This is a genomic window from Ramlibacter sp. (assembly GCF_036383835.1).
Classification (GTDB): domain Bacteria; phylum Pseudomonadota; class Gammaproteobacteria; order Burkholderiales; family Burkholderiaceae_C; genus Ramlibacter.
This window is the reverse complement of the sequence record NZ_DASVNN010000078.1, coordinates 1-42,409: the sequence shown is the minus strand read 5'-3', so window position 1 is coordinate 42,409 and position 42,409 is coordinate 1. Positions and strand designations below refer to the sequence as shown.

Genomic DNA, 42,409 nt, shown 5'->3' with positions numbered 1-42,409 from the left:
CGAATTCCAAGCGAATGGACACGGTATCTCTCTCCTGCCACGGCATGAGAACCCTCCGAAGTGTTATCCACACCCCGAAAGCGTTACCTATGTCCTCGCACGGGTGTTACCCATGTCCCCAGTCCAAACACCCACCCTACGAAACGACGAGAAATCCCTGGAATCCCCGCGGCCTGCGCGGCGGGTGGGCCGCCGCGTTCACGAGTCAGCGACTGAAAAATCGCCAAGGCGATTTTTCAGTCCATAGAAAATTGCTGCGAAGCGCCCCGAAACGAAGGAGGGAGGGAGGGAGGAGGAGAAGAGTCGCCTCGGGATTGCATCCGGGACCCGAAGGTCCGGACGACTTCGCAGCAGCAAAATCTGGGGTGGGTGTGTCGGGAGTCCTGCCTCTTGACGGGATGGAGTGCCGCTGCGGGCCTGCGGTTCCCCTCGCGCTACGCCCCAGCAGGTAAATTTTTGTGAACGCTAGCGGGGAGCCAGCTGGTTCTCCAGCGCACGGAGCAGCGCCGGATCGTCGGGACGCGTCAGGCTGCTGTAGTTCGCCACGATAGCCCCGTCGCGGCCGATGAGGTACTTGTGGAAGTTCCACAGCGGCGCCCGCCCGGTCTGCCGGGCCAGTTCCCTGAACAGCGGGTTGGCGTCGCTGCCGCGCACGGCGCTCTTGCCGAACATCGGGAATTTCACGCCGAAGGTGTTCTCGCAGAAGTCCGCGATCTCCTTGTTGCTGCCGCCCTCCTGCGCGAAGTCGTTCGACGGGAAGCCGAGCACGACCAGTCCGCGGTCGCGGTACTTCGCGTACAGCTTCTCCAGGCCTTCGTACTGGGGCGTGAAGCCGCAGAAGCTGGCCGTATTGACCACCAGCAGCACCCGGCCGCTGTACTGGCACAGGGCCTGCGGCTTTTCGTCCTGCAGGCGCGGGAAGGTGTGTTGCAGCAGCGCCGGGCAGGCCGCCGCGGCGGGGGCGGCCGGCTGGGCGACGGCGGGGGCAGGGGCCGAGGCCGCCAGCAGGCCGGCGGCCATCAGGGAAACGAGGCTCTTCATGGCGGCCGATCATGCGCCCAAGGGCGCCGGGTGTGCCATTCTCCTCGCCCAGGAACGGGCTCGCCAGACTTTGTCAAGCGATCGTCATGCCTACCACCTAAAATCCCCGGTTGCCAAGAACCACGACCGCCATGCTGTATCCCGAACTGTTCAAACAACTGGAGTCCGTCCGCTGGGACATGGACAAGGACATTCCTTGGGACAAGTTCGACGCGTCCGTGCTGTCCGAGGAACAGGCGCAGACGATCAAGATGAACGCCATCACCGAGTGGGCCGCCCTGCCCGCCACGGAAATGTTCCTGCGCGACAACCGCGACGACAGCGACTTCTCGGCCTTCATGTCGATCTGGTTCTTCGAGGAGCAGAAGCACTCCCTGGTGCTGATGGAGTACCTGCGCCGCTTCCGCCCGGACCTGGTGCCGACCGAGGAGGAGCTGCACCAGATCCGCTTCGAGTTCGACCCGGCGCCGGCGCTGGAAACGCTGATGCTGCACTTCTGCGGCGAGATCCGCCTGAACCACTGGTACCGCCGGGCGGCCGAGTGGCACACCGAGCCGGTGATCAAGCACATCTACCAGACGCTGAGCCAGGACGAGGCGCGCCACGGCGGCGCCTACCTGCGCTACATGAAGCGCGCCATCAACAACTTCGGCAACGAAGCCCGGGCGGCCTTCGCCAAGGTGGGCGTGCTGATGGCCAGCGCCCGCCGCACGGCGCAGGCGCTGCATCCCACCAACCTGCACGTCAACAAGGCGCTGTTCCCGAACGACACCATCCAGTCGCGCCTGCCGGACCCCGAATGGCTGGAGCACTGGCTGGACCAGCAGATCAAGTTCGACGCGGTCTGGGAAAACAAGGTCGTCGACCGCATCCTGCACAACCTGAGCCTGCTGATGGACCGCAGTTTCAAGAGCGTGCAGGAGCTCAACCGCTTCCGCAAGGAAATCCAGGCCAGCCTGGGTGGCGGCGCCTCGGCGCAGCCGGTGTGAGCGGCGCTCCGGCCTTCCTCTCCAAGATCGTCGCGCGGTCGGAAGCGGCCGCGCGCATGGCGGCCCTGCCGGGCCCCGTCGTCTTCACCAACGGCGTCTTCGACGTGCTGCACCGCGGCCACGTCACCTACCTCGCCAACGCCCGCGCGCAAGGCGGCAGCCTTGTCGTGGCGCTCAATACCGATGCCTCCGCCCGCCGGCTGGGCAAGGGGCCCGACCGCCCGCTCAACGCCGAACAGGATCGCGCCGTCGTGATGGCGGCGCTCGAGTCCGTGAGCCTGGTGACCTGGTTCGACGAGGACACGCCGGTGCAGCTGCTGTCCGAACTGAAGCCGCAGGTCTACGTGAAGGGCGGCGACTACGACATGCGCAAGCTGGCCGAGACCGCCCTGGTCGAGGGCTACGGCGGCCGCGCGCTGGCCATCCCCTTCGTGGACGGCTACTCCACCACGAACCTCGTCCAGAGGATCCGCAGCGCCGGCTGAAGCGCTGTCACAAAGGGGCGGCTCGCTCCGTCTAGCCGGCATGGACCACCGGACCGCCACCTTCCAGAGCCACCGGCCGCGCCTGCTCGGCATCGCTTACCGCATGCTCGGCTCCACCGCCGAAGCCGAGGACGTGCTGCAGGACGCCTGGCTGCGCTGGAACGAATCCGACACCGACAGCCTGCGCAGCGTCGAGGCCTGGCTGGTCACCATCGTCACCCGCCTGTCGATCGACCGGTTGCGCGCGCTGCGCGCCGAGCGCGATCGCTATCCGGGCTTCTGGCTGCCGGAGCCGGTGGTCGAAGCCGCCGACGCGCACACGCCCCACAGCCTGCTGGAACGCGCCGACGACGTCTCGGTGGCGCTGCTGCGCGTGCTGGAGCAGCTCGGACCCGATGAACGCGCCGCCTTCGTGCTGCGCCAGGCCTTCGACATGGACTACGCGGAAATCGCGCAGGCGCTGGGCAAGAGCGAGGCGGCCTGCCGGCAGCTGGTGCACCGCGCCAGCGAACGCGTTCAGGCCGAACGCCCGCGCTTCGCGGTCAGCGGCGACGCCCATTGGCGCGTGGTGGAGGCGTTCGCGCGCGCCGCGCAGGGAGGCGACCTGGTCGCCATGCGCGGCCTGCTCGCCGAGGACGCGCAACTGGTGAGCGACGGTGGCGGCAAGGTGCGCTCGTTCGACTTCGTCATGCACGGCGCGCAGCGCCTGGCGCAGCTCTATTACGCGGTGTCGCGCCGCCACGGCGCGTCGCTGCACTACCGTCTGGTGCGGGTGAACGGCCAGCCCGGACTCGCGCGGTACGTCGGCAATCAGCTGGAGTCGGTGCAGTCCTTCGAGTTCGAGGGCGAGCGCATCCGCGCCATCCAGACCCAGCGCAACCCGGACAAACTCGCTCGGGTGCTTGTCACAAGACCGTGAGCCGGCGCGTCTTGCGGGTGAGTCCCTTCACTGCAACAGGAGCACCCTCATGGAAACCCGCCTCGCCAACCCCCATCGCCTGGCCCCGGAAGCCTACAACGGGCTCGCCGCCGTCAGCGCCCAGCTGAAGTCGTCCATCGGCCGCGCCTTGATCGCGCTGGTCGACATCCGCGTCTCGCAGATCAACGGCTGCGCCTTCTGCCTGGACATGCACGCCCGCGAACTGCTGGCCGCAGAAACGCCGGACCTGCAGCGCCTCAACAGCCTGGCCACCTGGCGCGAAGCGCCGTTCTACACGCCGCGCGAGCGCGCTGCGCTCGCCTGGGCGGAAAGCCTCACGCTGGTGGCGCAGACGCAGGCGCCGCAGGACGACTTCGCGCCGCTAAACGAACACTTCAGCGAGCGCGAGATCGCGGAGCTGACGCTGGCCATCGGCGTGATCAACGCCTGGAACCGCTTCGCGATCGGCTTGCGGCTGCCAGTGGCGCGCCGGCCGCTGACCGTCGCGGCCTAAGGTTCGGTGCGCGGCCGCTTTCCGGTGCGCCGGAAGACGTCGCGCACGCCCCGTTCCCGCAGCTTCTTCACCTGCCGGTTCCACCAGTGCTCGATGTCGTCCACGTATTCGAACACCACCGGCACCACCAGCAGGCTCAGCACCGTCGACGTGAACAGGCCGCCGATCACGGCGATCGCCATCGGCGAGCGGAAGCTCGGGTCGGCGGCACCGAAGCCGATCGCGATCGGCAGCATGCCGGCCGACATCGCGATGGTGGTCATGATGATCGGCCGCGCCCGCTTGTGGCCGGCGTCGAGCAGCGCCTCGAAGCGCGTGAGGCCGTGATCCCGCCGGGCGACGATCGCGTACTCCACCAGCAGGATGGAGTTCTTCGTCGCGATGCCCATCAGCATGATCAGGCCGATCAGCGAAGGCATGGAGAAGCTCTTCTGCGCGATCAGCAGGCCGACGAAGGCGCCGCCGAGCGCCAGCGGCAGCGCGCTGAGGATCGTGAGCGGGTGCAGGAAATCCTTGAACAGCAGCACCAGCACGATGTAGATGCACAGCACGCCGGTGAGCATGGCCAGGCCGAAGCTCGCGAACAGCTCGCCCATCATCTCGGCGTCGCCGATCGGCACCACCTTCACGCCGGGCGGCAGGTTCTGGATCGAAGGCAGCTGCTCCACCGCGGCCGTCACTTCGCCCAGCGGCGCGCCCGACAGCTCGATCTCGAAGTTGATGTTGCGCGAGCGGTCGTAGCGGTCGATCACCGCCGGCCCGCCGGTGAGCTGGAGCGTCGCGACCTGCCCCAGCATCACGCTGCCGCCGGAAGCGGCGGGCACCGTCAGGCGCTCCAGCACGCCGAGGTCGCGCCTCGCGTCCTCGCGCAGCTTCACCACGATCGGCACCTGCCGCTGCGAGAGGTTCAGCTTGGGCAGGGCCACGTCGTAATCGCCGGACGTGGCGATGCGCAGCGTGTCGGCGATCGACTGGCTGGTCACGCCGAGGTCGGCGGCGCGCGCGAAGTCCGGCCGCACCACGATCTCCGGCCGCACCAGCGAGGCGGTGGACGCGATCTGCCCGAGGCCGGGGATGGTGCGCAGGTCGCGCTCGACCGCGCGCGCCGCTTCCGCCAGCGACTGCGGGTTCTCGCCGGACAGCACCAGCACGTATTTCTCGCCCGAGCCGCCGAGGCCGACCTTGGTGCGCACCCCGGGCAGGACTTCCAGCGCCTGGCGGATGTTCGTTTCGATGCCCTGCTTGCGCGGCCGCTCGCTGCGCTCGTCCAGCAGCACCGTGAGCGTCGCTTTGCGCGTTTCCGCCGCGCCGGAGTTCGCCATCGGGTCGCCGCCGGCGCTGCCGCCGCCGATGGTGGTGTAGACGCTCTTCACGTGCGCCACCTTCTTCACCGCCAGCCGGGCCTGTTCCGCCAGCGTCTTGGTCTGTTCCAGGGTGGAGCCCGGCGGCAGCTCGAGGTACACCTGCGTCTGCGAGTTGTCGTCCGGCGGGATGAAGCCGGTCTCCAGCAGCGGGATCATGGCCACCGATGCGAAGAAGAACAGGGTCGCCAGCACCATCGTCTTCACGCGGTGCTTCATGCTCCAGTTCACGCATTTCATGTAGAGGCGCAGCCAGCCCGGCTCCTTTTCCTGGCCCACCAGCGGCTTGAGCATGTAGGCCGCCATCATGGGCGTGAGCATGCGCGCCACCACCAGCGAAGCGAACACCGCCAGCGCCGCGGTCCAGCCGAACTGCTTGAAGAACTTGCCGGCGATGCCGCTCATGAAGGCCGTCGGCAGGAACACCGCGATCAGCGTGAAGGTGGTGGCGATCACCGCCAGCCCGATCTCGTCGGCCGCTTCCATCGCCGCCTCGTACGGCGTCTTGCCCATGCGCAGGTGGCGCACGATGTTCTCCACTTCCACGATCGCGTCGTCCACCAGGATGCCGATCACCAGCGACAGCGCCAGCAGCGTCACGACGTTGATCGAGAAGCCGAGCAGGTGCATGCCGATGAAGGCCGGGATCACCGACATCGGCAGGGCGACGGCGGAGACGAAGGTGGCGCGCCAGTCGCGCAGGAACAGCCACACCACCAGCACCGCGAGGGCGGCGCCCTCGTACAGCAGGTGCAGCGAAGCCTCGTATTCCTCGCGCACCGGCGTCACGAAGTCGAAGGCCTGCGTGAGCTCGATGTCGGGCCGCTGCGCCTTCAGTTCCGCCAGCGCCTGGTGGATCGCGGCCCCGACCTGCACCTCGCTCTCGCCGCGGCTGCGCGCCACTTCGAAGCCGACGACCGGCTTCCCATCCAGCAGCGCCGCCGAGCGCGGCTCGGCGATCGTGTCGCTCACCTGGGCGACGTCGGCCAGGCGCACGGTGCGGTTGCCGGGCAGCGCGATCTGCAGGTTGCCGATTTCGCGCGCGGTGGACACGGTGGCCAGCGTGCGCACGGGCTGCTCGCTGCCGCCGAGATCGGCGCGGCCGCCGGCGCTTTCGGTCTGCACCTGCCGCAGCTGGCGCGAGATGTCGGCGGCCGTCACGCCCAGCGACTGCAGCCGCACCGGGTCGAGCGCGACGCGGATCTCGCGGTTGACGCCGCCCACCCGGTTGACCGCGCCGACGCCCGGCACCGCCAGCAGCTTGCGCGACAGCTCGTTGTCGACGAACCAGGACAGCGCCTCCTCGTCCATGTTGCGCGAGGCGATGGTGAAGGCCAGCACCGGCTGGCCGGCCAGTTCCAGCTTGGTGATGATCGGGTCGCGCAGGTCCGTGGGCAGGTCGGCGCGCACGCGCGACACGGCGGAGCGCACGTCGTCGACCGCTTCCTGCACTGGCTTCTCGAGCCGGAACTCCACGGTGAGCGTCACCACGCCGTCCTGCACCTTGGTGTAGATGTGCTTGAGGCCCTGCACCGTGGCGACCGAGTTCTCCAGCTTGCGGGCGACGTCCGTCTCCAGCTGCGCCGGCGCCGCGCCCGGCAGCGCCGCCGTCACCATCACGGTGGGCAGGTCGATGTCGGGGAAGTTCTGCACCTTCATGGCCTTGAAGGACAGCAGGCCCCCGAAGGTGAGCAGCACGAACAGCATCACCGTCGGGATCGGGTTGCGGATGGACCAGGCGGAGAAATTCATGGCTTGTCCTTGCGCGCCGGCGCCGACGCCGCGGAGGCGGGCGCGGATGCGGCGGAAGCCGGCACGGCGGCAGCGGGCGCCGCGCCGGCCGCGGCCGTGGACGGCACCGGCCCGTTCGCGTCGGCCACGCGCACCAGGTCGCCGTCGTTGAGGAAGCCGCCGCCGCTGGCGACGATGCGCATGCCGGAGGTCACGCCCGACAGCACCTGCACGCGGTCCTCGGCGATGCGGCCGATCTGCACCTTCACCTGGCTCACGCGGTTGTCCGGATTCACCCGGAAAACATAGTTGAAACCTTCGCGCACCACCACCGCCGGCTGCGGTACCGTGAGCGCCGGCTGCGCGCCGAGGTCGAACTCGCCGCGCGCGAACATGCCGGCACGCGCGCTGCCGGAAGCCGGACCCGGCAGCGGATTCACGTCGACGTAGACGAGCGCGACGCGGGTCTGCGGGTCCACCGTCGGGCCGATCATGCGCACCCGGCCTTCGAGCCGCGCGCCGCTGGTGGCGGTGACGAGGGCGCGGGTGCCGGGCGTGATGCGGCCGAGCTCGTCGGAAGTCACTTCGGCGCGCCATTCGAGGCGGCCCTTGCGGATCAGGCGGAACAGCTCGGCACCGTTGCCCACCACCGCGCCGACGGTCGCCGTGCGCGCGGAAATGATCCCGTCGTCGGGCGCGTGGACGGCGCTTTGCGACAGCCGCACCTGCTGCTGGTCCAGCTGCGCGCGCGCCGCCGCCACCCGCGCGCGGGCCGTCGCTTCGGCGGTGATGTACTGGTTGATCTGCGAGGCGCTCATCGCGCCGGTCTGCTGCAGGGTGCGCGCGCGGGCCGCGTTGTTGGCCGCTTCGGCGGCCGCCGCTTCGGCTTCGGCGAGGGAGGCGCGGGCCTGCGAGCTTTCCGCCTGCAGCGTGGCGGCGGCGAAGCGCGCCAGCACCTGGCCGCGGCGGACGCGGTCGCCGACGCCCACCAGCACGTCGGAGATGCGCAGCCCGCTCGCTTCGGCGCCGATGATGGCTTCCTGCCAGGCGGCCAGGTTGCCGTTGGCGGCGAGCATCACCGGCAGCATCGTCTCGGTCGGCGTGGTGGTCGTGACGGTGAGCGCCGGCTTGGTGTTGGCGGTCTTCTTCTCGTCCTTGCCGCCGCAGGCGGCGAGCAGCAGGACGGCGGCGCAGGCGACCGCCAGCGCGCGGGCTCGGTGGGACAGCAGGTGCATGGGACGGTGTTCCTTCTTCTTGTCGTTCAGTCGTTGCGGGCGGTGGCTTCGCGGTCGCCGCGCTCCCAGCCGCCGCCCAGGGCGCGGTAGAGCGCGATCCAGGCCGCCACGCGTTCGCGCTGCAGCGTCACCAGCACGGTCTCGGCGTTGAGCAGCACGCGGCGCTGGTCTTCCAGCTCGATCAGGCTGCCGAGCCCGCTGCGAAAGCGTGCTTCCGCCGCCACGAAGGAAGCGCGATAGCCCTCGACGGCGGCGCGGGCGTCCTCGCTGCGTTCGCGGGCGCTTTCCAAGTTGACCAGCGCCTCCTCCACTTCGCGCACCGCCTGCCGCACGCGCGCGCCGTACTGGATCACCGCTTCCTCGTAGCGGGCCTGCGCGGCGTCCTCGGCGGCCGCGCGGCGGCCGGCATCGAAGATCGGCAGCGTCACGGCGAGCGGGCCGATCTGCCAGGTCTGGATGTCGCTGGCCTGGCCGCCGGCGCGGATCCAGCCGGTGGCGATCTGGCCGCTGAGCGACACGCGCGGGAAGCGGTCGGCCCGCGCGGCGCCGACATCGGCACTGGCGGCGGCCACGTTGCGCTCGGCCAAGTAGACATCGGGGCGTTGCGCGAGCAGCGCCGCCGGAACGGACGGGATCGCGCGGTCGGCGATGCCGGCCGGCTCGTCCCAGCCGGCGGCGAGGCGGCGGCGCAGCTCGGGTTCCGGCAGGCCGGTCAGCGCCACCAGGCCCTTGGTGACCAGCTCGCATTGCGCCTGCTGCTGCGTGGCGCGCGCCGCGCCTTCGGCGGCACTGGCGCGGGCCTGCGCCGCGACCGCCGGCGCGGTGAAGCCGGCCTCGGCGCTGAGTCCGGTGAGGCGCGCGCTTTCGGCGCGCGAGCGCGCATCGTTGCGCGTCACCGCCACCAGCAGGTGGCAGGTGCGCAGCTCGACATAGGTGGTGGCGGTCTCGGCCGCGACGGCCACGCGCGCATCGTGCCAGCCCGCCTGCGCGCCGCGCTCCCGGGCGCGCGCGGCATCGGACTGCGAGCGGCGGGCGCCGAAGACGTCGACCTCCCAGGCCAGCTGCACGTTGTTCTGCAGGATCGTCGAGGCCGGGAGTCCGCCCTGCCCGCCGCCGCCGGCACCGCCCGCGCCACCCGCCAGCGCATTGCCGCGGCTGATGGAGGTGGTCGCGTCGACCGAAGGCAGCCTGGCCGCGTTGGCCGCGACGCGGGCGCTGCGCGCCTCGGCGATGCGGGTGGCGGCGGTGGCGACGTTGGGATTGGCGGCCTGCGCGGCTTCGATCAGGTCGATCAGCAGCGGATCGTCGAACTGCAGCCACCAGCGCCTGAGGTCGGCGAGGTTGCCGCCGTGCGGCAGCGGCGCATACCAGCGCGGCGGCGCCTCGGAGGCGACGGATTCAGGAGGGCGGGGAACGGCGCAACCAGCCAATGACAACAGCAGCAGCGAGCCGACCGCCGCGACGGGGCGCAAGAGCTTCATGGGTCCTTCCCGGATCGGGCTTGTTCGCGGCACTGGCGACGCGCGCCGGCGTGCGGGGCCGCGGCAGCGAAACCAAAGAGCCTATCACCGGGCCGTGAATCTTGCTGGGGTACGCGCCCCAGCGCGGCCGTTCAGCCGAAGACGTGCCGCCAGAGCGCGAGGATCGCGTCGCGCTCGGCCATGAGCTGGCCTTCGGGCACCTGCGTCGGTTCCTCGTTGAGGCGCGCGTGGTGCTGGTGCCGGCGCTGTTCGCGGTAGGCGGAAGCGGCGGCCTGGCCGACGCCCGCGGGCAGCAGGCCGGCCGCCTCCGCCCGCTGCAGCAGCGCGATGTTGCCGGCGTTGGGCACCAACTCCGGATGCGCGCCCGACTGCGACAGCACCAGGAACTGCACCGCGAATTCGGCGTCCACCATGCCGCCCGGGCTGTGCTTCAGGTCGAAACGCCCGGCCTTGACCGGATGCGCGCTGCGCACCTTGTCACGCATGGAAACGATCTCGCGCTGCAGTGCGGCGACATCGCGCGGCGCCGTGATCACGGCCTGCCGCACCGCGTCGAAGCGCGGGCGCAGCGCCTCCAGGCCGACCACGAAGCGGGAGCGCGTCATGGCCTGGTGCTCCCAGGTCCACGCGGTGTTGCTGCCGCGGCGCTGCTGGTAGTCGTCGTAGGCCTGGAAGGTGGTGATCAGCAGGCCCGAGCTGCCGTTGGGACGCAGCGCGGTGTCGATCTCGAACAGGTCGCCCTCGGAGGTCTTGGTCGACAACCAGTTGATGATCTTGCGCACGTAGGCCGCATAGGCGTCGGGGGCGCGCTCGTCGTCGTCCTCGTAGACGAACACGATGTCGAGGTCGCTGCCGTAACCCAGTTCCTTGCCGCCCAGCTTGCCGTAGCCGAGGATCGCGAAGCAGGGCGCCTCGCGGTGCCGCTGCTTGAGGCGCTCCCAGCACCAGCGCGCCGTCACCTTCACCGTGGTGTCGGCCAGCAGGCTCAGTTCGTCGGCCACCTGTTCCACCGTCAGCACGCCCTCGACGTCGCGCGCCAGGGTGCGGAACAGTTCCGCGTGGTGCGCGCGGCGCAGCAGGTTCAGCAGGGTCTCGTCGTCGTCCTCGCCGGTGATCTGCAAGGAGCGCTTGCGGTGCTCGAGCTCGCGCTCGAAGTCTTCCGGGCTGAAGCGCTCCTTCAGCAGGCCGTCGCTGGCCAGTTCGTCGATCACGCCGGGATGCTGGATCAGGTAGCGGGCCGGCCAGCGGGCCTCGCCCAGCAGGCGCAGCAGCCGCTCGTGCACCGCGGGCCGCTCCCACAGCAGCGCGAGGTAGCTTTCGCGGCGCAGCAGCGGCTCGATCCAGTCCACCATCCGGACGGCGGCTTCTTCGCTGACGCGCCCTTCGCGCAGCCATTGCGCGGTGCGCGCCACCAGGCGCGAAAGGCGCTGGCGGGCGTCGTCGCGCAGCGCCATCACGCGCGGGTGGGTGCACCAGCGCTGGATGCGCTGCTGCAGCTGCGAAGGCAGCGTCTCCAGCATGCCGTCGAGGTCCGGCGGCGGCGCCTTCGGGCCCTTGCAGCTCTTGCACTCGCTGGCGCCGCCTCCCAGCAGCTTGTCGAATTCCTCGGCGACCAGCTCGCGATGCCCGTCGAGTTCATGCAGGAAGGGGCAGCAGTCCGCAAAACCCATCGTCCGCGCGATCCAGGTGAGGTCCTGGTCGTCGTCGTCCGTCTTGCAGCCCATGGGCAGCACGTGGGTCTGCTGGTCGTCCAGGTACTGGATGCGGTGCTCCACGCGGCGCAGGAAGATATAGGCGGCTCCCAGCGCCCTGGCCGTTTCCTCCGACATCAGGCCGGCGGCGGCGAGCCGCGGCAGCGCCTGCAGCGTGGGCCGGGTGCGGATCTCGGGAAACTGGCCGCCGCGCACCACCTGCAGCAGCTGCACGGTGAACTCGATCTCGCGGATGCCGCCGCGCGACAGCTTCACGTCGTTGGCGCGTTCCGGACGGCCGGCGGCACGCCGCGCGGCATGCTCGCGGATCTGCCGGTGCAGCGAGCGCAGCGCGTCGAACACCGCGTAATCGAGGTAGCGGCGGAACACGAAAGGCAGCACCGTCCCGCGCAGGGCCTGGGCGGAGCCGTCGGCGATGCAGCTGCGCGGCGCGACCACCCGGCTCTTCATCCAGGCGAAGCGCTCCCATTCGCGGCCCTGCACCTGGAAGTAGTCCTCCAGCGCGCCGAGCGACACCGCCGGCGGGCCGGAGTTGCCGTTGGGCCGCAGCATCAGGTCGACGCGGAACACGAAGCCGTGCTCCGTCACGTCGCCGATCAGCCCGAAGATGCGCTTGACCGCCTTGCCGAAATATTCGTGGTTGGTGATGCGGCCGCGGCCGTCGGGCGCGCCGGCCGTCTCGCCGTCGGTGTCGTAGACATAGACCAGGTCGATGTCGCTGGACACATTGAGTTCGCGCGCCCCCAGCTTGCCCATGCCGACGATCCAGAGCTGGGCGCGCCGTCCTTCGGGCGTGCGCGGTTCGCCGTGCGTCGCGTCCAGTTCCCCGCAGGCCTGGCGGCAGGCGGCGTCGAGCGCGAATTCGGCCAGTTCGGTGACGGCGCCGGTGATCGTTTCCAGCGGCGAGCGCCGGTCGCAATCGAGCACCACCAGCCGCTCCATCACCAGCTGGCGAAGGACGCGTAAAGCCGATGGCACGTCGTAACCGCGGGAACGCAGGGCCTCGTAGGCGACTCCCATGGTCTCCCGCCCCGGTGCGCCCGCCGGCAGCAGCGAGAGCTCGCCTTCATAGCGCCGGCGCAGCCGCTGCACGAACCGCGAGTTACCGGAAAGTGGGAATGGCGTGTCCTCCGGGGACGGCGCGGCCCCGTTGACGGAAGCGGCGGTGCCGCTGTTGCTGCCGGGCCCGACGCCCAGGGTCATAATTCCCGCCACTTCGATGTCTTCATGAATGCGACGCCGCCGAATCCCTCACGCACGCTGAGGTTGTTTGCAGCCGCGGCCAAGTGGTCGCTGTGGCTGCTGCTTGCAGCGTCCTTGCTGCTGTCGCTCGCGTGGGGTGCGCTTCATGGATTCATTGTGCCGCGAATCGGTGACCTGCGCCCCGCACTGGAAATTCGGGCCAGCCAGGTCCTCGGGGTGCCGGTGCGCATCGGCGCGATCAGCGCCCGCAGCGAGGGCGTCTTCCCCTCGTTCACGCTGGAAAACGTCGTCCTGCTGGATCCGCAGGGGCGCGAGGCCCTGAAGCTGCCGCTGGTGATCGGGGCGCTGTCGCCGCGGTCGCTCTGGAACCTGGGCTTCGAGCAGCTCTATATCGACCGGCCGCGGCTGGACATCCGGCGCGCGCGCGACGGCCGCATCTTCGTGGCCGGCCTGGACTTTTCCCGCAGCAGCGGCGACGAGGGCCGGGCGGCCGACTGGTTCTTCGGCCAGAAGGAATTCGTGATCCAGGGCGGGGCCATCCAGTGGACCGACGAACTGCGCGGGGCGCCGCCGCTGGCGCTGGACGACGTGCGCTTCGTGGCGCGCAACGGCGCCCGCCGGCACCAGTTGCGCATCGACGCCACCCCGCCGGCCGAATGGGGACAGCGCTTCAGCCTGAGCGGGGTCTTCCGCCAGCCGCTGCTGTCCACCCATCCGGGCCGCTGGCAGCAGTGGGATGGCCAGATCCATGCCGACTTCGCGGCGGTGGACCTGTCGGCGCTGCGGCGCCAGGCCAACCTCGGCATCGAGATCGCGCAAGGCAGGGGGCGGCTGCGCGCCTGGGCCGACGTCGCCCAGGGCCAGGTCGTCGGCGGCACGGCGGACGTCGTGCTGCAGGACGTCAACGCCACCCTGGGGCCGCAACTGCAGCCGCTGGCGCTGCAGTCGGTGTCGGGCCGGGTCGGCGGCAGGCGGCTGGCGGGCGGCTTCGAATTCCATACGCAGGACCTGCAGTTCCTCACGCAGGAAGGCCTGCGCTGGCCGGGCGGCAACGTGGCGGTGACGTGGACCGGCGCCGAAGGCACGCGGCCGGCGCAGGGCGAGCTGCGCGCCGACCGCCTGGACCTGGGGGCGTTGAGCCAGATCGCGACGCGGCTGCCGCTCGGCGCCGCGACGCACGAGGCGCTGCAGGCCTGGCGGCCGCAGGGCCTGGTGGAAACGGTGCAGGCGCGCTGGCAGGGCCCGCTCGATGCGCTGCAGAAGTACGAGGCGCGCGGCCGGGCGCGCCAGCTGGAGGTCGCGTCGCGGCCGCACCCGGAGGGCCATGCCGGCGTTCCCGGCGTGCGCGGGGCCGACATCGACTTCGACCTGAACCAGGGCGGCGGCAAGGCGAAGCTGGCGATCCAGCAGGGCGCGCTCGACTTCCCCGGCGTGTTCGAGGAACCGGTGCTGCCGCTGGACACGCTGGCCGCCGACGTGCAGTGGCAGGTGAACGGCGCGGACCTGTCGGTCAACGTGGCCAACCTCAAGTTCAGCAATGCCGACGCGCAGGGCGAGGCCCAGGCCAGCTGGCGGACCGCCGATGCGCGCACCGCGCCCGGCGGCGCCCGCTTCCCCGGCGTGCTGGACCTGCAGGGCACGCTGTCGCGCGCCGACGGCACCCGCGTGTGGCGCTACCTGCCCAACGGCGTGCCGAAGCAGGCGCGCGAATACGTGCATTCGGCGGTGCTGGCGGGTACCGCGCCGAACACGAAGTTCCGGGTGAAGGGCGACCTGCGCGGCTTCCCCTTCCCGGACAACCATGGCGGCGAGTTCCTGGTCTCGGCGCCGGTGCGCGACGTGACCTATGCCTACGTGCCGCGTTCCCTGCAGCCGGAGGGCCAGGCGCCGTGGCCGGCACTGTCGAACGTGGACGGCGAGCTGGTGTTCCAGGGCGCCGGCATGCAGATCCGCAATGTGAAGGGGCGGGTCCAGGGGGCCGCCCGCCTGCAGGTGGCCGCCGATGCGCGCATCCCGGACTTCCACCATTCGCAGGTGGAGGTGCAGGGCAGGATCAAGGGGCCGGTCGCCGATTCGCTGGCGGTGGTCAACGGCTCGCCGGTGACGGCCATGCTCAATGGGGCGCTGGCGCGGACCACCGCGACCGGCAATGCCGACGTCGACCTCAGGCTGGTGCTGCCGCTGGCGGACCTGCAGCGCTCCCAGGTGCAGGGCGCGGTCACGCTGGCCGGCAACGACGTGCAGGTCTCGCCGGCCAGTCCGGTGCTCGCGCGCGCCCGCGGCAGCGTGCAGTTTTCGGAGAAGGGCTTCCAGCTCGCCGGCGTGCAGGCCCGCGCGCTCGGCGGCGACGTGCGCCTGGACGGCGGCACGCGTGCCGGCGTCAACGGCGAGGCGGCCACCGTGCACCTGCGCGGCCAGGGCACCGTCACGGCCGACGGCCTGCGGCAGGCGCAGGAACTGGGCTTCGTGTCGCGGCTGGCGCGCGACTTCCAGGGCAGCACCAGCTACAACCTGGCGCTCGCCTTCCGCCGCGGCACGCCGGAGATCCAGGTCACGAGCAGCCTGCAGGGCCTGGCGATCCAGCTGCCCGCGCCCCTGAACAAGCCCGCGGAATCGGCCCTGCCCCTGCGCTACGAGACGGCGCTCACGCGCGAGTCGCTGGCGCCCGGCGCGCGGCTGCAGGAGCTGCTCACCGTGGAACTCGGGCGCGTGGCCTCGGTGAACTACGTGCGCGACCTGTCGACCCCGGAGCCGCACGTGGTGCGGGGCAGCATCGCGGTGGGGCTCGCGCCGGGCGAGAGCGTGACGCTGCCCGACGAAGGCGTGATGGCCAACGTGCTGCTGGGCACCTTCAACATCGACCACTGGGAAGACGCGCTCACCCGCGTCGCCGGCGACGCCACGCCGGCGACTGCGCCAGCGGCCGCGCCCGCCGCGACGGCCACGCGCAACGAGAACTCGCCCGCGATGGGCTACATGCCGACGCTGATCGCGGTGCGCGCGAAGGAGCTGAGCGTGGAAGGCCGCACGCTGCACAACGTGGTGCTGGGCGGCTCGCGCGAGGGCCGCTTCTGGCGTGCCAACGTCGATGCCGAGGAGTTGAACGGCTACATCGAATACCGGCAGCCGCCGAGCACCGGGGCGGGCCGCGTGCATGCGCGGCTGGCGCGCCTGAGCATCGCGGCTGCGGCGGCGACCGAAGTGGAGCAGCTGCTGGAACAGCAGCCGGTGAACATCCCGGCGCTGGACATCGTGGTCGACGAGTTCGAGCTGAAGGGGCGCAAGCTCGGACGTCTCGAGATCGACGCCGTCAACCGCGGCGCCGCCACCGTGGCGCGCGAAGGCGGCATCCGCGAGTGGCGCCTCAACAAGCTGGCCCTCATCTCGCCGGATGCGACCTTCACCGCATCGGGCAACTGGGCGGCGATCGGCGCGCAGCCGGCCCTGCCGGGTGCGCCGCGGCAGGACGCTCGCCCGGGCGAGCGCCGCCGCACGTCCATGAAGTTCAGGCTGGACATCGCCGACGCCGGCCAGACGCTCGCGCGCTTCGGCATGAAGGACGTCGTGCGGCGCGGCCGCGGCAGCATGGAAGGCACGGTGTCCTGGCTCGGCTCGCCGCTGGCGCTGGACCATCCCAGCATGACCGGCGGCTTCCACGTCGACGTGGAAAGCGGCCAGTTCCTGAAGGCCGATCCCGGCCTGGCCAAGCTGCTGAGCGTGCTGAGCCTGCAGTCGCTGCCGCGCCGGCTGGTGCTGGACTTCCGCGACGTCTTCAGCGACGGCTTCGCCTTCGACTTCGTGCGCGGCGACATCGCGATCGAGCAGGGCATCGCCTCCACCAACAACCTGCAGATGAAGGGCGTGAACGCCGCCGTGCTGATGGAAGGCAAGGCCGACATCGCCCGCGAGACGCAGGACCTCAAGGTGGTGGTCGTGCCGGAGATCAATGCGGGCACCGCTTCGCTGGTGGCCACCGTGATCAACCCGGCGATCGGCCTCGGCACCTTCCTCGCGCAGATCTTCCTGCGCGAGCCGCTGATCCGCGCCGCCACGCAGGAGTTCCACGTCGACGGCACCTGGGCCGACCCGCGCGTCACGCGCGTGTCGCGCTCCGCCGGCCGGACGGAGGGCACCACCGGCGCCGCCAACGAGTCCGCCCAGCCCGTCACCCGCTGAAAGCCCGGAGTCCCGCATGAAGATCGCCGCCCTCCAGACCGTCTCCGGGACCAGCCTGCAGGCCAACCTCGATCGCGCGCATGCACTGCTCGCCGAAGCCGCCGCGGCCGGCGCCGAACTCGCGGTGCTGCCCGAATACTTCTGCCTCATGGGCCAGCGCGACACCGACAAGCTGGCGGTGCGCGAGGCCCTCGGCCACGGCGTGGTGCAGGACTTCCTCGCGCAGGCCGCCCGCGAACTGCGCCTGTGGGTGGTGGGCGGCACCTTGCCGCTCGCGGCCGACGATGCCCAGCGGGTGCGCAACACCAGCCTGGCGTTCTCGCCGCAGGGCGAATGCGTGGCGCGCTACGACAAGATCCACCTGTTCCGCTACGACAACGGGCGCGAGCAGTACGACGAAGCCCGCGTGATCGAAGGCGGCCGCACGCCCGCTGCCTTCACGCTGCCCTCGCGCGACGGCCATGCCTGGCGCGTGGGACTCTCGGTCTGCTACGACCTGCGCTTTCCCGAGCTGTACCGCGCGCTCGAGGCCGACCTGCTGCTGGTGCCGAGCGCCTTCACCTTCACCACCGGGCAGGCGCACTGGGAAGTGCTGCTGCGCGCGCGGGCGATCGAGAACCTTGCCTACGTCTGCGCGCCGGCGCAGGGCGGCAAGCACGAGAACGGCCGCCGCACCTGGGGCCATTCCATGGTGGTCGATCCCTGGGGCGAGCTGCTCGGGCAGCGCGCGGACGAGGGGGCCGGCGTGGTGCTCGCCGACCTGGACATCGCCCGGATCGCGCAGGTGCGGCAGCAGTTGCCTGCACTGGAGCACCGGGTGTTGTGAGCGCCGCACGGCCGCCCGAAGGCGCTCGCCCCCTCCGCTTGCGGAGGGGGGAGGAGAAGGCCGCGCAGCGGACAAGCCTGGGGGAGGTACTCGCATGACATCAGTTGCGCTGCCTCCGCCGTCCCGCCTGCGTCGCCTGTCCAACTGGCGCCGCTGGTCGCTGTGGGGCCTGCTCGTCGGGCTGGTGGTGGCTCTGCTGGTCACGCTGGTGTGGCTGGCCGCGCGCTACGAGGCCAGCGTGGCGCAGAGCGACGTCGAGCGCGATGCGGCCGACGCGCTGAGCGACATCCGCTCCGCGCTCACCCGCAACGTGCAGGAGCTGCAGGCGCTGCAGTCGGCCCAGCGCGACCGGCACGATTGGCATCTCGCCGCGGAGCAGCTGCTGCGCGCACACCGCGAATGGGTGCGGATCGAATGGCGCGGTCCGGCTCCGGGACTGGAGCTGCGGGCCGAGGCCGACAGCCCCTATCGCTCGCCGGTGTTCGGCCGCTTCAGCCGCAGCAACACGCTCGCCGAGGTGCAGCAGGCCTGCGCCATGGCCGGCCGCCTGAGCAGCCACGCGTACGCGCGCAGCCATTTCGTGCCGCAGTCCGACGGCCTCGGGCTGGAGCTGATGGAGCTGTGCCTGCCGCAGGTGGAGGTGGGCCGGCTGGTCGGCTTCGTGGTGGCGACCTATTCGCTCACCGACCTGCTCGCCACGCACATCGGCCCGCAGATGGGGCGCAGCCAGGAGATCTCCTTCACCGAGGCGGACGGCACGCGGCTCGCGATGCACGGCCTGGCCCGCCGCGGCGCGCGCGTCTTCTCCGCGCAGCAGCTGCTGGACCTGCCCGGCGTCACCATGGTGCTGCGCATGGACAGCTGGCGGCGGCCGGAGCCGGACCTGTTTCCCAACGTGATGACGGCGCTGGTGACGGTGATGTCGATCGCGCTGGTCACGGTGCTGTTCATGCTGGGCCACGACACGCGCCGGCGCCTGCGGGTGGAGGAAGACCTGGCCGATGCGCTCGCCTTCCGCAAGGCGATGGAGGATTCTCTGGTCACCGGCCTGCGCGCGCGCGACCTGCAGGGACGCTCGACCTACGTGAACCCGGCTTTCTGCCAGATGGTGGGCTTCGCCGGCGACGAACTCCTGGGCAAGGGCCCGCCCGCGCCCTACTGGCCGCCGGAGTTCGCCGACGACTACCGCAAGCGCCAGGAAGTGCGCCTCGCCGGCGGCCACTCGCCGCCGCGCGAAGGCTTCGAATCGGTGTTCATGCGCAAGGACGGCTCGCGGTTCCCGGTGCTGATCATCGAGGCGCCGCTGATCAACGCGCAGGGGCTGCAGACCGGCTGGATGAGCGCGGTGCTGGACATCAGCGAGCAGCGCCGCGTGGAGGAGCTCTCGCGCGCCAGCCAGGAGCGCCTGCAGGCGACCGCGCGTCTCGCGACCGTCGGCGAGATGGCCTCGCTGCTGAGCCACGAGCTGAACCAGCCGCTGGCCGCGATCGCCAGCTACGCCAACGGTTCGATGAACCTGCTGCAGGACGCGCCGGCGCCGGCGCAGGACCTGCGCGTCGCCATCTCGCGCATCGCCGAGCAGGCCGAGCGCGCCGGCCGCGTGATCCGCAGCGTGCACGACTTCGTGCGCCGGCGCGACCAGGCGCGCGAGGCGATGCATCCGCAGGCGCTGGTCGACGCGATCATGCCGCTGGTGAACCTGCAGGCGCGCAAGCTGGGCGTGCGGGTGGAGACCCACATCCCCGCGGGATTGCCGCGCGTGTGGTGCGACCGCACGATGGTCGAACAGGTGCTTCTGAACCTGGCGCGCAATGCCATGCAGGCGATGGACGAGGCGCGCATCGCCCATCCGGCGCTGCAGATCCAGGTGCGCGCCACCGGGCCCAGCGAAGGCGGCAAGCGCTGGCTGGAGTTCGCGGTGACCGATTGCGGCCCCGGCATCCCGGAGCAGGTGAAGCAGCAGCTGTTCACGCCCTTCTTCACCACCAAGGCCGAGGGCATGGGCCTGGGGCTGTCGCTGTGCCGCACGGTGGTCGAGCAGCACGGGGGCTACCTGCTGTTCGAGCCCCACGTCCCGCAGGGTACGATCTTCCGCTTCACCTTGCCTGCGCAGAATCCTTGAGCCATGCAGCCCGCTGCCGACGCCACCGTGTTCATCGTCGACGACGACGCCGGGGTGCGCGACGCCCTCGCCTGGCTGCTGCGCTCGCGCCGGCTGCTGTCTTCCGCCTTCGACGGCGCCGAACCCTTCGTGGCCATGCTGCAGGGCGGCTTCCGGCCGGCGCAGCCCTGCTGCCTGCTGCTGGACGTGCGCATGCCCGGCATGAGCGGCCTGGCGCTGTTCGACCTGCTGCTGGAGCGCGGGCTGGTGCAGCCGATGCCGGTGATCTTCCTGACGGGCCATGCCGACGTGCCGACGGCGGTCGACATGGTCAAGCGCGGGGCCTTCGATTTCTGCGAGAAGCCGTTCTCGGACAACGCGCTGGTGGACCGCATCGAGGAGGCGCTGAAGCGATCGGCCGAGGTGCTGGCCGCCCAGCGGCAGAAGGGCGCCCTGCTCCATCGCCTGGAGGAACTCACCGAGCGCGAACGCGACGTCATGCGATTGGTGGCCAAGGGCCTGCCCAACAAGCTGATCGCCGACCAGCTCGCGATCAGCGTGCGGACGGTCGAGGTGCACCGCTCGCGGGTGTTCGACAAGATGGAAGTGAAGTCGGCGGTGGAGCTGGCGAACCTGCTGCGCGATTGGTAGCTTGCCGGGGTTGCACCCCAGCCTACGAACGCCCCGAAAGACGTCCGTCCCTGTAGGCTGGGGTGCAACCCCAGCAATCCACGTTCAGTTTTCGTCGTCCTCGGGCGGCGGCTCGCCACCTTTGCGTCCCGAGAACATCGTCCACCAGACGATGAACACCAGCACCAACAGCGCGGCCAGCGCTTCCAGCAGAATCAGCAGCATGTTCCGGTTCGTACTCCCCGCCGCCATTGTAGGAATGCTCGCGGCCTGCGTCTCCGTGCCCTTGCCGCCGGAGCCCCCGGCGCCCGCGATCAGCGTGCCGCGTCCCGCCGTGCCCACCGCGCCCGACGACGGCGGGCCGCTGCCGCCCGCGCTGCAGCAGGGCAAGGCGCGCTGGCAGCCGGTGCGCTGGTCCGAACTGCCGGGCTTTTCCGGCGATGCCCTGCACGAGGCCTGGAACGCCTGGATCCGCAGCTGCGAGCGGCCGCCGCCGCCGCACGCGGCGCTGTGTCCCGAGGTGCGGCGGCTGTCGATCGCCACGCCCGAGGAGCAGCGCGCGTGGATGATGCGCCGGCTGCAGCCCTATCGCATCGAGCCGCTGCAAGGCGGCGGCGAGGGCCTGCTCACCGGCTACTACGAGCCGATGCTGGAGGGCTCGCGCGCGCCGACCGCCACCCAGCAGGTGCCGCTGTACCGTCCGCCCGCGGACCTCGCCACGCGGCGCCCCTGGTACTCGCGGCAGGAGATCGACACGCTGCCGCAGGCGCGCGCCGCGCTGCGCGGCCGCGAGATCGTCTATGTCGCCGACCCGCTGGATGCGCTATCGCTGCAGATCCAGGGCTCGGGGCGCGTGCGCGTCACCGAAGCCGACGGCCGCGTGACGACCGTGCGGCTCGCCTATGCGGGCAGCAACGAGCACGCGTACCGCAGCGTCGGCGGCTGGCTGCTGCAGCAGGGGCTGCTGCGCGATGCCTCGTGGCCCGGCATCAAGGCCTGGGCCCGCGCCAACCCGCAGCGCATGCAGGAGATGCTGTGGAGCAACCCGCGTGTGGTGTTCTTCCGCGAGGAGCCCCTGTCGGACCTCGACGCGGCGTTCGGCCCGCGCGGCGCGCAGGGCGTGGCGCTGACCCCGGGACGCTCGATCGCGGTGGACAAGGAGTCGGTGCCGTACGGCACGCCGGTGTGGCTGTCCTCGCCGGGGCCGGTGCTGCCGCTGAACCGGCTGGTGATCGCGCAGGACACGGGCAGCGCGATCGTCGGCGCGGTGCGGGCGGATTACTTCGTCGGGTGGGGCCCGGAAGCGGGGGAGATCGCGGGTCGCCTGAAGCAGCCGCTGGCGATGTGGGTGCTCTGGCCGAAGTAGGCCGTCATCCCCGCCTTCGCGGGGATGACGGGATCACGGCTTCAGGTGCGACAAAGGCCAGCTCGAACTCGCCTTCACCTCCCCCAGCGAGAAGCTGGTGTGGATGTCCTTCACGTTCGGCAGGTTGATCAGCACCTTGCGCGCGAACTGCGCGAAGGTGTCGAGATCGCGCGCGACCACCTGCAGCTCGAAGGTGCCCGCGCCGCTGATGTAGTGGCAGGACACGATCTCCGGGATCTGCCGGATCGCGTCTTCCATCTCGCGGGTGCGTTCGCCGGTGTTGCGGTCGGCGTCCAGCCGCACGAAGGCCAGCACGCCCAGGCCGATGCGGTGGCGGTCGATCTCCGCGTGGTAGCCCTTGATGAAGCCGGCCTCCTCCAGCGCCCGCACGCGCCGCCAGCAGGGCGCCGCCGACAGGCCCACGCGCTGCGCCAGTTCCGCGTTCGTGAGGCGCGCGTCGGCTTGCAGCTCGCTCAGGATCTGGATGTCGTATCTGTCAAGTGTTTCCATTTTGGCCCGGTTCGCGAAAGATCCTTTCTCATCCTAAGGGTTTCACGGCACAGAAAGCAAAGACTTATCCGCGCGCCGCTCATACACTGCACCATCCCTACAGGCGCGCCCCCGGAGACAAACGCAACATGAACGCACCGCTGCCCGAACACATCCGCAAGGCGCTGGAGACCGTCACGCTGGACGACAAGTATTCGCTCGACGTCGGGCGGGCCTTCATGAGCGGCATCCAGGCCCTCGTGAAGCTGCCGATGCTGCAGCGCCAGCGCGATGCCCTCGTCGGCAAGAACACCGCCGGCTTCATCAGCGGCTACCGCGGCTCTCCGCTCGGCGGCTACGACCAGGCGCTGTGGAAGGCCAAGAAGTACCTGGCGGCGCAGAACATCGTGTTCCAGCCGGGCGTGAACGAGGAACTCGCCGCCACCGCGCTGTGGGGCACGCAGCAACTGGGCTTCGCGCCCGCCGGCAGCCACAAGCACGACGGCGTGTTCGGCATCTGGTACGGCAAGGGCCCGGGCGTCGACCGCTGCTCCGACGTCTTCAAGCACGCCAACATGGCGGGCACCACGCCCTGGGGCGGCGTGATCGCGGTGGCCGGCGACGACCACGTGGCCAAGAGCTCCACCGCGGCCCACCAGAGCGACCACATCTTCAAGGCCTGCGGCCTGCCGGTGTTCTTCCCGGCGACCGTGCAGGAGATCCTGGACCTGGGCCTGCACGCCTTCGCCATGAGCCGCTACGCCGGCGTCTGGGCCGGCATGAAGACGATCCAGGAGATCGTCGAATCGAGCGCCACCGCGGTGATCGATCCCGAGCGAGTTCGGATCCAGCTGCCCACCGATTTCCCCATGCCGCCCGGCGGCGTGCACATCCGCTGGCCCGACACGGCGCTGGAACAGGAAGCGCGCCTGTTCGACACCAAGTGGTACGCGGCGCTCGCGTACATCCGCGCCAACCGCCTGAACTACAACGTCATCGAGTCCCCGCACGACCGCTTCGGCATCATCGCCAGCGGCAAGGCCTACAACGACACGCGCCAGGCCCTCCTCGACCTGGGCCTGGACGACGACAGCTGCCGCCGCCTCGGCATCCGCCTGCACAAGGTGGGCGTGGTGTGGCCGCTGGAAGCGCAGGGCACGCGCGAATTCGCGCAGGGCCTGCGCGAGATCCTGGTGGTGGAAGAGAAGCGCCAGGTCATCGAGTACCAGTTGAAGGAGGAGCTGTACAACTGGCGTCCGGACGTGCGCCCCACCGTGCTGGGCAAGTTCGACGAGATCGAAGGCGATTACTCGGGCGGCGAATGGGCGATGCCGAACCCCACCGCCAACACGCTGCTGCGCGCCAACGCCGACCTGTCGCCGGCGCTGATCGCGCGCGCGATCGCCAGGCGCCTGAAGAAGATGGGCCTGGACGGCGACATCCAGGCGCGGATCGACGCCCAGCTCGCGATCCTGGAAGCCAAGGAACGCGCGATGCAGGTGGTGGAGGTCAAGGGCGACCGCATGCCCTGGTTCTGCTCGGGCTGCCCGCACAACACGTCCACCGTGGTGCCGGAAGGTTCGCGCGCGATGGCCGGCATCGGCTGCCATTTCATGGCGACCTGGATGGACCGCGCCACCGTCGGCTTCACGCAGATGGGCGGCGAGGGCGTGCCGTGGGTGGGGCAGCAGCCGTTCACGACCGAGAAGCACGTGTTCGCCAACCTCGGCGACGGCACCTACTTCCACAGCGGCCTGCTGGCGATCCGCCAGGCGATCGCCGCCGGCGTGAACATCACCTACAAGATCCTCTACAACGACGCGGTGGCCATGACCGGCGGCCAGCCGGTGGGCGAGCGTCCCGAGGGCCACTCGGTGCAGCAGATCGCGCACAGCCTGGAAGCCGAGGGCGTGCGCAAGCTGGTGGTGGTGACCGACCAGCCGGAGAAATACGAGGGCGCGAAGCTGCCCGCCGGGGTGACGGTGCACCACCGCGACCAGCTCGATCGCATCCAGCGCGAATTCCGCGAGCTCGAAGGCACCACCGCGATCATCTACGACCAGACCTGCGCCACCGAGAAGCGCCGCCGCCGCAAGCGCGGCACGATGGTGGACCCGGCCGTGCGCGTGATGATCAACGACCTGGTCTGCGAGGGCTGCGGCGACTGCAGCGTGCAGTCCAACTGCCTGTCGGTGGAACCGCTGGAGACCGAGCTCGGCCGCAAGCGCACCATCAACCAGAGCAGCTGCAACAAGGACACCAGCTGCCTCAAGGGCTTCTGCCCCAGCTTCGTCACCGTCGAAGGCGGCCAGCTGAAGAAAAAGGCGAAGAAGGAAGCGGTCGCCTCGCCCCACGACGGCGGCACCCTCCCCGAGCCGCTGCTGCCGCCCACCGCCGAGGCCTACGGCATCGTGGTGGCGGGCGTCGGCGGCACCGGCGTCATCACCATCGGCCAGCTGCTCGGCATGGCCGCGCACATCGAGGGCCGCGGCATCGTCACGCAGGACGCCGCCGGCCTCGCGCAAAAGGGCGGCGCCACGTGGAGCCACGTGCTGATCGCCGACACGCAGGACGCGATCCGCACCACGCGCGTCAGCATGGCCGCGGCCGACCTGGTGATCGGCTGCGATCCCATCGTGACCGGCGGCAAGGAAACGGTGCTGCGCATGCGCCAGGGGCGCACCCGCGTGGCGCTCAACGCGCACAGCACGCCGACCGCCGCGTTCGTGAAGAACCCGGCCTGGGACAACCCGTCGGATGCCTGCGCCGCCGAGATCGGCAAGTCGGTCGGGCCGGATGGCCTGGCCGCTTTCAACGCCGAGGCGCTGGCCTCGCGCGTGATGGGCGACAGCATCTACACCAACCCCATGATGCTCGGCTTCGCCTGGCAGAAGGGCTGGGTGCCGCTGGCGCGCGAATCCATCCTGCGGGCCATGGAGCTGAACGAAGTGGCGGTGGAGAACAACAAGCTCGCGTTCGAGTGGGGCCGCCGCGCCGCGCACGATCCGGCCGCGGTGGCCGTGCTGCTGGCGCCCGCCGCCCAGGTGATCGAGTTCAAGAAGCGCGAGTCGGTCGAGAGCCTGGTCGCGCGCCGCGTCGAGTTCCTCACGGCCTACCAGGATGCCGCCTACGCGCAGCGCTACCGCGACCTCGTCGAACAGGTGCGCGCCGCCGAGGCGCCGCTGGGCAAGACGACCCTGGCCGAGACGGTGGCCAGGGGCCTGTTCCGCCTGATGGCCTACAAGGACGAATACGAAGTGGCCCGCCTGCACGCCGAGACCGGCTTCCGCGAGAAGGTGGCCGCGCAATTCGAAGGCGACTTCAGGATCCACTACCACCTGGCCCCGCCCCTCGTCGCGAAGAAGAACGACAAGGGCGAGCTGGTCAAGCGCAAGTTCGGCCCGGCCACCTTCCACCTGTTCCGGCTGCTGGCCAGGCTGCGCGGCCTGCGCGGCACCGCCCTGGACGTCTTCGGCCGCACCGCGGAGCGCCGCACCGAACGCGCGCTGATCGAGGAATACCGCGCGACCGTGCAGGAGCTGCTGGCCGGCCTGACGCCCGCCCGCCACGCCCTGGCGGTGGAGATCGCCAACCTGCCGGACCAGATCCGCGGCTACGGCCACGTCAAGGAGCGCAACCTGGCGGCCGTCCGCCCGCAGTGGGAACGCCTGCTGCAGCAGTGGCGCGGCCCCGGCCAGGAACGCCGCGCCGCCTGATCCGGCTTGCCGGGGTCACCGGCGGCCCTGTTGCCGCCGCATACAATCCTTTTTCCCCCCGTGGCGCGCCGGCAGCGTGTTTGGCCGCGCGCGGGAGTTCCCAGTCGCTTAGCGGCTTCCCAGCCCTGGAGTCACCGTGTTCATTTCTTCCGCCTACGCCCAGACGGCGCCGGCCGCCGCGCCCGGCGGCGACATGATGTCGAGCTTCGGCAGCCTGCTGCCGCTCGTGCTGATGTTCGTCGTGCTCTATTTCGTGATGATCCGGCCGCAGATGAAGCGCCAGAAGGAGCACCGCTCGATGGTCGAGGCGCTGGCCAAGGGCGACGAGATCGCCACTTCCGGCGGCCTGCTCGGGCGCGTTACCCGCCTGGGCGACCAGTACCTGAGCGTGGAAGTCGCGCCCGGCGTCGAAGTGCAGGTGCAGCGCACCGCCGTGGTCCAGGTCCTGCCCAAGGGCTCGATCAAGTAAAGCCGGATGAACCGCTACCCCCTCTGGAAGTACCTGATCCTCGCGGTCGCGTTGATCATCGGGGTGCTCTACACCCTGCCCAACTTCTTCGGCGAGGATCCCGCCGTGCAGGTGTCGGCGGCGCGCAGCACGGTGAAGGTCGACGCGGCCACGCGCCAGCGCGTCGACCAGCTGCTGTCGCAGGCGGGCATCCAGCCGCTGGCGGTCAGCCAGGACGCGAGCTCGATCAAGATCCGGCTGGAGACGACCGACCAGCAGCTCAAGGCCAAGGACGCCCTCCAGCGCGCGCTGGCGCCGGACCCGGACAACGCCGGCTACGTGGTGGCGCTGAACCTGCTGTCCAAGACGCCCGCCTGGATGGCCTCCGTCAACGCGCGGCCCATGTACCTGGGCCTGGACCTGCGCGGCGGCGTGCACTTCATGCTGCAGGTCGACATGCAGGCGGCGCTCACCAAGAAGGCGGAGTCGCTGGCCGGTGACCTGCGCTCGGTGCTGCGCGACAAGAACGTGCGCCACGCCGGCATCAACCGCAACGGCCAGGCCATCGAGGTCGCATTCCGCGACGCGACGGCGCTGCAGGCGGCCCGCGGCGTGATCGCCGACCAGTTCGCCGACCTGCAGGTCGCCGAATCGGTGCAGGGGGACACCACCATGCTGCGCGCGACCATCAAGCCGGAAGCGGCCCGCCGCGTGCAGGACCAGGCGCTCAAGCAGAACATGACCACCCTGCACAACCGCATCAACGAACTCGGCGTCGCCGAGCCGGTGGTGCAGCAGCAGGGCCTCGACCGCATCGTGGTGCAGCTGCCCGGCGTGCAGGATCCGACGCAGGCCAAGCGCATCCTGGGCCGCACCGCGACCCTGGAGATGCGGCTGGTCGACGAGAGCGCCGAGGGCCGTTCCGCCGAACTGGGTTCCGGCGCCGTGCCTTTCGGCTCCGAGCGCTTCCTCGAACGCGACGGCCGGCCGGTGATCCTGAAGAAGCAGGTGGTCCTCACCGGCGACAGCCTCACCGATGCCCAGGCCAACTTCGACCAGCAGACCCAGCAGCCCAAGGTGGACCTCACGGTCGACGCCAAGGGCGGCCGCATCATGCGCGACGTCAGCCGCGAGAACATCAAGAAGCGGATGGCGATCGTCCTGTTCGAGAAGGGCAAGGGCGAGGTGCTGACGGCGCCGGTGATCCAGAGCGAGCTGGGCAACCGCTTCCAGATCTCGGGCTCCATGAACACGGTGGAAGCCAACGAACTGGCGCTGCTGCTGCGCGCCGGCTCGCTGGCCGCCCCCATGGAGATCATCGAGGAGATGACCATCGGCCCGAGCCTCGGCGCCGAGAACATCGCCAAGGGCTTCCACAGCGTGGCCTGGGGCTTCGTCGCGATCTGCGCCTTCATGATCGTGTACTACATGCTGTTCGGCGCGTTCTCCGCAGTGGCCCTGGGCTTCAACCTGCTGCTGCTGGTGGCGATCCTGTCGATGCTGCAGGCCACCCTGACGCTGCCCGGCATGGCCGCCATGGCGCTCGCGCTGGGCATGGCCATCGACTCGAACGTGCTGATCAACGAGCGGGTCCGCGAGGAACTGCGCGGCGGGGCTTCCCCGCAGGCGGCGATCCACGCGGGCTACGACCGGGCCTGGGCCACCATCCTCGACTCCAACGTCACCACCCTGATCGCCGGCGTGGCGCTGCTCGCCTTCGGTTCGGGGCCGGTGCGGGGCTTCGCGGTCGTCCACTGCATCGGCATCCTCACGTCGATGTTCTCCGCGGTGTTCTTCTCGCGGGGACTGGTGAACCTCTGGTACGGCCGGCAGAAGAAGTTGAAGGCGGTATCCATCGGAACGGTCTGGCGGCCGGGCTCCGATGGCGCTATAACCAAGGCCGAGTAAAAAAATCGAGTCTCGGGCGCGCCCGGCGCGCCCGCATAAGGACAAGCAGTGGAGTTTTTCAAGATCCGGCGGGACATCCCGTTCATGAAGAACGCGCTGGTCTTCAACGTGGTCTCCCTGGTCACGTTCCTGGCCGCGGTGTTCTTCCTGGTGACCAAGGGTTTGCACCTTTCCGTCGAATTCACCGGCGGCACCGTCATGGAGGTCGGTTACGCGCACACCGCCGAAGTGGAGGGCGTGCGCAAGACCATCAGCAACCTGGGCTACACCGACGTGCAGGTGCAGAACTTCGGCACCTCGCGCGACGTCCTGATCCGCCTGCCCGCCCAGAAGGGCGTCAGTTCGGCACAACAGAGCGAGCGCACGCTGACCGCGTTGCGTACCGCCGACCCCACCGTGACCTTGCGGCGCACCGAGTTCGTCGGCCCGCAGGTGGGTGAGGAGCTGGTGACCAACGGCCTGAAGGCGCTCGCGATGGTGGTGATCGGCATCGTGATCTACCTGGCGATCCGCTTCGAATGGAAGTTCGCGGTGGCGGCCATCCTGGCCAACCTCCACGACGTGGTGATCATCCTGGGCTTCTTCGCCTTCTTCCAGTGGGAGTTCTCGCTGGCGGTGCTGGCGGCGGTGCTCGCGGTGCTGGGCTATTCGGTCAACGAGTCGGTCGTGATCTTCGACCGGATCCGCGAGACCTTCCGCCGGCAGCGCCGCATGAGCACGGTGGAAGTGATCGACCACGCCATCACGTCGACGATCAGCCGCACGATCATCACCCACGGCTCGACCCAGATGATGGTGTTGTCGATGCTGCTGTTCGGCGGCGCCACGCTGCACTACTTCGCGCTGGCGCTGACCATCGGCATCCTGTTCGGCATCTATTCCTCCGTGTTCGTCGCGGCGGCCATCGCCATGTGGCTGGGCATCAAGCGGGAAGACCTCGTGAAGGGCACGTCCAAGCGCGAGGGCGATCCCAACGACCCGAACGCGGGCGCCGCCGTCTGAGGAAGACCGGCAGGATGTCGACCACGCTCACTCCTGCCTCGGCGCCGCTGGCGCGGCAGGCGCGCGAGCGTTTCGTCGGCCACATGGAAGGCGTGCTGCCGGAGCTGACGGAGGCGGTGCGCAACGCCTTCAACGAGCAGATGGCCAATGCGCAGAGCAGCCGCGAGATGGGCCAGAAGCGCGATGCGCTGGTGGACTTCGAGCGCAGCGCGGCGGGCTGGGTCGACAGCGTGTCGCGCGCCTGGCGCCGCGCCGTCCTCCCGCCCTCGGCCACCGGCCGCGCGCGCCTGGAGCTCGCGAGCCTGGAACTGATCGGCGACGAGGTCGTGGAAAACAAGATCCTGTCGTCGCGGCTCGCGATGGCGGTGCAGGAAAAGGCCGTCTGGGACCTGAACGACCTCAAGCTGCGCATCACGCACCTGGAAGGCGGCGAGGAACTCGCCACCGAGGACGTGCTGCGGCCCGAGGCGCTTGCGCAGATGCTGGTGGAGCAGTGGAGCGCCGCGCAGCTCACGCGAGACAGCTGGGTGGCCGTCAAGGACGTGATCCAGAGGCTGGTGGTCCCGCGCGCCCTGGCGGGCTACCAGCAGGCCAACGAGTTCCTGGTGGACAGCGGGGTGTTGCCGCACATCGAGCTGCGCTCGCGCGTGAAGCGCTCGACCGCGCCGGAACGCGGCGCGCGCTCTTCCGGCGGGGCGGATGCCACCATGCCCGGTGGCGCTGCCGGCGGGCCCGGCGGTGCGGGCGCGGGCGGCGGCGGCGGTTGGGGTGGACAAGGTGGCGGCGGTGCGGCCGGCCCTGGCGGCCCCGGCGGTGAAGCCGGAGGCGGTGGTGGCGGCCGCGGCGTCGACGGTGCCGGAGGTTCCGGCGGCGGTGCCGCCGGCCCATTCCTGTCGAACGGCCAAGGGGGCGGTGCTTCGCCGACCAGTTTCTTTGCGCCCGCCGGCGGCGGTGGTCCCGACCCGGACGATACGGCCGGCGCCACGCCGCTCGCGCGTGCCCGGGCGCGCGCCACCGGCGTGATCGGCCAGCTGCGCCGGCTGCTGCGCGACAAGATCGGCTCCGAGCCGCAGGGCGCGGGCCATCCCTCGCCCTCGCTGGTGCAGGCGGTCACGCAGGTGGCCACCCAGGTGCAGACGCAGGTGCAGACCCGGGTCAACGAGGCCATGACGGTCGGCGACATCGTCATCTTCGACGACGAGGCGGTCGAAGAGGTCGCGCTGGACCTGCGCCAGCGCACCCAGGAACTGAAGAAGAAGGCGTCGACTTCCAGCGAGAAGGCGACCATCGAGATCGTGGCCCTGATGTTCCAGAGCATCCTGGCCGAGGAACGCATCCCGCCCGCCGTCCGCGTCTGGTTCGCGCGGCTGCAGATGCCGGTGCTGCGCGTCGCGCTCGCGGAGCCCGAGTTCTTCGGCTCGCTGGAGCATCCGGCGCGCCAGCTGATCGACCGCATGGGCTCCTGCGTGCTGGGCTTCGACTCCACCGCGATCTCCGGCAGCGCGCTGGAGAACGAGATCCGCCGCGTGGTGCAGGTGATCGAGCAGTACCCGGAAACCGGCCGCCGCGTGTTCCAGCTCGTGTACGACGAGTTCCAGCGCTTCCTCTCGCGCTACCTCACCGAGAAGGGCCCGACGCAGAAGCTGGTGAGCGTCGCGCAGCAGGTGGAGCAGAAGGAGACGATGGCGATCCAGTACACCATCGAGCTGCGCAAGATGCTGGCCGACGTGCCGGTGCGGGAAGAGATCCGCGAATTCCTGTTCAAGGTGTGGGCGGAGGTGCTGGCCGTGGCCGCGGTGAAGAACGGGCCGCAGCACGAGGAGACGCTGGCGCTGAAGAAGTCCGCCAGCGACCTGGTGTGGGCCGCCAGTGCCAAGCCGAACCGCCACGACCGCGCCAAGGTGATCCAGGACCTGCCGGACCTGCTGGCGCGCCTGCGCCGCGGCATGAGCCTGCTGGGGCTCGATCCGTCGGAGCAGGAGAACCACATCAAGGTGATCGGCGACACGCTGGCCGACGCCTTCCTGTCCAAGACCGAGGCGATCCCGCATGCGCGCATCGAGGAGATGACGCGGCGGCTCGCCAACCTCGAGGACTTCGTCTCCGACGACTCCGCCGGCGAGCTGCCGCTGGACCAGGAGAGCATCGAGATGATGCTGGGCATCGACGCCTCGATGATCGAGGTGATCAGCCAGGGCGGCTCGCACCCGAACGCGGCGATGCTGTCCTGGGCCAACGAGCTGCAGCTCGGGAACTGGTTCACGCTGGACCACAACGGCCGCGTCGCGCAGGTGCAGTACGCCTGGTGCAGCGAGCGCCGCCAGCTGCACCTGTTCGCCTCCAGCGACGGCCACTGCTACCTGATGCCCGTGCGCCGCCTGGGCGCCTACCTGCAGGCGGGGCTGGTGGTGCCGACGGAGGAAGAAGCGCTGACGGTGCGCGCCACGCGGGATGCGCTGGCGAAGCTGGATGCGAATCCGGAGCGGTTGCTGCAGTAGTACCGTCATTCCCGCGAAGGCGGGAACCCAGAGCGCCCCAGGAACAAAGCGGCCCGTCGGCCGCTTTGTCATTCGATGCCCTGGGTCCCTGCCTGCGCGGGGATGACAAAAACCTTCAATGCGCCAGCCGCCCCGCGCTGTCGTCGCACAGCTCGTCGAGGATCAGCGCGTCCGGCTCGTGCCCGAAGCGCCAGTACACCATCAGCACGATGATCTTCAGCGCGTCGAGCGTGACCGGGTCGCCCGGAGCCGCCATCGCGCGGTCCACCACGATCTCGCGCAGCGCCGGCGGCAGTACGCCGGAGCTTTCGAGGAAGGTGATGAAGCCGAGGCAGTCGGCGCCGAGGTGGTCCTGTTCCGCGACGGAGAAGACGCGCATGCTGGCGTCGCTCGGCTGCGGGGTCCATTCGGCCTGGCTTTCCGCCGGCAGCTCGATGTTCTGGGCTGCGACGTTGAGGCCGTCCAGCCAGAGCAGCGCCTGGTGGATCTCCTCGGGTTCGAAGCCATGGGCGCTGAGCTTGCGTTCGAGCTGGTGCAGCTCGGGGCAGGCATCGCCGCGCCAGTAGTTTTCGTAAACGAACACCAGCACTTCAAACATGAGCCCAGACATTGCCACAAGCCCGGGCGAGGCGCGAGCGATTTCTGCGATGTGTTGCCGCCGCGCGTCGGCGAAAGAACGTGCGAACTAGGCCGCGCCCACGCGCTGGAACAGGCCGCCCGGCAGCCGCGCGAGCTCGCCCGCGAGCTCCAGCTCCAGCAGCTTCGCCTGCAGCAGCGGCGCCGGGATGCCGGTGCGCGCGATCAGCGCATCGAGGCCGATGGGGTCGTAGCCCATGGCATCGAGCAGCGGATCCTCGCCCTCGGCGTCTTCCTCGGGATCGTGCAGCGCCGGCGCGGCCGGCAGCACCAGCCTCAGGTCCTCCAGCACGTCCTGCGCGCTTTCCACCAGCTTGGCGCCCTGCCGCAGCAGCGCGTGGCAGCCGCGCGCATGCGGCGAATGGATGGAGCCAGGGATCGCGAAGACTTCCTTGCCCTGTTCTGCGGCGAGCCTCGCGGTGATCAGCGAGCCCGATTTCAGCGCCGCCTCCACCACCAGCGTGCCCTGGCCCAGGCCCGCGATCAGCCGGTTGCGGCGCGGGAAGTTTTCCTTCAGCGGCGGCGTGCCGACCGGATATTCGCTCACGATCATGCCGCGCTCGGCGATGCGGTGCGCCAGCTCCAGGTGGCGCTTCGGATAGACGCGATCGATGCCGGTGCCGACCACCGCGATCGTCGCGACCGCTCCGGCCGCCGCGCCCTCCAGCGCGCCGTCATGCGCCGCGCCGTCGATCCCGAGCGCCATGCCCGACACCACCGTCACGCCCGCTTCGGCGAAGGCGCGGGAGAAGCGGCGCGCGTTCTGCAGGCCCTGCGGCGTCGGATTGCGGCTGCCGACGACGGCAAGGGCGCGCTGCGGCGCGGCGGTGAGCAGGCCCATGCGATAGAGCATGAGCGGCGGGTCTTCCATCGCGAGCAGGGCCGCCGGATAGCCCGGATCGCCGAGCGTGAGCACCTCCCGCGCGGGCCCCTCGCGCTGCAGCCAGGCGAGGGTCGCATCGAGCTGCGCGGCAAGCGCCGGCGGCTCCTTGCGCAACGCTCCGAGCCGCGCGCCATCCAGCACCTGCGCGAGGGCGGCGTCGTCCTGCGCGAAGATGGACTGCGGAAGGCCGAAGGCCGCCAGCAGCCTGCGGGCGGCCTGGGGGCCGAGCCCCGGAGTCAGCGCGAGGCGCAGCCAGCCGGCCAGCTCGTCGCGCTGCATGGGGAGGGACTCAGCGCGGGTTGACCACCCGGTCGCCGACACGCACGACGTCGGTGACGTCCAGCACCAGCGCGTAGGAGAGGCGGTCGAAGCTGCGGAACACCATCATCAGGCCGTTGCGCTCGTCCGGCAGCTGCAGGTGCGCGCGCTCGCCGTCCTTGGAACGGTCCACGATGCGGCGGCCGGCTTTCTGGATCGCCAGCACGTGGCCGGTCTCCACGCCGTCGGCGAGGCCCTTGTTGATCACGACCACCTGGCTCTGGCCCGCCATCGCCACGGCATCGCCGTAGACCGACACGATGGTGCCGTCCACCGCGTGCACGGGCGCGTGCGGAACGTAGCTTCCGAGCATGCGCGCCGGTTCCGGCAGCAGGCGGTCGCCCACGCGGATTTCTTCCTTCGCGCGGGTGATGTCGATGGTGGCCGGCACCAGCATGGTGGCGGCTTGGGTGGCGGAGCTCACGTCCTTCACGCCTTCGCCACGGACCAGTTCCGCGCTGCCGAGGTACTTGGCTTCGAAGCCCAGCACCTGGCGCGTGCCCGGATCGCGCAGCGGCGTGGCATTGCGGAAGACGCGGAAGTTGTCGGACACTCGCGGATCCCGTTCGACCAGGGGCGTGCCGGTCATGCCGCGGGCATAGGCGCGGTCGCCCTGGGTGATCAGCACCCGGTCTTCCGGCACGGCGACGATGCGCGGGGCGTTCTCCAGCGTCTCGGCGTCGTTGACCAGGATGGCTTCGTTGAGGAACGGCTCGATCAGGTGCGGCGGCAGCGTCGGGATCGAGGTGTCCACCAGGCCGGCCAGGCGGGTGCGCGGCGAGACGCGCACGGTGTCGAGCGCAGTGCCGGCGGGCGGCTGGCCGATGCGCAGGCGCGCCAGGCCGTCGACCTTCTCCAGGTACAGGATCTGGCCCGGATAGATGCGGTGCGGGTTGCGCACCTGGTCCATGTTCATGCCCCACAGCTCGGGCCAGCGCCACGGGCTCTTGAGGAACATGCCGGAGATGCCCCACAGCGTGTCGCCGGACTTGACGGTGTAGGTGTCGGGTGCGTTGGGGGCCAGCTCGGACAGCGGCACGCCGGCGGCGGCGACCTGCTCCGCGGTGGAGCGCTGTTGCGGGGTGACGGGGAAGTTCTGCGCCAGGACCGTGAGTGCCAATCCGCTGCCCGCGACCAGCGCGGCCGCGGCCGCCAGGGTGCGGGGAGACAGGAGGAAAGCCGTCTTGGAACGAGCCATGTTGTTTGAGTCCGCTCTTGACAAGTTGCTGGCGATTCTGGGCTCAAGTCCTTGATTGGGCAATGAATATTGGCTTTACGGCACTCCTGCGCCGACAAAAGTGGCGAAAATAGCGACAACGCCCCCACACGATTTCCATGGCTCTCCTTTCCATCCTGACCTATCCCGATCCCCGGCTTCACACCGTCGCCAAGCCCGTGAAGGAAGTGGACGCACGCATCCGCGACCTGATCCGGGACATGCTGGAAACGATGTACGACGCCAACGGCATCGGCCTCGCCGCCACCCAGGTGGACGTGCACGAGCGCCTGCTCGTGATCGACGTGTCGGAGGAGCGCAACGAGCCCCTGGTGCTGATCAACCCCGAGATCCTGTGGGCCAGCGACGACAAGCAGCTGGGCGACGAAGGCTGCCTGTCGGTGCCGGGCATCTACGACGGCGTGGAGCGCTCGCGCGCCATCAAGGTGAAGGCCCTGGACGGCGAGGGCCGCTCGCGCGAGATCGAGGCCGAGGGCCTCCTCTCGGTCTGCGTCCAGCACGAGATGGACCACCTGCTGGGCAAGGTCTTCGTCGAGTACCTGTCGCCGCTCAAGCGCAATCGCATCAAGACCAAGATGCTCAAGGCGCGCCGGGACACCGAGCGCGTCGCCTAGGAGGATCGTCATGCGTCCCTGGTTCCTGCTGGCCGTCTCCGCCTTGCTGCTCGGTGGCTGCGCCCACCCCTGGAACACCGTGAACGTCGCGCCCGGCACGCCGCGCGAGCAGGTGATCGCGCAGGCCGGGCCGCCGGTCGCGATCGTTGCGCTGCCCGGAGGCGGGCAGCGGCTGCAGTACTCGCTGCAACCCCTGGGGCAGTACGCTTTCATGGTGGACGTCGATCCTGCGGGCCGCGTGGTCGGTTCGCGCCAGGTGCTGACCGAACTCGAGTTCCAGCGGATCGAACCGGACCGCTGGACGCTGCAGGACGTGCTGCGTGAATTCGGCCCGCCGGCGCGGGTCGACGGCGTCAGCAGCTTCCACGGCCAGGTGCTGACCTACCGCTGGCGCGACCGCGCCAACGCCGACATGTTCTACTGGGTCTACGTGGACCCGCAGGGCGTCGTGCGCCGGGCCCATCCGGGGATGGAGCAGCGCAACGACTCCGACCCGCGGACCAGGTAAGGCACGGACCCGGATGCGCGTCGTTTATGCCGGCACGCCCGACTTCGCGCGGGCGGCCCTGGAGCGCCTGCACGCAGCGGGCTTCACCATCCCCCTGGTGCTCACGCAACCGGACCGGCCGGCGGGTCGCGGCATGAAGCTGCAACCGTCGCCGGTGAAGCAGTTCGCGCTGGAACACGGCATCGCCGTCGCGCAGCCGCGCAGCCTGCGGCTCGACGGCAAGTTCCCCGAGGATGCCGCCGCGGCGCGCGAGGCGCTGCAGCACGCTGCCGCCGACGTGATGGTGGTGGCCGCCTATGGCCTGATCCTGCCGCAATGGGTGCTGGACCTGCCGCGCCTGGGCTGCCTGAACATCCACGCCTCGCTGCTGCCCCGGTGGCGCGGCGCCGCGCCGATCCACCGCGCGATCGAAGCCGGTGACGCGGAGACCGGCGTCACCATCATGCAGATGGACGCCGGGCTCGACACCGGCGACATGCTGCTGGTGGAGCGCCTCCCGATCGTGCCGCGGGACACGACGGCCACCCTGCACGACAAGCTCGCGGTCCTCGGCGGCCGCCTCGTCGTCGAGGCGCTCGAGATCGCGGCCTGCGGCGGCTTCCGTCCGGTGAAGCAACCCGAAGAGGGCGTGAACTACGCGCACAAGATCGAGAAGGCCGAGGCGGCCGTCGACTGGTCGCAGCCGGCCGCGGCGATCGAGCGCCGCATCCGCGCCTTCGATCCCTTCCCCGGTGCGAGCGCGCAGGTCAGGGGCGAGACGATCAAGCTGTGGCGCGCCCGGGCGATCCCCGGGCGCGGCAACGTGGCGCCGGGCACCATCGTTGCGATCGACGAGCACGGCATCGGCGTGGCCTGCGGCGATGGCAGCCGGCTGGAGATCGCCGAGCTGCAGCGCCCGGGCGGCAAGCGCCTGCCCGCCGCCGATTTCCTGCGCGGCTTCCCGCTCGAGCCCGGCCTGCGTTTCGAGGGCTGATGTTCTTCCTGCCCGCCATCCGCCGCCATCCCCTGTTCCGGGAAGGCATGAAAGCCTCGAGCCCGGTCGCACCGGGCATCGCCGCCTGGGGCCTCATGACCGGCGTGGCGATGGTCAAGTCCGGCATGAGCGTGGTCGAAGCGGTCGCGATGACGCTGCTGGTCTACGCCGGCAGTTCGCAGCTCGCGGCCATCCCGCTGATCGTCGCGGGCGCACCGGCCTGGGTGATCTGGGCCACCGGCTTCTGCGTCAACCTGCGCTTCGTCGTGTTCAGCCTGCACCTGCGCACCTACCTCATGCACCTGCCGCGCTGGCGCCGCCTGGTGAACGGCTTCCTCACGGCGGACCTGACCTATGCGGTGTTCACCGGGCGCTTTCCGCAGCCCGCGGCCGAACCGCAGGAGCGGCTCGCGCAGGAGTCCTTCCTTGCCGGCAACTACTTCGTCACCTGGTGTTCCTGGTGCGGCGCCAGCCTGCTGGGTGTGGCTCTGGGCAACCTGATCCCGTCGTCGTGGGGGCTCGGCTTCGCCGGCGTGCTGTGCCTGGTGGGCATCCTTTGCTCGCTCGCGAACACGCCGCTGCGCGTGCTGGCCGCCGTGGTGGCGGGCGCTGCCGCCGTCGCTGCCTACGCGCTGCCGCTGAAGCTCAACATCGTGGCGGCGATCGCGGTGGCGGTGCTCGCCTGCTTCTGGCTGGAAGGGCACCTGCCGCGGCCGAAGGAGCGCGCTGCGTGAGGGGTGCCACCGATGTCTGGACGCTGGTCGTGATCGCCGGCCTGGCCGGCGTGACGGTGCTCACGCGCTGCTTCTTCTTCATCCTGGACCGGCCCTGGTCGCTGCCGGCGTGGGCGCACCGCGCGCTGCATTACGCGCCGGTCGCGGCGCTGGCCGGCGTGGTCGTGCCCGAAGTGGTGATGACGCAGGGGCATCTGGTGACCACCTGGCAGGACGCGCGCCTGTTCGCCGCCGCCGTGGGTGCGGCGATCTTCTTCTGGCGCCGCAGCGTGCTCATGACCCTGCTGCTGGGCATGGCGGTGTACCTGCCCTTGCATCTCGGGTTGGGCTGGTAAGCCCGGCGCCGCGCCGGCTTCCTAGAATCGGGGGTCCCCAACCGATTCCCAAGAAGCTGTCATGAACGTCCTGCGCTTTTCCGATCTGTGCGACGAGGGCCGCGTCCGCGGCCGCCGCGTCTTCATCCGGGCCGACCTCAACGTCCCGCAGGACGATGCCGGCAACATCACCGAGGACACGCGGATCCGCGCATCCGTGCCCTGCATCCAGATGGCCCTGGCGGGCGGTGCCGCCGTGATGGTCACCTCGCACCTGGGCCGTCCCACCGAAGGCGAACTGAAGCCCGAAGACTCGCTCGCCCCGGTGGCGCAGCGCCTGTCCGAACTGCTGGGCCGCCCGGTGCCGCTGAAGCAGGACTGGGTCGACGGCGTCGACGTGCAGCCCGGCGAAGTGGTGCTGCTGGAGAACTGCCGCGTGAACAAGGGCGAGAAGAAGAACAGCCCCGAGCTCGCGCAGAAGATGGCGGCGCTGTGCGACGTCTACGTCAACGATGCCTTCGGCACCGCGCACCGCGCCGAGGCCACCACCTACGGCATCGCGCAGTACGCCAAGGTCGCCTGCGCCGGCCCGCTGCTGGCCGCCGAGATCGACGCCATCGGCAAGGCGCTCGCCCAGCCGAAGCGGCCGCTGGTGGCGATCGTGGCGGGCTCCAAGGTGTCGACCAAGCTCACCATCCTGCAGTCGCTGGCGAAGAACGTCGACCAGCTGGTGGTGGGCGGCGGCATCGCCAACACCTTCCTGCTTGCGGCCGGCCTGCCGATCGGCAAGTCGCTGGCCGAAGCCGACCTGGTGGGCGAGGCGAAGGCCGTGATCGAAGCGATGAAGGCGCGCGGCGCCGAGGTGCCGATCCCGACGGACGTGGTGGTGGCCAAGGCCTTCGCCGCGGACGCGCCGGCGACCGTGAAGAAGGCGCAGGACGTCGAACCCGACGACATGATCCTGGACATCGGCCCCGAGACCGCGCAAAAGCTCGCGCAGCAGCTGAAGTCCGCGGGCACCATCGTCTGGAACGGCCCGGTGGGCGTGTTCGAGTTCGACGCCTTCGCCCACGGCACCGAGACGATCGCACGCGCGATCGCCGCGTCGGACGCCTTCAGCATCGCCGGCGGCGGCGACACGCTGGCGGCGATCGCCAAGTACGGCATCGAGAAGGACGTCGGCTACATCTCCACCGGCGGCGGCGCCTTCCTGGAAGTGCTGGAAGGCAGGAAGCTGCCGGCTTTCGAGATCCTCGAGAAGCGCGCGGCCGGATAAGTCGTCATCCTCGCGCAGGCGGGGACCCGGGACGAACAGCAGCGGCCCGCCGGGCCGCTTGCTTTTTTTTGACGGAACGACGCCACGCCCAAGTCGCCAACTTGTTGACGGTTGCTCCGATTTCCGTAGCAACGGCGGACCCCCTCGTCGCGGAGCGCTTATGTTCGCGCACGAGGAGGAAAGAACGATGAAGATCTCGATGACGCGGCGCTCGGTCGCGTTCCTGGTGGCCACCGCCGCCCTGGCCGCACTCGCCGGTTGCGCGACGTCCGGCAATTTCCGCGCGGAGGCCTTCGGCGCCAACAAGACCTACGCAGTCGTGTCGCTGGTGTCCGACGACAAGGTCCAGTGCGGCCAGCCCACCGGGAATCCCTGCAACATGGGCGTCGTGGGCCTGGTGAACACGCTGGCCACGGCCAACGCGGCGTACCGCGAGGACGCGGCGCCCACGCTGGAGCTGGTGGCGCCCGCCCTGCTGCAGTCGCTCAAGGGCGTGCCGGGCCTGAAGCTCGCGTCCGACGTGCGCACCCTGTCCGCCTACAAGGCCACGAAGGCCGACGACGAGCCGCCCGGCTTCATGGGCAGCCGACTGATGGTGGCCAAGGGCTACAAGTACTTCCCGGACAGCCGGCTCGGCAAGATCGCCAGCGAGCTGAACGTGGACGGCGTGATCGTGCTGCGCATGAACTTCACCGCGATTCGCTCGGGCTTTCCGGTGATGGGCTTCGGCGGCGGCCACGTGGCCGAGACGATCGTCCACGTCACCGCCGTCGACCGGCAGGGCAAGGTCGTCTGGTCCGACCGCGCGCGGGGAAGCTCGGACGCCAGCGCGGGAAGCGTCGCGGGCGGCGTGGACTTCCCCAAGCTGAGGCCCTTGTTCGTCGAGTCGACGAACAAGGCGATGAAGCGCCTCGCCGAAAACGCCGGGAAATCGGGCGGCACCTGAGTTTCGCGGTGGGAGGGAGGGCCTCCCACCCGGGCCCCAGCCGCCGCGCCGGACCTCACGCGGCGGGCGAGGACGTGGCCCGGCCCGCGTAATCCGTCCAGCAATCCCGCTCGAAGTCGTACAGCTTGCACTTGCGCGCGGTCCCGAAATACCACTTCCACGAGAACGGCTGGATGACGATGCGCCCCGGCAGCATCTCTTCCAGCTTCGCCTGCGCCTTTTCCAGCCGGTAGAGCGGGATCGTCATGTCCACGTGGTGCGCGGTGTGCTCCATGATGTGGTGCAGCACGGCGCCGATGCCGTACGGGAAGGTGAGGTGCACCGTGGTCGACACGAAGGGCTGCGCGCGCGACCACCCGGCTCGGTCGGCGTGCCAGTGCACGGCGGTGTGCGTGTGGTGCACGTAGACCACGAAGCCGATCATCGACAGCCAGGACACGAAAGGCGCGGCGAAGCCCGCGAGCAGCAGGGTGGCGAAGGACTGCTGCGTGGAGTCCGCCACCAGCCACAGCGCCGCGAACCACGCGAGCGCGAAGGCGGACACCAGCAGGTTGTCCAGCAGGAACGCGCGCCGGCGCGTGGGCATGTGGCGCCGTCCCGGGAAGAACATGCGCTTCCACCAGACCTCGACCAGGTAGTACAGGCCCGGCGCCCAGCCGCTGCGATACACGCGATCCAGCACGCGTTGCACGGGCGTGAGCGCGGCGTACTCCTGCGCCGTGAACGGCGCCCAGACGAAGTCGAAGCCCTTGAGGTTGGTGTAGCCGTGGTGCACGACGTTGTGCCCCACTTCCCACAGGCTGTAGGGCGTGAGCGAAGGCAGGAAGGCGATGCGCCCCAGCCAGTGGTTCAGCCGCCGGCGTGGCGTGAGGCTCTGGTGGCAGGCGTCGTGGCCGATGATGAACAGGCGTCCGGTCACGAAGCCGGCGGCGAGGCCGCAAGCCAGCTTGGCCCAAGCGCCGGCGAAGAAGGCGGTGCCGGCCAGTGCCGCGAGCAGCAGCACATAGTCGAAGGCGAGCAGCAGGATCGGACGGAGCGTGGCGCGCTCGGCGAGCGGCAGCAGCCACTGTCGGATCTGCTTGCGGTGCGGCATGGCCGCCGCGGGCGGGACGGGAGCGTAGGAAGTCGACATGGAGCCGGCCATGCTAGGCCGGCTCCGGTCGCCTGTCGCTGACCTGCGTCAAAGCCGCGCCGATACGGCGCGCGCGTTCAGGGCGCGGCCGACGCTTCCGGCTCGCGCACGACGTCGGTGTCGGGCGCCTCGGCCGTCATCACCGTCGGGGTGAAGTCCGGCGGCACGATGATCGTGTAGTGCGTGGGCATGTACACGCAGGGCAGCTCGGGCAGGTTGGAGTAGGCGCGCAGCGTCGCGCAGCCTTCCCAGAACTGGCGTTCCTGCTCGGTGTCCTTCCAGGTCTTCATGCCCCAGCCCAGGCCGAGCGCCACGCAGGCCGGCGCGAAGCCGCCGCCGGTGAGGATCGCGGCCGTGATGCACACGTTGTTGGCGCTGAAACCGCTCCACACCGACGCCATCATGGCGTTGGCTTCCGGCTGCTCGACGTCCGGCAGCTTGTCCACGTAGTTCAGCGCCACGACCTTCATGCCTACCGCGAGCACGGGGCCCAGCGGGTTCATTTCGGCGGCGCCGAGCGCGAGGCCCACGGCGGTGGACACGCCGTCCGCCACGGCGGCATTGCGCGCCTGCTCCCTGGCGTCCTGTGCGTGCACCGCGGGGAATGCGGCGATCAGCGCGGCGGCCGCCGCGAACGTGCGAAGGCCGGCAAGCGGCCTGGGTTTGCGATGTCCCAACTTCGTTCTCCTCTCGTTGTCCTTGTTGTGGGGAAGTGAACCATGCTCGGCCGCGGGCCGTGCCTGCTCGTTTTCCTACGGATGAGCAGAGTTTCAGCGGATGGCCGGGACGCGTCAGGACGCTCGTCGTTCCCCAGGCACCGGCGATCCAGCTCGACAGTAACGAGGCGTGAACCCCCGAGGAGAAGCGGTGGCGCCGGCCGCATCGGTGCCGCGCCCGGGGTGTGGCGTGGACGCCGCAAACAGGGGTTTCCGGCGCCGCGAAGGGGCCGAACAACACGCTGCATGTTGGTAACCGGCCCGTAACCGCTTCCGTGTGAGAATCGGAAC

General features: G+C 70.2%; 32 protein-coding genes. 21 read left to right on the top strand and 11 right to left on the bottom strand.

The window, feature by feature from the left end; all coding sequences use genetic code 11:
- Positions 1-465: 465 nt before the first annotated feature.
- On the bottom strand, positions 466-1,041 hold the full coding sequence (locus tag VF522_RS13540) for a glutathione peroxidase (RefSeq protein WP_414709523.1): 576 nt from the start codon (positions 1,039-1,041) through the stop codon (positions 466-468).
- Between the two features lie 131 nt (positions 1,042-1,172).
- On the opposite strand from VF522_RS13540, the gene VF522_RS13535 reads away from it, so the two are divergent.
- From VF522_RS13535 to VF522_RS13520, 4 genes are read left to right on the top strand one after another with little or no spacing between them, the layout of a single operon-like run.
- The gene (locus VF522_RS13535; protein ID WP_330908802.1) at positions 1,173-2,030 is read left to right on the top strand and encodes a ferritin-like domain-containing protein; all 858 of its coding nucleotides are present in this window, start codon (positions 1,173-1,175) and stop codon (positions 2,028-2,030) included.
- 56 nt (positions 2,031-2,086) lie between these two features.
- Entirely contained in the window at positions 2,087-2,515 is a 429-nt protein-coding gene (gene rfaE2, locus VF522_RS13530; protein ID WP_330908801.1) for a D-glycero-beta-D-manno-heptose 1-phosphate adenylyltransferase, read from the top strand.
- A gap of 40 nt (positions 2,516-2,555) precedes the next feature.
- On the top strand, positions 2,556-3,434 hold the full coding sequence (locus tag VF522_RS13525; RefSeq protein ID WP_330908800.1) for an RNA polymerase sigma-70 factor: 879 nt from the start codon (positions 2,556-2,558) through the stop codon (positions 3,432-3,434).
- Positions 3,435-3,483: 49 nt separating this feature from the next.
- Positions 3,484-3,948, top strand: a complete 465-nt coding sequence (locus VF522_RS13520) for a carboxymuconolactone decarboxylase family protein (RefSeq protein ID WP_330908799.1) — start codon at positions 3,484-3,486, stop codon at positions 3,946-3,948.
- On the opposite strand, the gene VF522_RS13515 is transcribed toward VF522_RS13520, so the two are convergent.
- The 4 genes from VF522_RS13515 to glnE form a co-directional block, all read right to left on the bottom strand.
- Positions 3,945-7,061: an efflux RND transporter permease subunit gene (locus VF522_RS13515; protein WP_330908798.1), complete on the bottom strand. Its 3,117-nt coding sequence runs from the start codon at positions 7,059-7,061 to the stop codon at positions 3,945-3,947. The two genes, VF522_RS13520 and VF522_RS13515, sit on opposite strands and share 4 nt — an antisense overlap.
- Positions 7,058-8,275 carry an efflux RND transporter periplasmic adaptor subunit gene (locus VF522_RS13510; protein WP_330908797.1) on the bottom strand — a complete coding sequence of 406 codons (1,218 nt, stop codon included), beginning with the start codon at positions 8,273-8,275 and terminating at the stop codon, positions 7,058-7,060. The genes VF522_RS13515 and VF522_RS13510 overlap by 4 nt, the downstream gene beginning before the upstream one ends.
- Positions 8,276-8,301: 26 nt before the next feature.
- Complete coding sequence (locus tag VF522_RS13505; protein WP_330908796.1) at positions 8,302-9,756, bottom strand: efflux transporter outer membrane subunit; 1,455 nt, start codon at positions 9,754-9,756, stop codon at positions 8,302-8,304.
- Positions 9,757-9,887: 131 nt separating this feature from the next.
- Entirely contained in the window at positions 9,888-12,671 is a 2,784-nt protein-coding gene (gene glnE, locus VF522_RS13500) for a bifunctional [glutamate--ammonia ligase]-adenylyl-L-tyrosine phosphorylase/[glutamate--ammonia-ligase] adenylyltransferase (RefSeq protein ID WP_330908795.1), read from the bottom strand.
- 24 nt (positions 12,672-12,695) lie between these two features.
- Between glnE and VF522_RS13495 the strand changes: the two genes are divergently transcribed.
- The 5 genes from VF522_RS13495 to VF522_RS13475 all read left to right on the top strand — a co-directional run bounded on the left by VF522_RS13495 (position 12,696) and on the right by VF522_RS13475 (position 21,770).
- The gene (locus VF522_RS13495) at positions 12,696-16,847 is read left to right on the top strand and encodes a YhdP family protein (RefSeq protein WP_330908794.1); all 4,152 of its coding nucleotides are present in this window, start codon (positions 12,696-12,698) and stop codon (positions 16,845-16,847) included.
- 16 nt (positions 16,848-16,863) lie between these two features.
- The gene (locus tag VF522_RS13490; RefSeq protein ID WP_330908793.1) at positions 16,864-17,673 is read left to right on the top strand and encodes a carbon-nitrogen hydrolase family protein; all 810 of its coding nucleotides are present in this window, start codon (positions 16,864-16,866) and stop codon (positions 17,671-17,673) included.
- Between the two features lie 94 nt (positions 17,674-17,767).
- Entirely contained in the window at positions 17,768-19,795 is a 2,028-nt protein-coding gene (locus tag VF522_RS13485) for an ATP-binding protein (protein WP_330908792.1), read from the top strand.
- 3 nt (positions 19,796-19,798) lie between these two features.
- On the top strand, positions 19,799-20,425 hold the full coding sequence (locus tag VF522_RS13480; RefSeq protein WP_330908791.1) for a response regulator transcription factor: 627 nt from the start codon (positions 19,799-19,801) through the stop codon (positions 20,423-20,425).
- 151 nt (positions 20,426-20,576) lie between these two features.
- Positions 20,577-21,770 carry a murein transglycosylase A gene (locus VF522_RS13475; RefSeq protein WP_330908790.1) on the top strand — a complete coding sequence of 398 codons (1,194 nt, stop codon included), beginning with the start codon at positions 20,577-20,579 and terminating at the stop codon, positions 21,768-21,770.
- A gap of 33 nt (positions 21,771-21,803) precedes the next feature.
- On the opposite strand, the gene VF522_RS13470 is transcribed toward VF522_RS13475, so the two are convergent.
- Entirely contained in the window at positions 21,804-22,280 is a 477-nt protein-coding gene (locus tag VF522_RS13470; RefSeq protein WP_330908789.1) for an Lrp/AsnC family transcriptional regulator, read from the bottom strand.
- 128 nt (positions 22,281-22,408) lie between these two features.
- On the opposite strand from VF522_RS13470, the gene VF522_RS13465 reads away from it, so the two are divergent.
- The 5 genes from VF522_RS13465 to VF522_RS13445 all read left to right on the top strand — a co-directional run bounded on the left by VF522_RS13465 (position 22,409) and on the right by VF522_RS13445 (position 31,831).
- On the top strand, positions 22,409-25,975 hold the full coding sequence (locus VF522_RS13465) for an indolepyruvate ferredoxin oxidoreductase family protein (RefSeq protein WP_330908788.1): 3,567 nt from the start codon (positions 22,409-22,411) through the stop codon (positions 25,973-25,975).
- Between the two features lie 136 nt (positions 25,976-26,111).
- Positions 26,112-26,444 carry a preprotein translocase subunit YajC gene (gene yajC / locus VF522_RS13460; protein WP_330908787.1) on the top strand — a complete coding sequence of 111 codons (333 nt, stop codon included), beginning with the start codon at positions 26,112-26,114 and terminating at the stop codon, positions 26,442-26,444.
- Positions 26,445-26,450: 6 nt separating this feature from the next.
- Positions 26,451-28,331 carry a protein translocase subunit SecD gene (gene secD, locus VF522_RS13455; RefSeq protein ID WP_330908786.1) on the top strand — a complete coding sequence of 627 codons (1,881 nt, stop codon included), beginning with the start codon at positions 26,451-26,453 and terminating at the stop codon, positions 28,329-28,331.
- A gap of 48 nt (positions 28,332-28,379) precedes the next feature.
- Complete coding sequence (gene secF, locus VF522_RS13450; protein WP_330908785.1) at positions 28,380-29,333, top strand: protein translocase subunit SecF; 954 nt, start codon at positions 28,380-28,382, stop codon at positions 29,331-29,333.
- Positions 29,334-29,347: 14 nt separating this feature from the next.
- Entirely contained in the window at positions 29,348-31,831 is a 2,484-nt protein-coding gene (locus tag VF522_RS13445; RefSeq protein ID WP_330908784.1) for a DUF1631 family protein, read from the top strand.
- A 115-nt stretch (positions 31,832-31,946) separates the two neighbouring features.
- On the opposite strand, the gene VF522_RS13440 is transcribed toward VF522_RS13445, so the two are convergent.
- The 3 genes from VF522_RS13440 to VF522_RS13430 all read right to left on the bottom strand — a co-directional run bounded on the left by VF522_RS13440 (position 31,947) and on the right by VF522_RS13430 (position 34,866).
- Positions 31,947-32,429 (bottom strand): DUF494 domain-containing protein, encoded by a 483-nt coding sequence (locus VF522_RS13440; RefSeq protein WP_330908783.1) that lies wholly within the window; start codon positions 32,427-32,429, stop codon positions 31,947-31,949.
- A gap of 87 nt (positions 32,430-32,516) precedes the next feature.
- Entirely contained in the window at positions 32,517-33,629 is a 1,113-nt protein-coding gene (gene dprA, locus VF522_RS13435) for a DNA-processing protein DprA (RefSeq protein ID WP_330908782.1), read from the bottom strand.
- A 10-nt stretch (positions 33,630-33,639) separates the two neighbouring features.
- Positions 33,640-34,866 (bottom strand): LysM domain-containing protein, encoded by a 1,227-nt coding sequence (locus tag VF522_RS13430; protein ID WP_330908781.1) that lies wholly within the window; start codon positions 34,864-34,866, stop codon positions 33,640-33,642.
- A gap of 137 nt (positions 34,867-35,003) precedes the next feature.
- Between VF522_RS13430 and def the strand changes: the two genes are divergently transcribed.
- From def to VF522_RS13395, 7 genes are all read left to right on the top strand, one after another.
- Complete coding sequence (gene def, locus VF522_RS13425; protein ID WP_330908780.1) at positions 35,004-35,519, top strand: peptide deformylase; 516 nt, start codon at positions 35,004-35,006, stop codon at positions 35,517-35,519.
- A 10-nt stretch (positions 35,520-35,529) separates the two neighbouring features.
- The gene (locus VF522_RS13420; RefSeq protein WP_330908779.1) at positions 35,530-36,027 is read left to right on the top strand and encodes a hypothetical protein; all 498 of its coding nucleotides are present in this window, start codon (positions 35,530-35,532) and stop codon (positions 36,025-36,027) included.
- Positions 36,028-36,040: 13 nt separating this feature from the next.
- Complete coding sequence (fmt, locus tag VF522_RS13415; RefSeq protein ID WP_330908778.1) at positions 36,041-37,000, top strand: methionyl-tRNA formyltransferase; 960 nt, start codon at positions 36,041-36,043, stop codon at positions 36,998-37,000.
- Positions 37,000-37,734: an AzlC family ABC transporter permease gene (locus VF522_RS13410; protein ID WP_330908777.1), complete on the top strand. Its 735-nt coding sequence runs from the start codon at positions 37,000-37,002 to the stop codon at positions 37,732-37,734. Before fmt ends, VF522_RS13410 begins: the two co-directional genes overlap by 1 nt.
- On the top strand, positions 37,731-38,069 hold the full coding sequence (locus tag VF522_RS13405; RefSeq protein ID WP_330908776.1) for an AzlD domain-containing protein: 339 nt from the start codon (positions 37,731-37,733) through the stop codon (positions 38,067-38,069). The genes VF522_RS13410 and VF522_RS13405 overlap by 4 nt, the downstream gene beginning before the upstream one ends.
- A gap of 61 nt (positions 38,070-38,130) precedes the next feature.
- Complete coding sequence (locus VF522_RS13400) at positions 38,131-39,324, top strand: phosphoglycerate kinase (RefSeq protein WP_330908775.1); 1,194 nt, start codon at positions 38,131-38,133, stop codon at positions 39,322-39,324.
- 187 nt (positions 39,325-39,511) lie between these two features.
- Entirely contained in the window at positions 39,512-40,270 is a 759-nt protein-coding gene (locus VF522_RS13395) for a hypothetical protein (RefSeq protein WP_330908774.1), read from the top strand.
- Between the two features lie 55 nt (positions 40,271-40,325).
- Here VF522_RS13395 and VF522_RS13390 read toward each other — a convergent pair whose 3' ends face one another.
- Positions 40,326-41,414: a fatty acid desaturase gene (locus VF522_RS13390; RefSeq protein ID WP_414709521.1), complete on the bottom strand. Its 1,089-nt coding sequence runs from the start codon at positions 41,412-41,414 to the stop codon at positions 40,326-40,328.
- A 65-nt stretch (positions 41,415-41,479) separates the two neighbouring features.
- A complete protein-coding gene (locus tag VF522_RS13385; protein WP_330908772.1) occupies positions 41,480-42,079 on the bottom strand; it encodes a hypothetical protein in 600 nt (199 codons plus the stop codon).
- Positions 42,080-42,409 lie beyond the last annotated feature (330 nt).

Excerpts from the sequence above, each read along its gene's own strand:
- VF522_RS13540 (WP_414709523.1), bottom strand. The coding sequence starts at position 1,041 with ATGAAGAGCCTCGTTTCCCTGATGGCCGCCGGCCTGCTGGCGGCCTCG.
- VF522_RS13535 (WP_330908802.1), top strand. The coding sequence starts at position 1,173 with ATGCTGTATCCCGAACTGTTCAAACAACTGGAGTCCGTCCGCTGGGAC.
- rfaE2 (WP_330908801.1), top strand. The coding sequence starts at position 2,087 with ATGGCGGCCCTGCCGGGCCCCGTCGTCTTCACCAACGGCGTCTTCGAC.
- VF522_RS13525 (WP_330908800.1), top strand. The coding sequence starts at position 2,556 with ATGGACCACCGGACCGCCACCTTCCAGAGCCACCGGCCGCGCCTGCTC.
- VF522_RS13520 (WP_330908799.1), top strand. The coding sequence starts at position 3,484 with ATGGAAACCCGCCTCGCCAACCCCCATCGCCTGGCCCCGGAAGCCTAC.
- VF522_RS13515 (WP_330908798.1), bottom strand. The coding sequence starts at position 7,061 with ATGAATTTCTCCGCCTGGTCCATCCGCAACCCGATCCCGACGGTGATG.
- VF522_RS13510 (WP_330908797.1), bottom strand. The coding sequence starts at position 8,275 with ATGCACCTGCTGTCCCACCGAGCCCGCGCGCTGGCGGTCGCCTGCGCC.
- VF522_RS13505 (WP_330908796.1), bottom strand. The coding sequence starts at position 9,756 with ATGAAGCTCTTGCGCCCCGTCGCGGCGGTCGGCTCGCTGCTGCTGTTG.
- glnE (WP_330908795.1), bottom strand. The coding sequence starts at position 12,671 with ATGACCCTGGGCGTCGGGCCCGGCAGCAACAGCGGCACCGCCGCTTCC.
- VF522_RS13495 (WP_330908794.1), top strand. The coding sequence starts at position 12,696 with ATGAATGCGACGCCGCCGAATCCCTCACGCACGCTGAGGTTGTTTGCA.
- VF522_RS13490 (WP_330908793.1), top strand. The coding sequence starts at position 16,864 with ATGAAGATCGCCGCCCTCCAGACCGTCTCCGGGACCAGCCTGCAGGCC.
- VF522_RS13485 (WP_330908792.1), top strand. The coding sequence starts at position 17,768 with ATGACATCAGTTGCGCTGCCTCCGCCGTCCCGCCTGCGTCGCCTGTCC.
- VF522_RS13480 (WP_330908791.1), top strand. The coding sequence starts at position 19,799 with ATGCAGCCCGCTGCCGACGCCACCGTGTTCATCGTCGACGACGACGCC.
- VF522_RS13475 (WP_330908790.1), top strand. The coding sequence starts at position 20,577 with ATGAACACCAGCACCAACAGCGCGGCCAGCGCTTCCAGCAGAATCAGC.
- VF522_RS13470 (WP_330908789.1), bottom strand. The coding sequence starts at position 22,280 with ATGGAAACACTTGACAGATACGACATCCAGATCCTGAGCGAGCTGCAA.
- VF522_RS13465 (WP_330908788.1), top strand. The coding sequence starts at position 22,409 with ATGAACGCACCGCTGCCCGAACACATCCGCAAGGCGCTGGAGACCGTC.
- secD (WP_330908786.1), top strand. The coding sequence starts at position 26,451 with ATGAACCGCTACCCCCTCTGGAAGTACCTGATCCTCGCGGTCGCGTTG.
- VF522_RS13445 (WP_330908784.1), top strand. The coding sequence starts at position 29,348 with ATGTCGACCACGCTCACTCCTGCCTCGGCGCCGCTGGCGCGGCAGGCG.
- VF522_RS13440 (WP_330908783.1), bottom strand. The coding sequence starts at position 32,429 with ATGTTTGAAGTGCTGGTGTTCGTTTACGAAAACTACTGGCGCGGCGAT.
- dprA (WP_330908782.1), bottom strand. The coding sequence starts at position 33,629 with ATGCAGCGCGACGAGCTGGCCGGCTGGCTGCGCCTCGCGCTGACTCCG.
- VF522_RS13430 (WP_330908781.1), bottom strand. The coding sequence starts at position 34,866 with ATGGCTCGTTCCAAGACGGCTTTCCTCCTGTCTCCCCGCACCCTGGCG.
- def (WP_330908780.1), top strand. The coding sequence starts at position 35,004 with ATGGCTCTCCTTTCCATCCTGACCTATCCCGATCCCCGGCTTCACACC.
- VF522_RS13420 (WP_330908779.1), top strand. The coding sequence starts at position 35,530 with ATGCGTCCCTGGTTCCTGCTGGCCGTCTCCGCCTTGCTGCTCGGTGGC.
- fmt (WP_330908778.1), top strand. The coding sequence starts at position 36,041 with ATGCGCGTCGTTTATGCCGGCACGCCCGACTTCGCGCGGGCGGCCCTG.
- VF522_RS13410 (WP_330908777.1), top strand. The coding sequence starts at position 37,000 with ATGTTCTTCCTGCCCGCCATCCGCCGCCATCCCCTGTTCCGGGAAGGC.
- VF522_RS13400 (WP_330908775.1), top strand. The coding sequence starts at position 38,131 with ATGAACGTCCTGCGCTTTTCCGATCTGTGCGACGAGGGCCGCGTCCGC.
- VF522_RS13395 (WP_330908774.1), top strand. The coding sequence starts at position 39,512 with ATGAAGATCTCGATGACGCGGCGCTCGGTCGCGTTCCTGGTGGCCACC.
- VF522_RS13390 (WP_414709521.1), bottom strand. The coding sequence starts at position 41,414 with ATGGCCGGCTCCATGTCGACTTCCTACGCTCCCGTCCCGCCCGCGGCG.